The following is a 57,671-nucleotide window of genomic DNA, read 5'->3' as shown; positions in this document are numbered from 1 at the left end:
CTGTAGACAAAAGAAATTATTCCGTGAACGCCAAGAGCCCGCGCGAATTCTTGCGAATCCTCGATGACAAAAATTTATTCTGTCTATTGATGGATCAGGACAGCCGAATTGAAAGTGCTACCACAGCAACATTTCTCGGAAGAAAAGTTCACGTGAATCCGCTGCCAGATTTTTTATTAAAGCACCAGCCGCAAACCCCCGTATTCATTTGCTGGCTCGAAGAATCTGGTACAGAAAAAATCCTGCATGCAATTGAAATCACTCCGACAAACAACAGCGTAAACGACGAATTCAACCGCTGGCTGGAAAAACGAATCGCCGAAGATTCTGCGCTTTGGTATGGTTGGACTCACCGACGTTTTTACAGCTGCAATTCCAAGATATATGGATAATTATTCCAATCTGGAATAATCAGCTTTATCCTATTTCGCAGAAAAAACTATATATATGGATATAACAGAGTATTGGGATTATGCAGATATTAGAAAACGAAAATATCTCAAATATTGATGACGCGAAGGTCGTTCAGCCTATCGCGAAACGCAAGCTTGTTCTTGTACAAATCAATAACCCTTCCCTCAAAAAATTTCGCGCCATGCTTTCGGAAGAATACCCCATTATCGATGTGGATTCCGAAAAAGAAGCATTGCAATTGGTAGACAAGCAGCATGACAATATTTCCGCTGTATTGTTCAACGTGGAACTGTGCAAGCAAAGCGACTTTTGGCTACAGAAAGTTCTGAACGAAGATAAACGTTTCGTAGGCATTCCAAACATCGGCGTTTCTACAGTCGCGGATTCCGATGACTACAAACTCTGCATTGCCCGCGGTGCAAACGAATACTTTGAACCGCCGTTCCGTAAAGAACTTGTCATGCTCCGGATTAACAATGCTATTAGGGGAAAGGACTCAGCCACATTTTCCGAAGTCGAAAAAATCCTGAAGGAATTGCCGTCGAACATTTACCTGAAAGATGCCGAAGGCAAGTACGTTTTCGCAACTCACTACTGGCACCATCTGCATACCGAAGGCGACCCGAACTGGACCATTCGCGGAAAGACCGATGTGGAAATTCGCGAAGACAAGGAAAACGCACTGAAGGCCATGGAATCGGACAAGGAACTTTTGCGCACGGGCAAAGGCACCAACTACGTCATTAAAGAAGAAGGTAAAAACGGAGTCGAATACCTGGAACTTATCAAGCGTCCGGTCTTTGATGACGACGGTAAAGTTAGCGGAATTATCGCACTTATCAATAACGTAACAGAAACTCAGTCACTTAAGCTGGAACTCGAAAAACGTTCCAAGACTGATTCGCTCACAGGCCTTTTGAACAAGCAAGAAACCGAAAGCGAAATTACGCGTATCACCGAAAGCAACAGCAATGAACGTGGTGCCTTGATGATGATCGATGTAGACAAGTTTAAAGAGATAAACGATTCATTCGGTCATGCCGCAGGAGACCGCGTGCTCACGGCAATCGGAAACATTCTGCACAATTCATTCAAAGGAATGGATATCACAGGACGTATCGGTGGCGATGAATTTATGGTATACTTGCGCGATATCAAGCCCGATACGGCAATCAAGCTTGCCGCAATGATTTCGGATAAAGCAAGACACCTTTTTGCAGGCGAACCTTTAGAAAGGCACGTTTCGCTTTCAATAGGAATATCCGTATTCCCCGAACACGGTAAGAAATTCGAAGACCTGTACCGTGCATCTGACATGGCACTTTACTTTGTAAAGGAGCATGGCAGGGACTTTTACAAGATGTATTCTCCAGAACTGAAGAGTCTTCACAATTAGTCTTGTGTTCCGGGCGCATTCCCGGAAAATCTTCGTCTGTCCAGAACCTGGAATACCAGCAAAGATAAATGAGTGTGAGAACCGTAAAGCCTGCGATGCAGAGCAGTTTGAACAACATAACAGTTGTCGCGTAATCGGTTGGTGTATACATTCTAACCCCGTAGTGGAACAACCACAACACACCAAAAACCGCGCCAAATATATATTTTGGCACGGCTCAAGTCAAACTGATTTGATTATGAAAATCTAGTATTAATTACACTAAATAGCTTACCGGAAAAAGGCTAGTTATTCGTGCGCAAACCGGCGGCATCGAACGTCGCCTTATTTTTCGGATCGGGCACAGCAACCGTGGTAATCCAGTTGTATTCGGCAATGCCGGCAAGACCCACGCGAGCGCAGAGCTGGTCGCGAGCCACATTGTAGGCATTCAGAATCTGGATTTTTTCGGTATCGTTAGCCTTGTCGATTCGTTCGGACCAACGCACTCCGAGTTCCACGAGAGCAGCACTTGCCTTCACATAAAGCTTGGCCTTTTCAGAAGTGATTTCCGAAGAAGCGGGAGCAGTGAATGCATCGACCTGCACGATAGGCACGGTCTTAGGAGTGGATGCTTGCACCTGGTTCATTTCAGGTACGTTATCGTCAGCGTTATCGCAAGCGACAAACACCGGAGCTACGAAAAAAGAGGCGATCATCAACAACGCCACTTTTAGGATTCGTCTTGACATATCAGCCTCTTTTTCAAAATACTAGCGGCTTGTGGGCTCGAACCACAGACCTGCGGATTATGATTCCGACGCTCTACCAACTGAGCTAAGCCGCCAAATTTTTCCCAAATTTAGTCAATTAGTTTTAAAATTTCAAGGGGTCTATTCAAAATAAACTGTAGTTTCTAAAAATTTTTCGCCCCATTCGATCAATTGCCAGCCCGGCGCAGCACTTTTCAGGTTAAAGTAAGGCACATTCGGGTCAATCTGGAACTGAGTTGCAGGAGCAACGTGCACAATCTGGCGTCCCATGTTCACTTCGAACTGGTGATGGTAGTGGCCTGCGTAAATATGAGTCAAGTTCTTGATACCAGCAAGTACTTCTTGAACTTCAACCATATTTTCCAAATGGTAACGCAAGTCCATGAACCGGTGGCCACAGAAACAAGGCGGATGGTGCATGAACAGAATGACTTCGCCCTTGATCTTCGAAGCTTCTTCCTGCAACCATGTCAGCTGATCCTGTGAAACATTCCCGCATCCACTATCTAAAAAGAAGATAGTCCTTCCACCCAGGTCATAACGGTAATAACATCTGTCACCATGAATCTTGGATTCAAGGTCGAAGTACTTCCGCATGATGTTGAGGTCGTCGTGATTACCGGGAATGATACAAACCGGAACTTTGTAGTCTTTCAATAAAGATGCTACATGCTTGTATGCAGCCGCTTGCGAATTTTCAGCAAGGTCACCGGACAACACCAAGAGATCCAAATTTTGCATAGAGTCAGAATTCAGAGCTTTAAGGAAATTCGCGCATACGTCGATCCCCTGAACGAGCTCTTCTCCGTTTCCAATATGGATATCGGATATCTGACCTATTTTAAGCATCTTTGAAGACATTTTGTTTGAACAATATAAATATTATATTGCCGCTAAGTTTATGATTTACACCACTTTCTTGCCAAATGTGAGCCATATCATACCGATTTTCAACATAAAACGGTGTACCGCATGTGAATTGGTATTGAAAACTCACCTTCAACACTTATCAACATTGAAAAAAGTGAACAGATTGAAAGTTTTCAACATTTTTCCTCATCAATTTTAGTTTTGCAACTTTTTGACCATCAATGAGTTATGTTTTCATCTTCACAATTCTATCCACTATTCACGGCACTAATTACCATTATCATTTATATAAATAATTAGTGTTTATTGATATAGGTGTGGATTTGACTTAGAGGTCTAAATCCTTAGGTGCTTTGACAGGCTGTTGCTTAGCAGACTGCTGTGCTGCAGGCTGAGCTGCCTGGGCAGGAGCGACCTGAGGAGCACCCATCTGGCAGTTACCCTGGAAGATTGCACCTTCCTGGATAATGAGACGCTTGGTCTTGATATTGCCTTCATACTGAGAGGTACTTTCGAGAATGAGCTTGTCAGTGCATTCGATGTTGCCCTTGACAGAACCGGCAATCACAGCAGTAGTGGTCTTGATTTCAGCTTGGACCACGCCCTGACGTTCGACGATGAGTTCGCCTTCGATAGAGATGCCGCCAACGACATTACCAGCAACGCGCACGTCGCTATTGCCGCTGATGTCGCCCTTGATTGTCACGCTGTGACCGATCTGAGTGATTTCCTGTTCTTTAGTAGCCATTTTTTACCTCTTTGGTTGATTTAATAATTGATGAAAAGCTCGGGATCTGTTTCCTTGCCATCTTTATTTATAGAATAGTGCAAGTGCGGTGCGCTGCTGTTTCCCGTATTCCCGACTGTTCCTATAATTTCGCCTTTCCCGACATTGCGACCCTTGCGGGTACGAATATCTTTTAAATGTGAATAACTGGTCTTGTAACCGTTCTGGTGATCGATGATGACCGTGTTGCCCAGTTCGTCTTGTTGACCTGCAAATTCTACAACGCCGCTACCCGATGCAAATACCGGGTTTCCTGCTTGTGCCGAAAAATCAATTCCCAAGTGGTCGTTTGCTTCACTGAATTTTTTGCTCACGATTCCGACAACAGGAATCACGTTTGGAATATGTTCCAGGCGGACCTTGTCTTCGTGCGGTTTCCAGCCACCTTCATAATCGACATCGATTTTTTGTGAAGGCGTGTGGGCGAACCTGCTCTTGTCGATAAGGCTGTTGACCTTTTCCGAATCGTTTTCGATGAACGTGCCGAGGATATTCTGGATACGTTCTTCTAAAACCCAGAGCGAATCGATTCTCATGAAAAGTTCTTCGTAGTTGGCATTCTGTTTTACAAGCTGGCCGTTTGCGATGCGGATGTTTTCGTAGTTCGCCATCATGCGACCGATACGACCTGCATTATATATCAGAAAGCCTGCAGCGATGACCGCGGCAATAAGGAAAAGTTTCAAGAGTAAAAACCACTTTCTGTTGATGCGGTAACTCTTGATTTCCTTGGAGTCTTCCGGAATAATTTGGACTTTATAGTACTTGCTCATTTAGCGTTCCATGAGTTCCTGGATTCGGTTAAGGTCGTCCATGGAATAATAGTTAATAACAATCGAACCCTTGGTCTCGGTTGAGGCACTTGGGTTGATTTGGACCTTTGTTCCGAAATAGGTTTCGAGACGGGACTCGAATTGTTTCATGTCGGCACTGAGTTCCGGCTTCGGCTTGGCTTCGACTTCGGGCTTGTGAATTTCCGGCTGGTCTTCAGCTTCAGGTGCAGCCTGTTCCGGTTCCTGCGGTTTGGAAATATCTTCGCCGCGGGCAATCGCTTCGATCTGGCGAACGTTCAAGCCTTCTTCGATGATCCGCTTGGCGACTTCTTCGGGATTCTGGATTTTGTCGCTGCAGAGGGCGCGAGCGGCACCGCCCGAAATTTTTCCTTCTTCTATCCACAAAAGTACTACTTCCGGGAGTTTGAGAAGGCGAAGACTGTTAGTAATTGCAGAGCGCGACTTACTCACAATCTTGGACAAATCTTCGTGAGTATAGCCGTGATTATCGATCAATTGTTGATAAGACTTGGCGACTTCGACCGGATTCAGGTCGACACGCTGGATGTTTTCGATGAGCGCCCATTCGGCCATGGCCTTGTCGTCGAGGTTTTCATAAACCTGGGCCTTGATGGTCGGAAGTCCGGCAAGCTTGGTTGCACGGGTACGACGTTCACCACTGATGAGCTGGTAACGGTCACCCACCTTGCGAACAGCAATCGGCTGGATCAACCCGTGCTGTTCAATAGATTCTGCAAGTTCGACCAGTTCATCGTCGCTGAAAACTTTACGCGGCTGGAACGGGTTCGGGTCGATAAGGTCGACGTTGATTTCAACGACTTTCTGTGAGTTATCAACAGTTTCGGATTTTTCGACGGCGTTTTGCGAAGCATTTTCGTCGGATTGTGGATTGGACTGCTGAATATCAGATGCTGCCGGAGCGGAGTGATCCTTGAGGATATCGGCGAGGCTGCGACCCAATGCGAAAGACTTTTTACCCATTTATTACTTTCCCTTATTCAAGATTTCTTCGGCGAGTTTCATGTACGCTTGTGCACCACTGCTCTGTACATCGTAAAGGATGGCGGGCTTGCCGTGGCTCGGTGCTTCGGAGAGTTTCACGTTTCTCGGAATCATTGCCTGGAAAACGGTGTCGCTCAAGTTTTCACGTACTTCTTCGGCGACCTGCTTGCAGAGGCTCAGGCGGGAATCGTACATGGTGAGGAGCGCACCTTCGATCTTGAGGTTTGCGTTCAGGTTCTTCTGAACTTCGCGGATAGTCTTGAAAAGTTCGGTCATACCCTGCAGGGCGTAGTATTCGCACTGCACTGGAATCAAGACACTGGTGGCTGCGGTCAGCACGTTCAGCGTCAAAAGGTTCAGGCTCGGAGGAGCATCGATGATGATGAATTCGAAAGACTGCTTGAGTACATTCATCACGCGTTCGAGACGGCGTTCGCGGCTCATGGCGTTCACCAGTTCGATTTCCATGACGGCGAGGTCCGGGCCAGAAGTGATGACCTTGAGGTAATCTAGACTCGTATCGAGGATAGCTTCCTTGATATTGTCATAGGTAATATTGTCCGGATTGTCGGCCATGTTCAGGACTTCGTGGATATCCACATCCTGAAGTTCATTATAGCCGAGACCCTGCGACGCGTTACCCTGCGGGTCCATGTCGATAAGGAGTGTCTTCTTTTCTAATGCGGCAAAACTGGCGGCCAGGTTGACGGCGGTCGTGGTCTTGCCCACGCCACCTTTCTGGTTGCAGACTGCTATCACTTTACTCATTCATTACCTCGAGTGACTAAGGCGTAAACTTGTTCTTCCTGCGGGAGTGCATATTTATATATGTGTACTGCCGGATCATTTTCCAGGTGAACAATATTGTTGAAACTTTTCAGCGTGAGGAATTTTCCACCGCCCTTCAAACCGGGCTGGGCACGTTCCCAGTCGTTTTCAAAAGTCGAAAGGGCGCGGCAACTCACATAGTCCAGATAGGCAAGTCCCGAAGTTTCGAAACGCTTGCCCACGACGGTCAGGTTATCCAGGTGCAGTTTTTCCTTGGCGAACTTCATGAATTCCACGCGCATGTGGCGGGGTTCGACGGCAAAGAATTCCACCTGGGGCATTACGATGGCGAGCGGGAAAATCGGGCAACCTGCCCCCGCACCCATATCGGCCCATTTGATAGACGAGAGAGAAGAGACGAGAGACGAGAGATCTTCTCTAATATATATATAGGGAACCAACGAATCGGCTATGTGTCTGCTCAAGAACTTCTCGGAGTCCTTTGCCGAAATCAGGTTACCAAACTGCTTGGTCTCTACTACCAAGTCTGCAAAATCATAAAGCTTGCCGAGTACATCTTCGGACAGCTGCACACCATGTTCTGTCAAGAACTGGTTCAAAAGATTCTGCTGGTTTTTGTTGTTTCTATAGGAACGTTCCACGTGGAACAATTTAGTATTATGAAATGTGAATACAACAAAAAAGGGCTTGCGCCCTTTCACTTTTTAAAAATATCCGTGGATAAGTTTTTGATAAATGTGGATTTTGTGTGAATAGGATTCACACTTCTTAAGGAAATCAGAATAATTCTTTTATTTGCGGGAGGGAACCCAGCTCGGAGTTGCGAAGGCCGCACGGTTCCCTCCCTGCACCCTCCCATTCCTTGGCCGACGCAGCCAGGCTCGTCTAGACGATGAGCATATTTGTTGTTGATTATATCCCTCGCTAATAAAAAAAGTTTGGACACTTCGTGTCCGACATGCTCATACTTGGTCATAAAATATGCAAGCATATTTTGCGACACTCGTAATCGCATGTTTCATGTGAAACATAAAAAGTCTCCTTTAAGGAGACCTTTTAGATATTATCGGTTGACTTTTATGATGTACTTGCTGTTGGCGGGGCGGCCGAGGAGGTCGAAGTGTTTTGCGTTTTTGTAATTGACTGTCGGGCGAACTTTGCGATGGATCGATGTGGAGGAGTTGGGACCGACCTTGACAAAGAAAAGTTTTGTATCGGTATTGCTATAGGATGCAATAAATCCTGTTTCTGTAGTTTCTGTGAATATTTGAAAGGTATCCTTAATTGACTTGATTTGTTGGTCGTCTTGTTTCTCTATTGTATATCCAGTCATGTTGCATATGTTTGCATTCTTGGAATCAGGGGTTATTGTAAAATTCATAAATGTATAGGGTGTTCCATCTGTAATCCATTTTTCATCAATATACAGTGTATCGTTGTGCAAAAAAAAGTGGATAATTATTTCCAATGAATCCGGATTACCTGAGTTTTGACCATAAATATATTTGTATGATGAATCCCTTCCTGGAACAAAAACTCTAACTTCAGAATTACCGTAATGGAGGTCGGTAATTGTTAATTCAATTGTAGAATCTGTTGTTCTTCTTGTCTGTTTAAGTTTTTGGGTGTCACATGTTCCGTTAGTTTGGCATTCGACGATGCTATCTAAACTATTATCGGTGTAATAATACTTGTAGGATGAAAAATAGGTTTTGCCATCATCTACGAGGTATACGCTATAGGTGCTATCTAGTCGATAATTGTTATTAAGTCCGTATTCGAGATAAGCACTGCGAGAAAAATCAAGACAGTTCGCAGCATGCACATTCAGTGCGATAAAGGATAGAATGAAGATCAGTTTTTTCGTATAGGAAAATATAGTAAAAAGTTTTAGAAATTCTGATTATATGTTCGGCCTTTGGCTTCGCCAGAGGTTACGTTTGGACACTTCGTGTCCTACCTTAATCGGCTCGGAAATAGAAACAAGCAAGCTTGTTTCTGCTTCACTCGCCTCATAAGGTTTCACGTGGAACATATTTAAAGGCCAAAAATTTCACACTACACATTCCACATCTCACTTCTTATAATATATAGTGGTGTATTCATTGCCGCCGTAGCAGGGGCCGGGGGCTTTGACGTATCTGTTGTAGTCGAACTTGATTGATTTCTGGATGAGGGTGTTCCCCTTCATTTCATATTCATAAGTGTCGATGATAAAGTTATTATCGCTTTTTCGAATACACTTGTTTTTATTGTCGGGGTCGCGGTATGTTTTTAAATTCCTGGGAACCCAGTTATTGACTTCGTAAATGGTATCGTTTTTGAAGTAGAATATCTGGTGTTGTTCATTGTCATTATCGATATAGACGGAATCTTTTCCGCGGTAGACCGTAAAGTGCCATCCGTCTTTCAGAGATTTCCAGTCGTATTTCTTGACCTTGCCTACCTTGGTGGAGTCGATTTTCCAGTCGGGAATGTAGGTGGATTTTTTTTCGACATTACGGGCAAGGCAAGATTGGTACAGGTTCATACTGTCGAGGTGATTGCCTGTCCAGTGATACTTGATGGTATAGACCAGCCCGTTTTGCTCCTGATAGAGACTATCCGGCAACGTTTCGCCGGGCATGATGAGGGCGTGATCCTGAAAGTTCGTTGCGAAATAATTGAATGTGTGTCGGATGCAGTCAACCGCATAGGCATTCAAAAATGCCGCTATTATTATAATGAATGTTCTCCTCATATATCCCCTCCACTTTTTTAAACTGTAATCTCTACCCTATTGCCTTCGGGATCGAGAACCACACTTTCATAATACCCGTCGCCGGTGGTTCGGGGTTCCCCTACCACCTGGATTCCATCAGCATACATTTGTTTGGTTAAACGGTCCACCTCTCCTTTTGAACCCACGGAAAAAGATAAGTGTGCAAAACCTAAGTGTTCCACGTGAAACATGCGATCGCGAGTGTCACGACGGGGTGCTTGCACACCGGCATGACCGAGCGTGAGCATGTCGGACTGTAACGAAGTTACAGGCCAAACATGATCGATATCGGGGCGGTGCATTATTTCCAACCGGGCGCCATCGTCGAAGGTGACGAACCGGCTGGTGAACTGTTTTGCCGGATTATGATAAATCGGGTGAACTACCCCGCCGAAATACTTTCGGTAGAATTCACACACCTTGTCGATGTCTTTTACCCAGATGGCAATATGTTCGATTTTCATAATAACCCCACTATAATATATACAAAAAGAGAGGGTAAAAAAATAAAGTTTTCAACATCTATTCACATAATCAACGTTATTGTTGGAATATCTTTATCTATATTATAGTTGAGGTTTTACATGATTGAGATTGAAATTATTCAAGGTGATATCACCAAACTGAATGTGGATGCGATTGTGAATGCCGCCAATTGTTCACTTTTGGGTGGTGGCGGTGTTGATGGAGCTATTCACAGGGCGGCGGGTCCGGAGCTCTTGAAGGCATGCATCCCCTTGAACGGTTGCGAAACGGGTAAGGCTAAAATCACTCCGGGATTCAGGTTGCCGGCAAAGTTTGTTATCCACACTCCGGGTCCGATTTATCGGGATGGCCTGCATGGTGAACCGGCACTCCTGGAATCTTGCTATAAAAGTTGCCTGGATCTTGCCGAGGCGAATGCTTGTGAGACGGTCGCCTTCCCTGCTATTTCGACTGGCGTTTATGGTTACCCTTGGGAAGCCGCTACCGAGATTGCCGTGAAGACGGTCCAGAATTATCCGGCTAAAAAAGTCAAGAAGGTAATCTTCTGCTGTTTCTCTACTCAAATGGAAGAAATTTATACGCGGTTTATTACGACCTCGCATTAGTTCTTTTTACTATATTATGAATAGGAAAGAACATTAACAGGAGATTTATAATGGAAGAAGTCAAGAACTTCATCAAGGAATGTGGCGCCTACTTTTTGGCAACGGTCGACGGTGACCAGCCGCGCGTTCGCCCTTTCGGCACTATCGAAATTTTCGAGGGCAAGCTCTATATTCAGACATCTAAGGTTAAGGACTGCTCCAAGCAGATTCAGAAAAACGGCAAGGTCGAAATTTGTGCCATGAATGCCGAAGGCAACAAGTGGCTCCGTTTGGCAGGTACGCTTGTGCGTGATGACCGCCGCGAGCCCAAGGTCCACATGCTCGACTGCTATCCTGAACTCAAGTCCATGTATTCTGTCGAAGATCCGAACACTGAAGTGCTCTATTTTAAGGACGCGACTGCTACGTTCTACGCTTTCGGAGCTGCTCCGCGTACCGTGAAATTCTAGTTTCACGTGCAACAATCAAGCCAATTGTTGATAACTTTTATAAACATTTTACAAACACCGAACTTCATGTGGAGCTCGGTGTTTTTCATTTTGGTGGATAAGTTTGGGATTTGTTTAACAGGATTGACAATAGATTGTGGAAATAACTAGCCGAAAAAAACAATGTTCCACGTGAAACATAGTGCTTTTGTGGATATGTTGTGTTATATCCCCGATTTCTGTGGAATAACGATTTTTAATTTTCAACATTATATCAACATACGACTTTGAACGCTGTTAAGTGATTTTGGGACTAGAACAAGAAGTGTTGATAAAAAAAGGCCTTCACCCCGCAAAGGATGAAGGCCCGAACCTTAAGGATGAATTTCTTTATTTGGTCTGGATGAGGTCGCTGCAATCCTGGTTTGCGTTTTCTTCTTCGTAGAAGTAGACGGTAGCTTCGTCGCTGACGACGCACTTCTTGGTGTAGTTGGTCGGGCAGCCATTGCCGAGCGTTGCAGTGTAATAACCTTCAACCGAAACGCACTGGGCGGCAGCGGCTTCGGCAGTTGCAGAACCAGCAGCGTATTCGTCGCAGGAGCTGGTCGTCATACCCATGATGGAAATTTCCATATTGCAGGAAACGACGTCGCCAGTCGGGCCGGCCGGTTCGGTAGTCTGGCTGGTAGTGTCAACCGGAGTGGTAATCACTTCGACGGGATCAACCGGGGTTTCAACCGGAGTATCGATAGGATCGTCAATCGGGGCGACAATCGGATCGTCGTCGATAGGATTGGTTTCGTTCGGATTCAGGCTTTCAGAGTTTTCGACGCAACGGACAGACATACCATTTCTGTTGTCGTAGCCTGTACCAATGAAAATCATGTCGTCACTCATATCGAAATATTTGGAGTGGGTGCGGTAGCCGTTTTCCGGTGTTGCACTCCACTGGTAAATAGCAGTTGTCTTCGAGGTGACTTTGAAGTCGATTACGCGATCATAGTAACCGTTCGGAGTGAGAGCGAGACCGTAGACGTCCCAACCGTTCATGTTGTATTCCCAACCGAAGTTGGAACGGAGCTTGTAGGCGATGCTGTCTTCGTAGAGCATGTAATTCGAAGAGCCGGCAACATAAGTGAAAAGATCTTCCCATTCAGAAAGGGTCGGAACGTGCCAGCCATCGGGGCATGCACCCTGATGTTCATCTTCAATGACATCGAGAGAAATCAGCCAAATGTCTTCGTCAATATCCATGGCACCGTACCAAGAATAGTAACGGCCATCTTCGGCGCAGTTCGTGATTTCGTCGAAGCACCAGCTATCGATGCCATTATAGTTCAAGTTCTGGGCGAACCAGTTTTGTTTACCAATCTTGATGGTTTTGTAAGTCTTGCCGTCGCGGGTATCGACAACGGAACCGAAAGCAAAGTTGCGGTCGACCACGGGAGCGATAATTCGCTTTGTGGAATCCTGGCCGGGATAGGCGCCATTCCACTGGGTACCATCGCATTCGAACGTCATCTGTTCATAGTTGACGAAAACCTTGGAACCGGCACGATCTGCATTACATTCAATTTCGTACAGTTCCGACAGTTTATTCGTGTAAGACGGAACGCCGTTATCGTCGGTGGGAGTTTCCACTTCGATAGTACAGGCGGAAATAAGGCTTGCCACTACGGCAGCGGACAACTTAATATATCGGGGATTCAATTTCATGAAAGTTCTCCTGTTTTATCCCGTTTGTGAAAGTTTCGCGCAAATATATAAATAAAGTAAGATAATGGGGTACATAAAAAAACTTTTTGTGTAATTTTTGTGTAAATGAAATGAAATATTTTTAATTTGTTGTTATATTTGTAATACGTTTTTTCGTGGTGAAAGAGCGAGAACCAAAAGGGTATAAAATGAAAAAGATTATCGCACTGTGCGGCATGGCACTGTTCTTCTGTTCTTGTGCCGGTGTTCATGTGAAGCAGCCTGAAATCGGCAATGTGAAGAAGATTGCTGTTGTTAGCGTTGCAAGTAACGAAGAATATAAGGACATTGAAGAAGTCGAAGGCAAGAAGGAAAACCTCCTCCTTACGGCAGTTGGCAACGTTCTTAAGGACAACGTTGAAATCTTCACCGAAGGTCAGAAGACTGTTGTTTCTCATGGCGCTAACGAACTCAACAAGATGTTCGATTCCGTTGACGGCTGGGAAGCCATTCCGTTTGGCGAAGTCATCAACAACGAAGACGTCAAGGAAACCCTCGTGAACAAGGACCTGACCGAAACGCTTAAGGATATCTTCACTCGCGACCGCTTTATCGCTCCGGAAGGCCTGGGCAAGCTTCCTTATGAAGCTGTGAAGCCGAACGGCATTCACTACGTGAATGGCGAACGTGTTGAAGTTGCTACTCTCCGTTCTCTTGGCAAGCTTTGCCAGTCCCTGAACGTTGACGCCGTTGTCGTTGCTGAATTCCTCTTTGCCTACAAGAGGGGCATGATGACCAAGATTACTGGCAACGTGACTCCGATCGTGACGATGAACGTTGCTGTTGTTGACAAGGACGGCAACCTGGTTCTTTACACTGACCGCGGCTGGGAACAGCTCGAAGGCGATCAGTCTGCCAAGTATGCTAACAGCGTTGTCGACATGCACCGCGATGCATCTGTGGACGCTTACAAGAGAGCTGCCGACTTGATCGTGGAAGCTTTCAAGAAGAAGGCAACCGCAAAGCTTTCTGAAAAGTAATCGATTTAGTATTACGACAAAAAGCCCGGCGAAAGCTGGGCTTTTTTTGATGTTTACACGTGAGTCCATTTATAGGGCATGTTTTGTGTGAGTTTCACGAGAAATAAGTGTATATTGAGGATATGATGAAATTTGCAATTCTTGGGTGTGGACATATTGCGACTAAGATGGCCGCGGCGGTAAAGGCAATTGAAAATCGTGGCGTAGAGGCTTATGCGGTGGCATCGCGTTCGCTGGAAAAGGCCGAAAAATTTGCGAAGGATTATGGCTTTGGCCGTGCCTACGGCAGCTACGAGGAACTTGCGAAAGATCCGGCGGTCGACTTGATTTATATCGCTACCCCACATTCCGAGCATTACAATAACATTCTGCTTTGCCTGGAACACGGCAAGAACTTGCTCGTGGAAAAGGCATTTACCGCAAACGCGCTGATGGCATCTGAAGTGATTGCGCTTGCCGAAGAAAAGGGCGTGTTTTTGAGCGAGGCGATGTGGACGAGATTTTTGCCTGCGGTGCAGATGGTCAAGGACTTGATTTTGGCAGGCAAGATTGGCAAGGTCGAAAGCGTGGAGGCAGATTTCTCGATGCCGCTTTCGCATATCGAGCGTTTGCGTAAGCCGGAACTTGCGGGTGGTGCCCTTTTGGATTTGGGTATTTACAGCCTGACTTTTGCGGATATCTTCTTGACGGATGATGAAATTGCCGGCGCCGAAAATCATATTGTTCAGACGAAAACGCATTGCGTCAAGTTCGATACGGGTGTCGATGCCACGGATTGGATTGATTTGGTTTATGCAAATGGCCAGGTGGCGCATTTAAAAACTTCGATGGTGGCGCCGCTCAAGAACGAAGGCGTGATATACGGCGAAGCCGGATTCATTCGCGTGCAGAACTTGAACGACATGGTTGAAATCCAGCTGTTCGATAAGACGGGCACGCTTTTGGAATCGATCGCTCCCCCACGCATTGAAAACTGCTACGAGTACGAAGTGCTGGCCTGCAAGGCTGCCCTTGAAAAAGGCCAGAAGGAATGTGCCGAAATGCCGCACACTAAGACCATGCAGATGATGACGCAGATGGATGGACTTCGTGCAGCATGGGGTGTGTCTTACCCGTTCGAGCTCTCCCCCGCTCAGGTTTGGGATCGTAGCGGCGACAAGTCGATTCTTGAAGTTTTCGATATTGAAACGGGCAAGTCCGAAGTGCTCGATGAATTTGACCGCGTGATTGAAGCGCCCAACTGGAGTGCCGACGGAAAGTTCCTCACCTTCAATAGCGAAGGTCGCATTTACAAATATGAAATCGCCTCGGGCGACGTGGCTGAGGTGCCGAGTTACTTTGTGGACAACTGCAATAACGACCATGTGCTTGCGCCCGATGGCACGGGACTTTACGTGAGTCACCATACTAAAGAAGACGGGCTTTCGCGCATTTACAAGATTTTCTATGACGGCCGCATGCCGGAACTGGTGACGCCGCTTGCTCCGAGTTACTTGCACGGCATTACGCCGGATGGCAAGATGCTCGCCTACTGTGCCGAACGCAATGGCGAATACGATATTTATACGATTCCGACTGCGGGCGGTAACGAAATGCAACTTACGACAGCATTCGGCTTGAACGATGGCCCGGAATACGACTGCGATGGCGAATACATTTGGTTCAATTCAGTGCGCACTGGCCGTATGCAGGCGTGGCGCATGAAGGCCGATGGTTCCGAGCAGACGCTGATGACTTTCGATGCGCATTGGAATACTTGGTTCCCGCATATTTCGCCCGACCGCACGAAGGTCGTGATGCTCGCTTACCATGAGCGCGACGTGCGCCCCGGCGAACATGTTCCTAACAAGAATGTGGAAATTCGCTTGATGACGGGTAGCGATAAAACCGGCTGGAGTAAGCCGCGTACGATTCTAAAGTTGTTCGGCGGCCAAGGCACGATTAACGTGAATTCCTGGGCCCCCGATAGCAAGCGCTTTGCGTATGTGCGCTACGTGAAACAGTAATGTTCCACTGTCATTCCCGACTCGATCGGGAATCTCTTTGTTGGTGTTTACTGACAGCTGAAGCCTTGCAGTTCAAGGCCTGCACGCATCTCGCCGTAGGTCGAGGTGCGTTTCATGTCCATAGCTTTCATGAATCGGCAGTTGTTGTCGATATGCATGCGGAACCCGGTCATGGTGGGCGTGACTTCGCCCTTGCCGCTTGCGCGCACATGTTCAATCATCTGTTCGCGCTTGTCGCTAAGTTCAGGCGGCACGAATACGTCGGTCACGATGTCGACATTTTCGATTTCGGTGGCGCCGAATACGAACGAGATGGTCACCAGATTCTTGAGGCCGTTGAACTGGCCGTTCGTTTTGCATACAAGATTCTTCGGAGAATTCTTTGCTTTTTTGGCGGGCTTGGCAGCGTTCCTTTTGGGCGTGTACTGCAAGGCCGCGAGCAATTCTTCTTCTTTGACAGCGCCGACTAATTTATTCACAATCTTGCCGTCTTTGATGAGGAAGAATGTGGGGAATGCCTGGATCGGGAGCGACGCCCTGATTTTTTCTATGCCCGGTTCGTCGATACCGACCGAGGCAATTTTAATGTCGCTGTAGTTTTTCGCGATGCTGATGAGCGTCGGAATCATGATAAGGCATGGCGGGCAGCTGGTCGAAGAAATTTCCAGGATGACCGGCTTTTTGGAATGCAGAATTTCATTCTCAAAATTGCTGTCGTTTACTTTGACGATTTTAATGTCTTCGTTGTAAGTTTGTATGACTTTTGCATTTGTATGAGTCACAGTGCCTGCCATAAAGATGACAGCGCAGGCGAAAGTTAAAAAATGATTTGGTTTCATACGAAATAATATAGGAAAAAACTATTACTTTATTGTATTGTATTATGTATATTACATTGATGGAAGTTGGGTAAAAAAGGAGCGTATTTTGAATATTGAATTCGGAGTATTAAAACGCGAAGACCTGAAAGAGGCCGTGGAAATGTCGGTTCGCGCCTATGAGGACTACGCGTATTTTGCAAATTACTTCCCTGATACAACGGAACGCCTGAAGATGCTTTGGGCTGTGATGTACAGGGGTTGGCTGACGTTTTTTAGCCAAGCGCGTTTTCTGACAGCTCGGGTAGACGGTAAAATCGTGGGTCTTGCGGAACTTGAGCCTCCGCATTTCAAGAGGCCATCGGTTTTCCAGTTTTTGATTCACGGCTGGCTGCAGGTTTATCTTGATGTGAATTTCAAGCGCATGCAAACTTGGCTCGCTATGGATGAATCGGCCGGCAAGCCTTGCCATGATTACCAGAAAAGCGGTCCGGATATTTGGTACATTGGCTCGCTCACCGTGGATCCGCCGTTTCAGGGAAAGGGCATTGGCACCAGGCTGCTTGATTTTGCAGGAGACTATGTCCGCGAACGTGGCGGCAAGCAGCTTACATTGTTCACGAATTCAGAGAAGAATATTTCGTTCTACACCAAGTGCGGTTTCGAGACGTTTCATAAATGCGACATTGCCCATGACGGTAAGACCATGGGTAGTTGGAGCGTGAAGAAAAGCGTGTGAGATTTTTATTCTAAGCGGTTCCAGAAATCGGTGTCTTGATTCACGCCGCATTCCTTGGCGTAGTAAACGGGTTCCTTGCCTTGCTTGCGCTGCTCGGTATAGTTCTTGAGGGCCTTGAAGGCAATCGGTGAAAGAATCAAGATACAGGGGATGTTGACGACAACCATCAAAGCTTGGCAAAGATCTGCCGAATCCCATGCAAAGCCGGCGCTTGCAAGGGCGCCTGCAAATACGATAATCGAGGCGATAATCCTGAACACGGTCATGATGATTTTGCCCGGACGGCGGTTTATGATGAACCGCAGGCAACCCTCGGTATAATAGTAGTTGCCGATCAGTGTGGTGAAACCGAACAAGAGAATTGCTACCGTAATGAACATCGGGCCCAGTTCACCAAAGACGGAGTGAAGCGATGCCTGCACGTAGGGGATACCCGAAATTTCGCTGGAGGGAGTCACGCTTGTCGAAAGGCACATCAGGGCGGTTGCAGAGCAAATCACGATCGTATCAATAAATACGGAGAGCGACTGCACCAGACCCTGCTTGACCGGGTGTGAAACGCTTGCGCTGGCAGAGGCATTCGGTGCGGAACCCATGCCCGCTTCGTTAGAATAAAGGCCGCGCTTGATACCGTACATAATGCAGCTTCCTGCGAAGCCACCGGCACCTGCTTCAAACGAGAAGGCGTCTTTCAAGATGGTCATAAACATCGAAGGAATGTTGGTGAAATTGAAAACAATAACGCCTATGGCCACGACGATGTAGGTGATGCTCATGATGGGCACAAGGTAGCTTGTAATCTTCGTGAGTTTTTTGGCGCCGCCGAATACGCAAAGTGCAAACAGAATGGCAAGCATGGCACCCACGATAATGGGCGTCTTGGTTTCGCTATAAAATCCGTAGCCCGAAAAACTGGTCTGCACGTTGTAAGATGCCAGAAGGTTGTAGCCGACCAGATAAGTGAGCAAGATGAACACCGAGAAAATGATGCCGAGCCAACGCTGCCCCAAAGCAGTTTGTATGTAGTAAGAGGGGCCGCCGTAAGAGTGCCCTGTCACCAAGTCTTCGCGCTTGTAGATTTGAGCGAGGGTCGATTCCACAAATGCCGATGCACTGCCGATGACTGCAATCAGCCACATCCAGAAAACGGCACCGGGGCCGCCCATGCAAATTGCCGACGACACGCCCACAATGTTTCCTGTACCCACGCGAGATGCCGTAGAAACCATCAGCGCGCCGAAAGAAGAAATTCCGCTACCTTGCACCGGCTTTTCGTTAAGCACTCGGAGCGTTTCGATAAAAAGGCGGATTTGCGGGAACCCCATGCGAATGGACAGGTACAAGCCCGCGGCCACCAAAAGGAACGGCACGATAAAGGGCTGGTAGAGAAAAACGCTGAGAGTCGTGATGATGTTGTGAAGAGGTTCTAGCATAAGCATCTCCGTAATATTGACAAAATAATAAAATGTTTTGCGGGCCAAAGATTGGGTATTCCAATTTGGAATATGAACGGACTGGTCTATGTAAATTTTAGTTTGTAATTTGCGGAGTGGGCGGATGTTCGCCTGTTTTAAGGAGGCCTATCATGAAGTACGTAAAGTTAATCATGTTTATTACCCTCGCCTTTTTGGTTACCGAATCTTTCGGGGCGAAGCTTGTCAAGTCTAAACTGGGCGACATCGATGTCACATCTGAAAAGGGTGGCGGCAAGGTGGTTTGCACGGCTAGCTTTAATGACGAACTGACCATTGTTCGGGAAGCTGACACCGAAGTTTTGGTGAAAGGGCGTTGTGGGCAAGGTTGGGTCGCTAAGTCCAAGCTCGAATACGTAGCGAAGGGCCCGGGCGATAACAGCTTTACCATGTCTGAATTCAATGTGCAGGCATGGATCGACAATCCTACCGGTATATTCGTCTTAGATGACGATGTGGCGGATTTCGATGGCGTAACCATTGACCGTGATTTCAAAGAGTACCTAACGTACACAATGGATCGCGAGCAAACCGAAATGCACAACGGTGAAAACTGATTAAATGAAGTAATCCCCCGGTTATGCCGGGGGATTTTTGTGTATGGTAAAATAGCTAAATTTTATGGCGCCTGATGAGGCGGTAAAATGAGCGAGATTTCGTACAGCAAAAAGAATGACCGGATTGAATGCGTGCGTTACAAGGATTGGCGCAAGTCGTACCCGCCGCACACGCATACCGGGCACATGACCGTGGGCTATATTGAAGAGGGCCGCGTTTGCATGGTGCTGAACGGCGAGGCGAAAATTTATGGCGCCGGAGAACAGTTCCAGATTCCGCCGAATACGTTGCATGAAATCAAGACCGTAGGCGATGAATGCTATTCGATGGTGGTGCTGTGTACTGCATTGGAGCCCGACGAGATTGTTGCTGAGGACTACGCGCGAGATTATGAAAGCACCGTCGCGCGATTGGATGAATTGCAAAAAAGCATTCTCGAAAATCCCGAGAACATTTACTTGATAGAGCAAATGGCGCATGACGCGTGTATTAGCCCGTTTCACATGATACGCGAATTCAAAAAGGCCTTCGGACTCACGCCGCATCAGTTCCAGATGCAGTGCAAAGTCCGCAAGGCGCAAAAACTGCTCGAAGAAAGGCCCGCGGCCGAGGTGACATTCGACGCCGGATTTTACGACCAAAGCCACATGGACCGCTGCTTTAAAAAAGTGGTCGGCCTTTCTCCGAAAGAATACAAGAAAGCAGTGAAGCCTTAGCTAGCACAGGGCCGGCATGAACTTTGCGAACAGATAAAGACCCTGGTCGCCTGCGTCTACCTGGTGCGGGACCTTCGCCGGCATAATCGAGATGATGCCCGGAGTGTACTCGAGCTTGGAGCCGTCATTGATGCAGATACCGCTTCCTGCGATGACTTCGTGGGTTTCGAGCTGAGTTTCGTGAATGTGTGTTTTGATGCTCTTGTTCGGCGCGATTCTCACCAAATGATAGCTGAACGTGCCGCCGGTTTCTTTCGCGGTGATGATATGCTTGAGTTCTACGCCCTCGAAAGTCGGGTGCTTGGACCAGGCGATACCTTTGAAAGCGACCGTTTTGCCCGGGAGTCTGAGCTCGCCTTCGTTGAATTTTTCGAAAATATCGTTGCCGAGAATTGCTTTTTCCATGATTTTACTCCTATTTGGGTGTTTTGTTCGCGACTTTTGCAAACTCTGTCGCGGTTATGCCCGAAATCTATACGAAGGGGTATGTGGAAAAATTGGACAAAATTGCGGAAAAATAGAATAAAGGAGAAACTATAATTATCTGTCGTTCCAATCAAGCATTATTATGTCTTCGTCTAGATTATGCCCTGTTGCATATTTTTTAGGTAGACGCTTGAATTTTAAGGAGTACCTGCTTCTTAGATAACTTATGCATTCGTCAATTTCGGAATTATTATGAAGTAATTTTCTTGCTCCCCAAATACCAAACGTTGCTAATGTTGAAATGGGGCTTGCGAAAGTTAATGCGGCTGCAATGGCGCCCCCTCCAAGAATTGCACCGAGCGTTTTCCCTAGATTGTCGGAATGAATGCTTTCTGATAGCTTGTCGATAAAATTATCGTTTTTTCCAGAGAGAGAACCAAAGTAATAAGATGTATTACCTAGTCGTTTCATTTCAATTTTTTTGTCGTGATAGTCAAATGTGAGCGTTGACTCTAACTTTTCCTCGTCTTTTTTCGTAGACGAGTCTGTGGAAATATGATATCTAGTAATCCTTGGGGTTGTGGACGGAGACGTAGATATTTGCCTCCATAAGTCAGCCTTTGGTTTATAATTCTTTTTTGAGAAATTGTTTTTGTCGCTAGGATATTTTATATCAAATTTGTTGTCTTTATTTGAGTTTATAAATAAACGAAAATTATCCCAATTTTTATTGTCTAATGGGATTTTTTCGTTAAGAAGTTCGGAAAGATATTCTGAATAAAAGTCGTTTGAGGAACCGTTTTTTGAATAACTCTCAATGGCTTGCGATAATGCGTTAATGGCGTCGTCATTTTTCGCTGCATCTTTGTTGTTGTCTTTTTTTTCTGCTAAAGTTTGAAGAAGTTCTAAAAATTTTTCTGAATAAAGGTCGTTAGAGGTGTCTTTTTTTGAATAATTCTCAATGAATTGAGATAACGCGTTAATAGTGTCATCTTTTTTATCTGCAACCTTGTTGTCATCCTTTTCGGATGTGTTTAAGGAACCGAAAAAACTTTTTTTGATGGTATCAGAAGAAGAGTTGAATTGGTTAGATTGCTTATTCTCGTTATTGCTTGTTGTATAGATTGTTTTTGAAGTGGATTTTTGTGAATCATTGGAATCGTGAGGTATAAAGCGGCCCATCGAACGAGGTTTATTTGAAGTGGATTTCTGTGAATTGTTGGAATCGTAAGGTGCTGAGCGACCGATAGAACGAGATGTAATTGAGGTGGATTTTTGCGAATCATTGGAATCGTGAGGTATAAAACGGCCTATCGAACGAGGTTTATTTGAAGTGAGTTTCTGTGAATTATTGGATCCATAAGATGTTGAGTAATCGAAAGAATCCGATTTATAGTCTTCAGCATGCGGACTTTCTAAAATGAGGAAGGTTGGTTTCTCATTTTGTTTGTCGGCCATTGAAAAACTTATTCTTGTGTTTGTATTTATGCTTTCATTTTTTTGCTCTTTATTTAAACCAAGCCACTTGATAAGATCTCGTACTAGTTTTTTGTATTGGTTAGAATCTTTTATGTTGATTGAGTCTATGCTTGCATAGCGAAATTTGGGCCATCCCTTCATTTTATCGCCGTTAATAATAACAGGAACTAACTTTTTTTCGCTGTCTTCAGAATAGGTTGCTTCTTTTTCAACCCATTTTGAATTAATAATATTATCGGAATACATGAGTAAAACAATTTCTGCTTTGTTTATGGCATTGATGATGATTTTTTCGTATTGTGCGCCGCATTCAACGCCGTCTAAATCTATCCAAAATACATCGCCAACATCTTTTTTTAGTCTTTCAACTAAAGGAAATACTATTTCCTTATCATCACGGCTATAACTAATAAATACTTTTTTCTCATCCATAAATCATCCTTCCTTTTTACCATCAACAATATAATCAGTATTGTTTATAAATATAACATCCTTATTTTTCTCGTCTTGTGGCAAATCGTCATAAGGCATTATATCTTTGTGCTCGTTAATTCCCATAAGCAATATAGATATCATCCAACGGCGGTGTTCTGCGTCGCAATGATCTTCTAGACTTGCAGACTCAAAACTCTTGCGCCGTAATATCATTGCGTTTGCGCAATACATAGAGGAATTTTTGTGAGCTTCGCTCAATTTATACCATTCCGATTCTGCGTCCGCTTGCTGGATTTTTGGATCTAAGTGGGATTCGTAAATGTAGTTTGCTCTTTGTCCGCGTTTTACGCGTTCCGTGTCAACATACTTTATGTTTCCGCATTTTCCGAGAAGGTATATTTTTCCGCATTTGTTGGATTGATTTAATTGCCGAATGATTTCATCACTGCTTTCATTCCAATATAGGGCTATGTTTGCTTTCCCGTAAACGATTTGTGGCAAGTGCATTGTCGTTGCGATGGCTTCACTTGTGTTTTCGTGGCAAACGCAAATGGAAAGTTTCTCGTTTTTATTTTCAATGATGTTTGTCAGCAATTGTTTAGCTAATTCGGAATCGTCATAAGTGTCTACGAACTGCCATTCGATATCGAGAAAATCGCCCTTGCTAGCATTGGGCTGGTGGATATTTTTTGTGCCCTGTGAATCTATGTACGTGTACCTAGACAAATCAAAAAGTCCGGGCCTGGCAGCTTTTAGAGAATCCATCCACTTTTTGCAGTTTTCATTGATGAAGGTTATGCAAGTCTTTAATCCAGTACGTTTGAAATTTGCATAGTGGCTTACTTGGGCTACGGTATATGCGACAGCTTTGGCCGCATTGCCGGAACCGAATATTACGACATGTGAGCGGTAGTCATCATTTATTTTAATTAGCGGCAAAAAGTCTTTTTCAACCAAAAGCTGTTCTACCATAAATTCCTGCTCATTGAATATATCAACAAGCAAATGGTTGTAGTTTGGTTTCGTTTTTAGACTATAGAATATTTCAGATGTTACAAGGTCGCTTAATGTTAAGTAGCAATGAATTTTTCTAGAAGAATTTTTAAGTATGTCGTTCAACGATTCAAGACAGTGAAGGTTTCTTGGGTCGTGATTGGGACCATCTTCACCTATAATATAGATGGCTTTGCATTGGTCTGCTCGAACGGACCTTAGAACATCCTTGTCGTCAAAGTCTCCCTTATAGTAAATAAAGTCGTCGCAAAGGTCTAAGTCTTGACTTGAAACAACTACAATGCGTTTTTTTCCATCTTCTTTTACTGCGCTGAGAATGCCTGAAAGCTGGTGCCCTGCACCGAGAATTAGAATATGATTTTTTACACGGTAGCGGGTTCTTCCGGAACGTGCCGCGTCTGTAATGTTGTCAAATATGTTTGTGAAAACGCTAACCAAAAGCGATGAAAAAACAAAAAAGCCAAATATTGCAAAAACCAGGCGAATACCGGCGTTTGTTTTGGATTCGGCGAAGGAACTGGGATCCAAAAACAGGTTGGTCATTTCTATCCAGGTAAAATTGTCATCTTTGCAAATGGTCAGGCCTAATATAAAGGCAATAGTAGAAGCTGCCAATAAAACTATTAGCTGGCGGCCATTGCTTTTGGCAATTAAATTAAAGAACCAACGTTTCATGATTTTATCTCGTTTTTTCTAAGACCTTTAATGAATACTTTCGCGAATTGTCAACGGAGTAATCGTTGTCTATCATGTAGGATTTTTTGCCGAAAAGTTTTAGCGCGATGAAAATGAGTTTGGCCTTCCATTTTTTAACGTTGGCAAAAATGAGCATTTGCTCAAGAAGTGCATCGGCAAAGGGCTTTGGGATTTGGTGGCTGCGCTCACCATTTTCTGTGTACATGGGTGTATAAGCAATATCGTGGCAAATATAGGCCGCTTGCATTAGGTTGGTTCCGAATTGTTGAATAAAAATATCAACGATGGGACCACCCGATCTAAAGTCCGTTACAAAGCCAGGAAGTATCGTGTATTCGTATATCTGGGTGTCCGTGAATACTTTGATAACCAGCTTCTTTTCCATACGGAAATAACGGTCGCCGGCAATCGTTACGAGAATAGGTGGATTCTCTATTTCAATGTTTTCCAGTTTCATAGTATTACTAAGACTTGATATTGCGTTTTTACTGCTTGTCACTTAGTGAGTCAATGACTTCATCTTGTTCGTTAATATGCTGCTGTTGTCGCCTTATGAAATCGTCTTTTGCTTGGTCACTTTCTCTCCAACGGTTGGCGTCCTCTTGATGCTTGGCGTTCATTTCGTCAAACTTTTTAGAATCAGTTTCAGCCTGTTCTGCTCGGCCTTTTTTTTGACCATCGTGTTCGCCCGCTTTGTAGATGTGGCTTGTGATGGGAGCGTCTTCGCAGACCGTTTCCTTAAGGTCCTTGAAAATAGTCTTGAATACATTCTCATGATTTGTACTTGCTTTACGAATGATTCGTATTGCATACATGCTAGGATTGGAGTCGTTGGCTATCTTTTTTAGAAAACGTGCAAAACCCATAATTAATCCCTATATGTTATAAATGTTGTCTTTGCTCATTACGATTCGTTCCCATTCGCCGAATACAAACTTGTCTCGGATTTCTTGGATGAATGCGATATCGGTGATGAGCCTGTAAATTGTTACAATGAAGCCGCCAAAGTCAAAGTTCTTCAAAGCGGATTCATCGCCATTGTATGCTCTCATTGCCGTTTGGATTACATCAGATGCTGTTGCGATGGTGTTGGAAAGTAAGATGATCTTTCGTGTCCTGATGCTATAAAGTTGTTGGTCCCCGTCTGTATTGGGGTTGTAGAGTAATGTATGCAAGAATCCGATGATTTGATTTATGGCGATTGCTTGTGATGCTGATTTAATGGTTTTTCCTACAATTTGAAGTTTATCTGTTAAATGCAGATAGTCAATGCCTTTAGAATAAATTTTGTAGGCCTCTTCGGGGGCAATTGTGCTTAGAAAGGGGATTGGCAATCCGGCCTTGGTGTATTCGTCAGAAGCTAGATGTAAGCCTTGAGCAAAAAGGGCTGCTGCGAGTCGGTGCCAGTCTTCTTGGGTGCTTTCAAAGGAATCAGCGAACATTCCTGGCGTGCTGATTCGTTCTTTCCAACAGAAGTTGGAACCCATGTCGACACTATATGTTTGAACCCAGGGAATGGGAAGTTTTTTTTCACCTAATTCATATTCGGGTGTAACCGTAATGGAATCTGTCAGTATATTTGCTGTCCCGAAAATCCAACCGAGAATAGGATCGTGCCCTAATGTTTTTACTCGGTGCAAACTCCCGTGCATGTTAATCCCGTTAAATCCATCCCCAGAATGTCGGGTGGCGTCGTAGGGAACCTTTCGGGTGAATGCAATTTCTTGCCAGGAACGATAATTCTTTTTGCTCTTGACTGATTTCCAATCAGAATGCTCTTTTTTGTAAGCCTCGATCTTTTCTCGTTCCATTTGTTTAATTTTGGGATCGTTATGATCGAGTCTGTCGCTGTCTTTGAACGACTCCTGTATTTGGGGCAATAAGTAAATTCGTAGAAGTTGCAAAGATGTTGCCACTACAAGGAACGGAATGTCTTTTAAGCCCAGCGAGGAACCTTCTTCAAAGTCATTTTCTAGTCGATTAAGAATTGCATCTGCGCTGGATAGTACGTTTGTAACGCGCAGTTCTTCTTTTAGATTCTCTTGAAGCTTCTTGTGATTCTCCTCTGTTTTTTGCAAAATAGAATCTGTCTCGGCGGCTAGCGCCGCAGAGTTTTCTTTGATTCTTTTTGCTTTTTCAAGAGCTTCTTCTCTAGTCATACGCTTAAATATATGCATTTTTCTGCTGAAATGGCGGAAATGTTTAAAAAAGTTCATAATGTAAAAGGTTTTCGGATATATATTTCTTGAATAGAATTTGAATCGGTATCATGATTTGCCTGGAAGGAGGGCATTTATTATGGTAAAGAAGCCTGTTTCTAAAAATGGAAAAAGCGCAGCGAAAAAGGCCGGACTTGGTGCGGGGATAAATAAGGCTGCCGAGAACTATGCAGAGAATGTCGTTTTTTCTGCAGAAAGAGGGCATGGATTTGCTGCCGAAAAGGCGAACCATTTGCATGACAAGTTTATGGGCAAAGATGCTAAACTTGTTGGTTCTGACAATGTGAAGAATGGGGCAGACAGACTTGTAGACGGTATCGAGATACAGTCGAAATACTGCAGAACCGGATCAAAGTGCATAGAGGAATGCTTTGACGAGGCTGGCAATTTCCGTTACATGGCCAAAAACGGATCCCCGATGAAAATAGAGGTCCCTTCGGACAAGTACGATTCCGCAGTGCAAGCTATGGAAAATAGGATTAGGCGGGGGCAGGTTCCTGGAGTGAGCGACCCAAAAGAGGCAAAGAATATCGTAAAGAAGGGTGCCTTTACCTACGAACAGGTGAAAAATATTGCGAAGTTCGGTACGGTCGAAAGTTTGACCTACGATGCTGTCAATGGTATTTCTGTTGCGTTCACGTCTTTCGGTGTGTCTTCCATATTGACTTTTGCCACGTCGATATGGAACGGCAGCAGTGTTGACGAGGCTGCAGAAGATGCTTGCTTGGTAGGCCTGAAGATTGGCGGAATAACATGGATTAGCAGTGTGTTGAGTGCTCAGTTAGGCCGTACCGGGATAGAACAGGGGTTGCGCGGTGTAACCGATTCTGCGGTAAAGTTCATTGGGCCCAAAGCGGCATCACTTCTTGCTAGTGGAGGTGGCCGAACGTTGTATGGAGCAGCTGCGGCGAATCACCTGAGCAAATTGCTTCGCGGAAACTTTGTCACGGGTGTGATTACTACGGCTGTTCTTTCGTCCGTGGATTTTGCACGCGTGTTTAGCGGGAAAATGTCGGGCGCGCAACTATTCAAAAATGTTGCCAAGACGGCAAGTAGCGTTGCCGGGGGAACTGGTGGATGGATGGCGGGAGCGGCGGCCGGTGCTGCTGCTGGTTCTGTGATTCCTTTTGTTGGGACGGTTGCAGGTGGAATTGTTGGCGGTATTGCTGGAGCTTTATTTGGAGGGGCGGCCGCTTCAAAAGTATCTGGAGCCGTTCTTGACGAATTCATTACAGATGATGCAGAAGAGATGCTGGACATTGTTCAAGAAGAATTCGCAAGTATATGTACAGATTACCTGCTAGGAGAAAAAGATGCTGAGAAGGCAATCGATCGATTCAAAAATCGAGACATGCCCGACTTCTTGAGGGACATGTATGCATCTGACGATCGCGAAGACTTTGCTAAGCAAACGCTATTGCCCATTGTAAGGGATGTTGCTAAGTCAAGAAAGGTGATTAAGCTGCCTAGCGATAAAACGATTTTGGAAAGCTTCGGTAGGATAGCAGAGAATGGTGCTAAGGAAAAAGCTTCCAATAAGGCTGTTAAGGTAAAGAGGCCTGCGGCAAATTCTTCTGTTAGGAGAAAAGTTGCGCATGCGTAAGTAACCTTTTGCCCACCCTCCCCTCTTGACATTTTTAACTTAATAAGTTAAATTAAGTTAAAGAGGCGGATATGAGCATCGGTGGCATTACATACAAGAAGATTAACGGCAAGCGGTACGCCTATTACCAGTGGTGTGAAGATGGCAAGCAGCGGAGCCGTCGCGTCAAGGATGATGAGCTAGAATCGCTCGTGGCGCAAATCGAGTTGGCCAAGAGCCAGGCGGTGCTTGAGCGTTCCATGGAATTGTCCGATGGGCGGGCGGTTTATTCGGCGCAACCGCTGTCGGTGTTCAAGACCGATGTAAAGACCGGTGTTTTGCTTGAAAATTTTGCTGCCCCTGTGAAGGGCTTCAAGAAGCGTGAGTGCTTTGCGGCTTTGCACGATTATGTCTATGGCGCGAATAACGATCGAGTTCTCGTGCTGTATGGGTTGCGTCGTACCGGCAAAACGACGCTTGTGCGTCAGCTGATTGGTGAAATGGATGCGGCGCATCGCGCCAAGACGGCTTTTGTTCAGGTGAATGCGAGGCATACTCTTGCCGATGTCAATCACGATTTGAAGTTGTTGGAATCGCAGGGCTTCAAGTACGTGTTTGTTGACGAAGTGACGCAACTCGGTGATTTTATCGAGGGTGCGGCGCTATTTTCGGATGTGTTTGCCGTGGGCGGCATGAAGGTTGTTCTTTCGGGAACGGATTCGCTCGGGTTCGTGTTTTCCGAAGACGAGCAACTTTACGACCGGTGCATTTTGCTGCACACTACGTTTATCCCGTATCGTGAATTTGAGCGCGTGTTGGGTGTTACGGGTATAGACGAGTTCATACGTTACGGCGGCACCATGAGCATGGGCGGCACCAATTACAACAAGGATGCGTTTACCTTTGCGACCAAGAAGGGCGCCGACGATTATGTGGATTCTGCCATTGCAAGGAACATTCAGCATTCTCTTAAGTGTTACCAGTATGGTGGTCATTTCCGTTCGCTCCAGCAGCTGTATGAACGTGGTGAATTGACGAATGCGATCAACCGGATTGTAGAAGATATCAATCACCGTTTTACGCTTGATGTTTTGACCCGCGATTTTGCGTCGAATGACTTGAAAATTTCGGCATCAAATTTGCGCCGCGACAGAATACACCCGACAGATGCTTTGGATAAAGTCAATGCGGTGGCGGTCGCGCAGGAAATGAAACGCCTGCTCGAAATCATGGACCGCAATGAATGTTCGGTGGATATTGAAGACGCTCACCGGGTAGAAATTCGCGAATACTTGCAGATGCTTGATATGATTTGCCCGATAGACGTGGTGAATATGGCATCGCTCAACCAGAACGCTTTTAGAACGGTCCTTGCGCAGCCAGGCTTGCGTTATGCGCAATCCGAAGCGCTTGTCCGTGGCCTTATGATGGATGAAGCGTTCCAGAAAATTTCGATTGGAGAGCGTAACCGCATTATCGCGAGAATCCTGGATGAAATCAGGGGCCGCATGATGGAAGAAATCGTGCTACTCGAAACCAAGATGGCGCGACTGGATAGGCAGATTTTTACGCTGCAGTTCCCTGTGGGCGAATTCGACATGGTTGTGTTTGATTCTGAAAATGCTTGTTGCGAGATTTACGAAATCAAGCATAGTGACAAGGCTGTGCCTGCGCAGTGCCGTCATCTGCAAGACAAAAAGAAATGCTATGAGACAGAATTCCGCTATGGCAAAATCAAGGGGCGGTACGTAATTTACCGTGGTGAGTCTTGCCACTTGGGCGATATCGAATACTTGAATGTAGAAGAGTATTTGAAAGGCCTTGGCTAATTTGCCGGATTTATTTATATTTGCCTTGTACTTTTAACGGAGACTGGATGTTATCTAGTATCTCTTGGTTCAATGAAAAATTACACTATCCGCACGGAACAACCGCGCGACTTTAAAATCGTTGAAAACCTTACCCGCGAAGCATTCTGGAACGTATACCGTCCCGGATGCACCGAGCATTATGTGCTGCACTGCTACAGGAACGAGCCCGACTTTGTGCTGGAACTCTCGCTCGTGCTGGAAGTAGACGGCGAAATCATCGGACACGTGATGTACGCATGGTCGCACATCGACGCCGATGACGGACGCAAAATCCGCATGATGACCTTCGGGCCTATCAGCATCCGTCCTGACTACAAGCGCAAAGGCTATGGCAAAATTCTGCTCGATTATTCCATGCGACTCGCCGCTGAAATGGGCGCGGGCTGCCTCCTGATTTGCGGGAACATCGCGTTCTACGGCAAGAGCGGCTTTGTGGTCGCGAGTACCAGGGGAATTCGCTATGCCGACGACCTCGACAGCGACGCGCCCTACTTCCTCTGCAAGGAATTGCAGGAAGGGTTTCTTGACGGAATCACCGGCAGCTACCGCGACCCTTCCCTGTATTCTGTCGACGAGAATGACGAAGCATTCAAAAAGTACGATGCGGAATTCCCGCAGAAGGAAAAGCTAGTGCCGCCCGGGCAGTTGCAGTTAGGGTAAAAAGAGGGGCGCCGGATTACTCCGGCGCCTATTTTGTATATAGTTCACAGTATAGTAAGAAAAAATATTTTTTAAGAAGGCGCTCCGCTTTGTAGGATGTTATTATAAATAACAGTGCATTTCCCGAGATTTTTAAATAATATAGGAATGATCGCGTTGGGATATTTACTATTGATTATAGATATCATTAATGCGGTGCAGTCTTTTATTTTTTGTTCATAGTCAATTTGCATAATTGATTCAAAATCAAGTTCTACTTTATCAAATTGCCTTGTTGGCAAATCGTGAAAGATTTTAGATGCGATCATTCTGTTTCCATGAATCAAAAAAGCGTTTTTATCAGCGCCAAGTGTTTTTTCTGATATTATTTTTGCTATTTTTTGATCGATAATTCTTTGTATTTTCATTGCTCGTAACACGAATAAACTAGATGTGTTTGGATTGAATAGCTTTTTATATGGAGCTTTTGTTGTGTCTTCCCAGAGTTTTCCTATTTCTCTTTTCAATTGAACGAATAAAGTTATATCATTTGATATACACGAAAGTGCTGCGGTTGCATCGATTAAATCAAAAGTCGTATCATTCTTTTGTAATGATTCGTTTCTTTGTATTATATAAGAAATTCCTTCAACTTCTAGATCCTTTTTTATTCGCAATTGAACAGGGTCTAAACAAACAAAATCTCTGTTTTCGATTTTGTTTTGACGATTGTTTGTTTTTGTTATTTTATCACCATATGTTGCGTTTTCAGGACTGATTTCTATAATTCTGCAATGAACGAACGCACTTCCGACTTTTTCATAGTCTTCCCCAGCGAATTTCCCAATTGTACTTACTGTTTGAGCTCCGTTTACAATACTTATATTTTCGCAATGAAATACACCTAAATTACCGGCTGTTTTCGTTATTTTTTTTGATAAAACCGTTATGCCGTTATTGAAATACCAGAAATTTTCAGGTTCTGTTTGTAAAGTTTGCTTTATTTCTTCATTTACATCGGTTTCTCCAAGGACTCCTCGCAAGTTTTTATCAAATAAGCTTGGTCCATAATTGTGCCACCATTCAGCAACTGTGGCGGCATTGATTTGACCATAAAACGCTTTTTTGGGGGTATCGATTTTACCCCATTCTTTTAGAGGAAAATGAACTGTAATGGGTGCACTGGATAGGGATTTTTGAATGCTGGCGTGAAGGAAAGATTGATTCTCTTGAATAAAGGTCATAAGTTCACCAGCATCGTTAATCTCATTTAACAAATCGTTTATAGATCTTGTTGAATGATCGGATAAATTATTGTTCCCCGTATATACGAGAATGACCTTATAATGTGTTTGGGGATCATCTATTGCTTGATTAATTAATGATGTATGTCGGTTTAATTTAGAATTGAATCTATTGTACCGTTGATTTACAAAATCACGAATTCCGTCAACGAATTTTTTTACATCTCCAAGATCAGGCTCTCCTTGACCATCTTTCATCCACTTTGATTGTGATATGTACATAATTTTTTCTGTTTGATCGTAAAAAAAACAATCAATACCATTATCGTCACCACCGTCAATTATATAAGGAGCTATTTGATCTGACGATGCGTTACATAAAGTTTGGATACCAAATGCAGATAAAGATCTTGTTAACTCTTTTGTTTCCAATTCTCTATCGTTTGGAGAGCAATCGCTAAGATCTACTTTCCCTTGATAATGCGTTAGAAGGTGTTTTTTGATGTGTGTTAAATGTAAGCTACTCATAGTTTTATCAAGATATTTTGTTTGTAAAGTGAATCAAAATTGAATTTAATTTATTTTAAATGGGGTTAAACGGTTTATTTATGTAAAAATATATTTTCTTTTGTACTTGATTCTTTGCTGTAGATTTATAATTATGTCTCGCTTTCTCCTGTAATAGATTCACCAATTTTAGGAACCCATTTAGAATTAAAGCCGGCGAAAAAGCAACATACAAGTTGAACGTATTCGTTGCTTGCGATGTCTGGAAGTATAAGATTTGCTTTTAAAATAAGTATCATTATAAAACCAAATACTGTTCCACAAATTAATTTTGATCCGTATCTCCACTGCAGTTCTTCGTCAGGCTCTCTATTGATAACTTTTATTTTGTTATAAGAAAAGCAAAGCATAACAAAGCTTCCGAGCTCACCTTGTATTGCTGCTTGATAATATGTTGTCCTTTCTGGGTCTAATGATATTAACAAAAGAATAACGAGAACGGAAAAAGCAAAAATCAACATATATTTTTTAAACATTTCGACAATGCTTTGCGCTTTGAAACTGTCTATGAAATCATATACGTCAGATAGATACTTCTCGTTTTTCCTTCTATAGTTGTCGCTATATGCATTGCAAAAGCATCTTAACAACCGTGTTTTTTGTTTTATTTTTTCATCATCTGATAGGTTGCCGTTATCTTCTATTTCTGATTGAAGCTGTTGATACTCTAATTTGAAAGAATAGTGCTTTATTTCATTTGAAGCGGGATTGTAATCTGCTACAAATTCATTTAATCTTTTCCCGTCTAAACTAAATCGTTCAAGCATTAGGCCGGCAAAATCTTGATTTAGACATACAATTTGTTTGATTATCGTGCCATCTTCATTTGCGAATAGAGATCCTTCTCTTCCTTCGTACTTTTTTATTTTATTTTCAATCTTTTTGTTCATTTTTATCCTAACCCGCAAAAAAACAAAAAAGCACAGTAAAAGGGGGTCTTCTTTTACTATGCATCAAACACCGTTGCTGTATATAAATTATTTTCGGCCGAAAAGCACGATTTTTTTCTTTTGATGCCGATGAAGTTTGTTTTAACGGCAAAATTGTAAAGTATTTGATTCATTTTTCCTCCATTTATATATATTTACGAAACAAACTAACCCCCTCTCTACCTAGCGTTTTTATATGGCTATCAAGAAGAACGAACTCTACTCTTCTCTCTGGGAATCTTGTGACAAACTGCGCGGCGGCATGGACGCAAGCCAGTACAAGGACTACATTCTGACGCTCCTTTTTGTGAAGTACGTGACCGACAAGTTCAAGGGTCAGAAATACGCCGATATCAACGTCCCGGCAGGCGGTAGTTTTGACGACCTCGTCGCGCTCAAGAACAACAAGGACATTGGCGAAAAGATGGACAAGGCCATCGCGAAACTCGCCGAAGCGAACAACTTGACAGGCGTCATCGACAACGCAAAGTTCTTCGACAATTCCAAGTTCGGTAACGGCAAGGACATGGTCGATACCCTGACCGGCCTCGTGTCTATCTTTGAACGTCCGGAATTCAACTTTAGCAACAACAAGGCGGGCGGCGACGACATTCTGGGCGATGCCTATGAATACCTGATGCGCAACTTCGCTACCGAAAGCGGCAAGAGCAAGGGGCAGTTCTACACCCCGGCAGAAGTGAGCCGCATCTTGGCAAAAGTCATCGGCCTGGGGAAAGTCAAGAACAGAAACACCACCATTTACGACCCCGCGTGCGGTTCGGGCTCGCTCCTCATTCGCGCAGCCGACGAAGCTCCCTTCGATATCGCCATTTACGGCCAGGAAAAAGAAACCACGACGGCGGGCCTTGCGAAAATGAACCTGGTTCTCCACAACAAGGCAAGTGGCGAAATCAAGTCGGGCAACACGTTCTCGAACCCGCAATATTTGGACAACGGCGCTCTGAAACGTTTCGACTTTGTTGTCGCGAATCCTCCGTTCTCGCTCAAGAACTGGACCGACGGCTTGCAGGAATTTGGCCGCTTCGACGGCTATGACGATCGCCCGCCCGAAAAGAACGGCGACTACGCCTGGCTTTTGCACATCCTCAAGTCGCTCAAGCCCACCGGCAAGGCGGCAGTGATTTTGCCCCACGGAGTGCTGTTCCGTGGCAACGCCGAAGAATCCCTCCGCAAGAACATCATCGATCGCGGCTACATCAAGGGCATTATCGGGCTCCCCGCGAACCTTTTCTACGGCACGGGCATTCCCGCCTGCATCATTGTGATGGACAAGGAAGACGCTGCCGAACGCCAAGGGATGGGCGGCGGCATATTCATGATTGACGCAAGCCACGACTTTGTGAAAGACGGCCCCAAGAACCGCCTGCGTGAACGCGACATCCACAAGATTGTGCAGACCTTCGTGAACCGCATCGAAGACGACCCCAAGTACGCGCGCTTTGTCCCGATGGAAGAAATCAAGGTCAAGAACGGTTACAACCTGAACATCCCGCGTTACATCGACAGCGGCGACGCCGAAGACGAGCAGTCCATCGACGCCCATCTGAACGGCGGCATCCCCGCGGGCGACGTGGATTCCTTAAAACGCTACTGGGATATTTTCCCGGGCCTCAAGAACAAACTCTTCAAGAAATTCCGTGCGGGCTATTACCAGCTCAAGGTAGAGAAAGACGAAATCCGTGGCACAATCTTCAATGACGAAGAATTCAAGGCCTACGCCGAACAGATTGACAACGCCTTTGACGCATGGCTCAAGAAGTCTTCCAAGAAGTTGATGAACATCGACGGCTCGGTAGATGTGAAGAAGTTTATCATAGAACTTTCGGAATCACTGATAAACGAATTTCGCCACATTGAACTCGTGGACTTTTACGACGTTTATCAGGTGCTGCTCGCCTACTGGCAAAAGACCATGAGTGATGATGTTTTCGTGCTCAAGTACGACGGCTACATGGCCGGTGCCGAAATCGTGAAAATTTTCAAGAAAGAATCCAAGAAGGACGACGGCAAGAAAAAGGCCGAACCCAAGGAAATCGGCTGGGAAGGCAAACTCTTGCCCAAGACCGTCATCGAGCGTGTTTACTTTGCCAAGGAACAGGCCGAAATCGAACGTGCCGAACAAGTTGTCGCCGAAAGCGAATCCAGGCTCGAAGAATTCGTGGAAGAAAACAGCGGCGAAGGCGCAATCCTTGCCGACTACACGAAGGACGACAGCGAAGATTTGGACGCAAAGAAAATTGCCGCCAAGTTGAAGGACCTGAAAAAGCAAAAGGCAAACGTCAAGAACGAAGAATTTGAAGTGCTCTCCAAGTATGACGAGCTTGCCACCACAGCAAAGAAACAGGCAAGCATTGTCAAGGACTTGAACAAGGCTCTGGAAGAATCCGTAAAGAGCAAGTATAAGGAACTCTCGGAAAAGGAAATCAAGGACCTTCTCGTGAAACAGAAGTGGAGCTTCGCCATTTTCGAAGGAATCAAGAGCCTTTACGACACCACGAGCATGAAGATTGCCGCCCGCGTGACCGAACTCGCTGAACGCTACGAAAACACGCTCCCCGAACTCGAAGCCACCCTGGCAAGCTACGAAAAAGCCGTCGCAAAACACCTCAAGGCAATGGGATTTGAGGTATGAAAGAGACGAAATTCAAACAGACCGAAGTCGGCTTGATTCCCTGCGATTGGGAAGTGAAAAGACTTTCTTCTTTAGGATCCTTTTCAAAAGGAAAAAGTATTTCACGAACCGAATCAAATACTGGAAAGATTCCTGCCGTTCGATATGGCGAGTTATATACGGTTCACAATGATTATATAAAAACTTTTTATTCACATATTTCGGAAGAAATTGCACAAAAAGCGACTTTGCTGAAAACTGGAGATTTATTATTTACATGCTCTGGAGAAACTAAAGAGGATATCGGGAAATGCGTTGCTTATATTGGTAATGGCAAAGCGTATGCCGGTAGTGACTTAATCATATTGACTCCAAACAAAAAAATAAGTTCCCTTTTTTATGGTTTTCTGCTAAATACCGATATGGCTGTAAAGCAGAAAGCATCTATGGCTCAGGGTGACGCTGTTGTTCATATTTCTTCGGAATCGATTGGTAAAGTATTTATTCTTGTTCCTACGCTTGAAGAACAAAAACGCATTGCCCAAGCCCTTTCAGATGTAGACGCCGTCATCAGTACCACTGAAAAACTTATCGCAAAGAAAAAAGCCCTCAAACAAGGAGCAATGCAAACCCTTCTGAGCGGCAAAATGCGAATCCAAAACGGCAAGTGGATCAAAACCACCCACTTCAAACAAACCGAACTCGGCCCCATCCCCCAAGAATGGGAAGTGAAAAAAATAGGAGAATTAGGGACGTTTATTAGCGGTTCTGGTTTTCCAATTAGAGAACAAGGGAAAAAAAATGAAAAATATCCATTTTTTAAGGTCTCTGATTTTAACAATTCAGGAAACGAATATTTTCTGAAAAGAGCAAACAATTACGTATCTGAACAGGTTGCGCAAAAGCTTGGTTGTAAAATCGTTCCCCAAAACTCCATAATATTTGCAAAAATTGGTGCTGCGATTATGCTGGAACGAAAAAGACCAACTGAAAGTGATTGCTGCATTGACAATAATATGATGGCATTTCTCGTTAATATAGAGAATGACTTCAGATATATATGTTATTACTTTCAGCAAATGAGTTTCGGCAGCTTAGTGTCAGCAACGGCATTACCTAGTCTTGGACCTAAAATTATCGGTTCCCAGATTGTTTTAACTCCATCTAAGTCAGAACAAAACGCCATCGCCACCGTCCTCAGCGACATGGACTCCGAAATCGCAGCCCTAGAAACCAAACTCGCAAAATACCGCCAACTCAAAACCGGCATGATGCAACAACTCCTCACCGGCAAAGTGAGATTGGTATAAAAGGAGTGTAAAAAATGACCTTTACTCCAGACACCAGCGGAATATTAAGCCTATTCGGTTTTTCTTATCAAATAAAAGTATTCTGTAGTCTGGCAGCAAAGTTGACAGAAGGGCAACAGATTGAATTTGAATCTTTTGATGATATCGCCACAAATAAATCTATCGACCCTAATTTTTTTGATAAAAACATTAATGGGCAAATAAAATCTCCTTCGTACCAATCCATACAAGTTAAACATACAAAAATAACCAATCAGGTTGCTGAAAATGTATTATTGAATTGGATTCAAATAGAAGAGTCAACGTATAACATAAAAGAATATATTCTAATAACTGACAAGAAAGACCAAAGCACAGATTTGATAACAGCCATTGACAAAGATTGTTTCATAAATAAAGTTATGAATTCGCAAAAGAAGACAAATGCAAACATAACAAAAGTGAAGAAAATCTTTGAAAAAAAGACTAACCTTGAACGTAAAAATATCATATCAAGCATCCTAGGCAAATATACATTTTCAAGTATTGATATAAATGCAGATTTAAAAGCCAACTTCGGAAATCTCTTTCAAGAAGCAGCCAATCATGTACTTTATGAGCAAAGACTCGATGAATTTTTAACCAAAATCACCTGCAAAGTACTAGAATCAATTAATTCATTAAAGCCCTACACGCTGTCACATGAAGAATTTCAAAAATATATTAATGAAGTCTTAGACAGATTTTCGTTAAGTCAATCCTTGCCATCATACAACAATTACAGACTAGTGCACCCAATTGATTTAAACGATACAAAAATTGCAAACTCAAGAGAATATAAACAGCTGCAATATTGTACATCAAACAAAAATGTTCTAAGAAATTATTTATTAAATAAACAGTATTATAATAAGATTCGCAACTATTACATAGATGCATGCATGGAATCAAAATGTGGAGATATTGAAATCACTGCATACGAAAACTTTGAAAGAGTAAAAAGCGATTTGCAAGAGCAAGATATGGACACTCCCAAAAACAGGCTGAAAGAAACGACACAAGCACCTAATATCGATGCACAAAACAATCAAATAAGAGATGGCGTTTGCATTTATTTAACAGGAGATTCTATTCCAGAGGACACTCAGATTTCATGGAAGGACGATTAACATTTATGAATATACAACAGGAAGTTGAAATAATACAAAATAGCATATATTGTAATATTGTTTTCATGTTGATAGAAAAACATAAGAAACTTTCAATCATAAAAACAATCGTATTCTCTTATTTAATAAAAAAAGAATCATTAACGCCAAAGTCATTATTCAGAGTTACAAACGAGCAGGAAATCGTTTGCAAATATCTTTCTATACTATCAGGCGATACAAATCACATGTTTTATAGTGTTAAATACATTTTAAAATCAATTCATATTCTGATTTTAAATAGACTACTAACAGTTAATGGTTCTTTTTTAACGAGAACTAATAATTCTGCAAATTTTAAGTTCGCATATGAGGAAACTGGATTTGCAAATAAGGTGATTGAAAAAGCAAAAACGATGTCGGACAAACAATTTATGCGAGAGGTCCTTTCCAATGTTTAAAATTGAAAGAATCACTTTTTTCTCTACACACAACGAGTCTTACGATTACACCTTTGAAAAAGGATTAAATTATTTCATCGGAGGTAATAATACCGGAAAAACAGAGTTCTACAATCTTATAGACTTCATGTTCGGACATGAAATGAACCTTAGTGACATTGATTGTTACAAGAACTGCATTTCTAGGATTCAAATGGACTTTGTTTATAATAATGTAAAATTTTCTTGTGCGAGAACACTAGATATTGACAAAAATTTCCTATTCAATGCTTCTGACGGTTTTGACAAAGCCGACATATTGTCTAATAAAGAATACCGCACAAGATTAAATAAAATATTTGCAATCAATGATGAAGTACTTCGAAATTTGGAGGATTTTGCAGAAGAAGGTATCGGATTTAGAACATTCACGATGTTCAATTTCTTAGACGAAAAGAATCAAGGACAAACGCAAAATTTTTTATCAAAATGTTCATCTTTGAAATATTCTCTTCGATTAAGTACCATATTAAATTACATTTTCAATAAAAATCTAGAAGAGATTAAAAGAAAAGAACAGAAACTTAACGATTTGTTGATAAAATTGAGCAACCTTAATTCTTCAAAAAATAAATCGTCATTCATCATTAACATTATTAACGAAAATCTGCAGGTCATTTCTCCCAGTAATTATTACACAGGAAAAAATACTACTGAGATAAGCGAAGTCATCTCCAAAATCAAAAATATGAGCAATAAAATATCTCAGGCAAATAATCGAAACATTGCCGATTTGGTGGTGATGTACAATTCCATTTCAGAACAAGTGAAAAAATACAAAAATGAGATACATGATATAACTAATATAAAGAAATATGACAATAACAGAATCGACTTACTTTCACAATTAAAAAATTTGTCAGAAGGCCATCAAGAATTAGAATACCTCATATCTCCTATACGTTCCCTTTTAAATGATTTGGATGACGGAATTTCCTTCGATGATTATATAATAAAAGATGAGACTGTTAAAAAACTAGAGAAACAATTAGAAGACATCAAACGCGAAATAAAAGTTAATGATTCAAGATTTAAGATGTATTCTTTAGAAGAAAAAGAAAAATCAATTGCAATAATTGAAGAATATCTAAAGACAGATTTAGAATTTGTAACCGATGAGCAAATTGCAGATATCAACAAATCGATATCATCTTTAAAAAGAAGTATTCGTGAATTGCAAAATCTTGATGATGTCGTTGCAATAGATAAATTTTCAAACTATATAACCGAGCTATATACATCATTAAAAGACATTTCTAGTTTTGTCCAGGAAGATTTAAAAGAAAACGGTTTCAGAATTAAATATATCAAAAACGGGAATGTCTTACAACCTGTAAAGAAAACCATAGACGAACATTCAGGTAAAGAAACAGAGCAGATCTACCATACAGGAAGTATGGCTCGTCATATTGTAATTCAACTATGTGGATATGCCGCATTTTTAAGAAAACTCTTAACAGAAAAGAAATCTCCAATAATACCTTTTTTTGTAATAGATCATATATCAAAACCTTTTGATGAAAAAAACTGCAAAGCAATTGGGAAAGTTATTTTTCGGTTATTAGATGATGTTGGCGAAGACAATCTTCAAATATTTATGTTTGATTCAGAACAGTCTATTAATCTTGGAATTGATACAAAATATCAGAAAAACTTAGTAACAGATTCAAAAACGGGGTTGTGCCCATTTTTTGGCAAATCTTAAACATTTTCCACAAACTTTTCTCACACAAAAAGGTAAAGACAGGCATCAATTTCTAAAAAAATCAAAATAATACTGCAAAATGAGAGAATAAAAGTGAACAACGATGATGGAAAAAGACATAAAAGGGATTTTCTCAGAACCATTATCCTTCTAAAAGAGATAACGTTTTTCTCTGATCACTTATTCAAGGATTCGATTTTATCAAACAATCCAGCGGTCATGCTACGCAGGTACATAGATAATCAAGTCTATCTAAAATACGATTTCATACCCTTAAACCTTCTAAAAGAATCTCTTCCCTCCTTTAAGATTTATTGCAAAGAAAATCCCGAACTAGGCTCTCTATATAAAAAACTGCGTAAAGACTTAGATTTTGTCAACCATCTCAGGAATAAAGTGAGCGGCCATTTATCAGATGAAGCTCTAGATAAAATGATTCAGTGGAATCCTGATATTTATGATGAATTTACAAAGGTAAGCGCCGCTTTTCAGAAATTCCATATTTACCGAGCAATGTTAGAAGTTGCGGTAAATTCATTTTTAGATGAAAAGGGACAACAAAAGCAGTTTGGCCAAGAAATCGACTTCCAAATCCCTAGTGAATGGAAGAAGTTTTACGATTACCTGTTAGACACTGTCAACACAGCCATTTATTTTTTAAAGAGTGTCCAAAATATCATTAGGCCTAACATCAAATATATTAAGCAAGCTAAATCTTCATTAAGTCAGAAAGAACGGTCAGATTATTTTCGAGAAACTGCCCGAATTGCGTTTGAAATCGAAAATGATCAATCGAAAAAGAAAACCCTGCTTCCAAGAATGACGGAAATCCTCAAAATGTTTGGAATAGATCCGGAACCGTATGCAGAAGCTGGTCACACAGATTTCAGATTTAAACCCAAAGGTCGATAGAAATGCATAACAAGGAATATTCTATGTATATAGATGACGAAAAAAGTGCTATTTTGCCAGATTTTTTTCAAAATTTATTTGAAAAAGACTATAAAACACAAGAAGCGTATCATAGAATAAACCAAGACTTCAATGGTGAACTGGAAACTCGAGATAGTTATAAGGGTCGGGAAATATTAGAAATGCTGCAAAATGCGGAGGATCAGAAATCTTCATATTTCTTTATTTCTGTCGACACATCTACTAAAACAATCTGTTTTTATAATGGAGGGGCGCCTTTTAGTAAAAAAGGCTTTGACGCCATCCTTTATGCAAAAACGTCTCCTAAGCAAGGAAACCTCATTAGTATTGGCAACAAAGGGCTTGGCTTTAGATCTATTTTGAATTGGGCGGAAGCCGTAGACATTTACAGCAGACATACCCATGTTTCTTTTTCGGTTGGAATCGCAAAGAAAAAATGGGAGGAACTACGGAAATTTTTTAGCGATAAAGGATATGTTGAAAATATTAAAGAAATTCAAAGCAATGCAAATAGACTAAGAGAAAATAAACACGAAATAAATGTCCCTTTGTCAGTCTTTGCCGTTCCCGAAGCGACAACCTATGATGGATTGCCTAAAGATTTTTCGGCATTCGATAATGAAATTTCAACGGTAATTAAAGTAAAATATAAAAGCGAATTACAAAAAGGAATATTAGATCAATTAGAAGCAATACACAATGAAACGCTGCTTTTTATAAAAAATATAAAGAAAATCATAATCCAGATTGACAACGCTGCAACAACAATTTACAAAGAACTATCCAAGCAAGAATCGTGGAATGATGGATCTGTATATAAGTACACGATAACTAATGGGAAAAAAACTGATAGGTATTCCGTATATATGGAAGACGGAATATATAAAGAATATGAAAAAGAAGTAGAAGAATATACGGAAGAAGACAATTATCTCAGCCCAAAACTTACAAAAAAGAAGATTATTGAAAATTATCAGATTGGAATTGCAATTGTTGAAGCTAGTAATTCTGAGACTAACGGTTCAGCGAGTAATTCGAAAGGTTTTCCCTTATATTCTTTTTTTGAAACTCAAGTTAAGACGAACTTGCCGTGTATTTTGCATGGGTCTTTTAGTTTAAGTCCCGATAGAAAGCAACTACAAGATCAAAGCGATTATAATGACTTCTTGCAAAAGAGAATAGGCCGGAAATTCATTCAATTTGTTGAGTTTTTTGCAAATAAGCGGCAAGAGGAAGGTCTTGTTGACTGGTTCCCTTATGATCAAATTACATCATTAAACGACGATGGCGTATCCAGCGATTTAGATTTATTTAAACAAGAAATGGATAAAGCCTTATTGGATGCATCTATTTATCCCTCTATTGCCAATGGGTATTGCAAGTTGAATGATACCATTGCGTATACCGAAAACTTTGCCAAATTGATAAAAGAAAAGCCTATGTATGTTGAAGCTGGCTTTGGAAAACATTTACTAAAAGATTTTTCCAAACGAAAAGTAACATGCAATACAGATGATAATTTTGTTTCCATCATAAACAAATTGTCTGAGTTAATAAATGATAGGTATGAAAAAAACTCTCAAAGCGAAGATTGCTATGCGGAAAGAGTTGTTTTGTTAAATTGTTTATATGAAATCAATTATAAGAGTGATTTGTTTAAGGTCCTTACGGATGATAACCATAATCTCCTTCTGGGTGATGAAAAAGAGAAACTATATATAAATACAGGTATACAATTAATTCAACCGCCATCATTTTTACATTTCCAATATATAGATAAATATCTTATTAAGGCATTAAGAGAAAAATGGAATAATATATTGTTGAATTCAGATAATGTAGAACGCGGAATTGCGGATATTTTGCAAAAAAATATTGGTTTGTCGTATGTTTCCGCAGCAGACATTTCGCGAGTAAAAGAAAAAATTGTAAATGTACTTCATAACAAACCTACAAAAGAAGAATTCAAATCATTAGTAAAGTGCCTTTACGACTCATATCAAAATAATCCTGAATTAAAATTTTTGGATAGGACTACAAAAAATGGCCTTGCCTATTATCGTGACGAAAACAACACATACAAAACTCCCTTTGGAGAAAAAATCAAAGATTTGTTAATGATGGGGGCCGATGAGGATTTTCATCCATCAATGAGTCTCATCATTTATGACAAAGATTTTCCCCATGGATTAGAAAAAGAGTATTCCGAGAAAATAAGGGATAAATGGAAACTCTGGGGAACCGCAAATGAATGGAAAAATATCTTAAATGAGGGGGATGCTCAAAAAATAGAATGTTTTTTTGTCGATGTTATGGGTGTTGCATTATATGTTCCATTGAGCTTACATGGCTTTAGCGGAGATGAGTTGGTGGACAAACCTAATTTCTTGCAGAATGCATTTTGCACACAATCAGTTGGAGCGCAACATTATCGATCTTGGTATGTTACGGATTCTTACAAATACAAGGATTTGTGTAATTTGTCATTTTGCCCACAAAAATTTTTTTTACAAGAAGTAGGTGGTGCAAGTAAATGTACTTGGGAAAAAATACTAATTCTTTTTTTAAAGTCTGAATATATATACAAATCTCTTCTGCAGACAACTATAAGTTACAGATACCAAAGAGTTCTGAATGTGGATCACCTCAATATTAGCTTTACAGCATTTTCTATATCGGAATTAAGTTTGTTCGATCCGGTAAAAGACATACTTGTAGAAGCAGATAGAAATTTTGTTATATCAATAAAGAATAGGTCAGGGCGCGAACTCGCTGACATTGAGAACATATTGGTTCAACTGGGGGCTCATCGTACATTAAGTGACTTAGACATTCCTTCACTATACAAATTGTTAAATACGGTAACAGATAGATTTGAAAATGGGGAGAATGTTTCCATTCAAAGTGAGTATAAAAGATTAAGGAAGTATATACTAACTAAATACAAGGGCAATGAGAAAATAATTCAAAACTGTTCCGCAAAAATACCGAAACTTGTCGCAAAAAAGGGAAAAACATTAAGTATTTTTCCTAAAGATCAAGTCTATTATTGGGACAACGACAGGTTCCCTCAAGCAATATTAGGCACATTCCCCAAATTAGAAATAGGAGCAAAAGTTGGGGAAGAATCTGTTGAAAAAGTTTTTGGAATTAAGCGTTTAACGGAAATTGAACTCGAGATTTCAGATAATTCAGAAATAAATGAATCGTGCGAAGAAAGCGTGAGAGCAGCCTTGCAAAAAAGATTTCAATATCTTTTAGCAATTAGAAGTGCAGACGACGGAATAGAAAATATTTCAGTGTACGCAAATGTCTTAAAAAAAATTGGTATCAAAATATATAGCAAGTGCCTTTATCGAAAAAAAAATGAGGCTGACTTCCAAAGTGCTGCGGAAGGAGATTTATTACGACTAGGTTCAACATACATATTGTGTAGTTGCTGCGATTCTTATGAAGACGCTCTCAAAAATCCTCATTTTAGTGAATCCTTAGTCGAAGCCATCTGCCTTAATATGTCGGTTTCTGGAGTAAAATGGTTTGAATCTATTAGAGCTATTTTAAAAAATTCAATTGAAGAAAATCAGTATTTCTATGAAAAAGATTTTGCTGATTCCTATTATAAGGAATCTGTAACGAAGGCGTTTGGCATCACTGAAACAGAAAAAAATTTCTGGAAGGCTGTTTCAGAAAAAATGGAATGCGGTCCTTTTGATGAAGATCGGCTAAATGTCAGTGGAAAAGAAAAGGTTGAATACATTGATTCTGTCATCAATGGTCAAAATAAGTTAGTAAATATTTTTAGTGGAGGGTTGCCAGACATTGACAGTATGTCGTCTTTCGAGCAATATAAACTACTCTTGACATTGGGTATTGACGATGCGTCTATTTTGGGTGAGGCATCCTTAATTCAAGAATACTATGATGATTTGGTAATGAATGTGATTTTACCTAAATATACAGATTGTTATGCTGCGTACTTGCGTAGTAAAATTAACGAAATAGAAGATAAGAACTCCACAAAAAAAGAATACAGCGAAAAAGCAGCAGCATTTCTTGATGAAATTGAAAACTTTAAAAATCATGATGTATTTAACAAACTGATTGAGGAAATAAAGATTAAAATATTAACAGAAAGCGAAATTGAAGATGTTTTACGTAAAACGATAGATACGAATTTTAGTATTAAGTCTTCGATGCTAGATGAATACAAAGAGGAAAAAGTTGAAAGGATTGATACTTACGATAAAATCATGCAAAAATACGGACGTTCTGCGGCTGATGTAAAGAATGCAGTTTTGTCGTACTCTTATTTTGAGGGCTTTGAAAATTTATTTGAAGACTTCCTTATTCAGGAAAATACAAAAACAGCATCGCCTAATTCTGATTCTGATAATTCCGGTTCGATTAAGATCCCTCCCACTGGTAGAATATTGGAACCAGGTGAGTGGATTAACGACACGAAGCCTTCGTCAGGTGAAAAAAGGAAAAAGAAAAGTAAACGACGTCCATTTGCAACATCTGGAAGTAAAGATTCCGCAGGGAAAACTGCAGAGGAAATTACTTTAGAATGGTTGGAATCGCAAGAAAATCTTGAGATTGTGAGAGGTCTATCGTCAAATTTAAATTCCTTGATAGTCAATAGCAATGATGCTGCGCATAGAGATATTGCATATAAGGAAAAAGGATCAAAAGAAATTCGCCACCTAGAAGTAAAATCTGTTGAATCTGGTATAATTTATCTCTCTAAAGAAGAATATGACTTTGGATCCAATGATAAGAACAAAAATCTTTATGACATTGCTCTTGTAAAAGGAAATCATGTGGATATTTTAAAATCTCCATACACAATGCCGACATTCGATCCAAAACCAGATACCTATAAAGTTCGTATTAATTTGAAAAATAAGGATAAATAATCTTGTTGAGGTTAACAAATTGATAGTAGCCTCAATGTAAAATTACCTTACTCCCCTTGCCAATTTTAGGGATGTTAGGTACATAACACTTAAGCACGTCATTTCCTAGAAAGGAATGATGCGCTTTTGCTTTATATGGCTTTGCCGCTCAATCGTACTATTTCTTTTTACTTGCGTCGTAAGTGGCTTGCTTCTCTGCAACACAACAACTGAATTCCGACATAAAGGATTCTGCCCCCTGACGGATGTCTTCCAAGATTTCCTTGTGAGTCATTTTGGAATGTTTCAGGGAGTTGTATTCGCGCAGTTTGCGGATGTTGTCGAAAACCATCTCGCCCGTATGAGCGAGATGGTCGGAAATAGAACATGATAATAGCGTCAATGTAAAATTTTCTTGCCCCTCTTGCCAGTTATCTGGATATTAGGTACATTACATCCCAGCGCGTCATTCCGTAGAAAGGAATGATGCGCTTTTGCTTTATTTGGCTTTGCCGTAATGCGAGGGCGTTCCTAGTTGAAACAATAAACACAGGAGGCCCTATGGCGAGCGAAATTCTTCAACAAACAATTTCGTTAAAACTAAAAAATATTCTTGCTATCGGAGAAACTGTCGCTGTTGAATTCAAGCGCGCTGGCGGGCGTATTGGCGACGATGTTTATGAGTCTGTATGTGCCTTTTTGAACCGTTTCGGCGGCGACATTTATCTCGGGGTTCTTGACAACGGCAAAGTCGAGGGTGTCCCAGAAAACGCGGCTATCGACATGATCAAAAATATCATCAAAGTCGCAAATAATCCGACTCTATTTCAACCAACAACATATCTTGATCCAGAAATCATAAGATATAACAGTAAAACATTAATCCGCATCCATGTGCCACAGAGTTCCGAGGTGCATAGTTTTAAACGGATTGTGTACGACCGTATAAATGATGCTGATGTCAAAGTCTCTGCGACTTCGCAAATTGCGCAAATGTTCATTCGTAAGCAGGGAATTTTTACCGAACTGCGTATTTTTCCCTATCTGAAAAAAGAGGACTTGCACTTGGAACTGCTTGACAGGGTACGCCTTTTGGCGGTCAACAATGCTGGAGGCGACCATCCGTGGAAAAACATGGATGATGAGACTTTGTTGAAAAGTGCCGGACTTTATACCATGGATTACGACTTGGATAAACCTGGATTCAACCTGGCAGCGGCACTTCTGCTTGGCCGTGACGAGGTAATCCATAGCATTTGCCCGGCGTATAGGACAGACGCCTTGCTTCGTCGTGAAAATGTCGATCGTTACGATGACCGCGATGTCGTAGATACGAACCTTATCGATAGCTACGAGCGCCTTTTTGCTTTTGCCCAAAAGCATTTGCCGGACAAGTTCTTTGTCGAGGATTCGTTCCGCAAGAGCATTCGCAACATCATTGTTCGTGAAATGATTTCGAACACGCTGATGCACCGCGAGTTTACGAGTTCGTTTCAGTCGAAGTTCATTATAGAGCGTAACCGCATGTTTGTCGAAAATGCGAACCGTGCTCCTGCTCAAAAGATAATTACGCTTGAGAATTTAGAGCCGAAACCCAAAAATCCGACCATTGCGTCGTTCTTCAGGAATATCGGCTATGCTGACCAGCTCGGCTCGGGTGTCCGCAAAATGTTCCTTTATTCCAAGCCTTACGGCGGTGCCGATCCGACTTTTTCGGAAGGCGACGTGTTTAGAATAACAGTATCGTTGAATGATTATGTGAGTGAGCCTCAAAATGAAGAGGTTAACAATAGGGTTAACAATGAGGTTAACAATAGGGTTAACAATAAATTCAGTGAGATTCAGCAAAAAATGATTAATGTGTTACGCGAAAAGCCTACAATAACGCAAAGGGAACTATCGAGGCTCATATCAGTTTCTCTTGTACATATAAATAAAAATATGCGTGTTTTACAAGCAAAGGGTGTTGTGAGTCGTGAGGGTAATAATAAACGGGGTTATTGGATTGTTAATGAAAAAAAGGTGAGGTCTTAGGCCCGAAAAAGAGGTTGTGGAAGGGATTCTTGATTTTTTTGAACGTCTTTTATTAAAAGATAAGGTTATATTTATGCAGAAACCGTTCAAGGATCTGCAATGGCCGAACCGAATATCAACATTCCCGAACGCAAGACGCAGGCGAAGGTAATCAAGTTCTTCAAGGACGAATTGCATTACGATTACCTGGGCAATTTGTGCGAAGTGGCGAACAAGAACATTCGCGATGATGATCTGTTTGCGTTCTTGGTGGGTAAGCAGCACTATTCGGAAACGGTTGCACACAAGGCCATCGCCGATTTGCAACATGCGGCGGGCGATTTGCAGCAGGGTTTATATTCTGCGAACAAGACGGTTTACAGTTTGCTGAAGTATTCGCACCCGGTTTCTGATGCGGATGGCGAAAATGTCAGTGTCTATTACATTGATTTTAAAAATCCGGCCAACAACCATTTTGCCATTGCCGAAGAGGTGACCGTCAGTTCAACATTTGGCTCCAAGCGCCCGGACCTTGTCATTTATATTAACGGCATTGCCGTTGCCGTCATTGAGCTCAAGAAGAGTTCCGTTTCTGTTGCCGATGGTATTCGCCAGAACCTGACGAACCAGAAGCATGATTTCATTGAGTCGTTCTTTACTACGATTCAGTATTGCTTGGCGGCAAACGAAAGCGAGGGTGTCCGCTACGGGACAATCGCCACGCCGGAGAAGAAGTACTTGACTTGGAAACAGGAGGCGTTCCGCGAACGCTTGCAGGAACTGGACGACAACGATTTGATTATCGATGATAAGAGTTCGTCGTTTGACGGCGTTCTCTTCGAGAGTCTTTATTCGCTGTTCAACAAGGTCCGCTTCCTAGACTTGATTCATAACTTTATCATTTTTGATAATGGTGTAAAGAAGGTCTGCCGCTACAATCAGTATTATGCGATTCACCGCACGTACAACAGGATTACCGCGCAAAAGAAAGGCGGTATTGTATGGCACACGCAAGGTTCGGGCAAATCGCTCACGATGGTCTGGCTTGCCAAGCGCCTGCTGCTGAACAATCCGAGTCGCAGAATTTTGATTGTCACGGATCGTGATGAGCTTGATGACCAGATAGAACAGCTGTTCAAGGGCGTAGAAGAAAAGATTATTCGCACCAAGAGCGGTCGCGATTTGTTGGACCGTTTGAATTCTACCGAAGGTGCCATCATTTGTTCGCTGGTTCACAAGTTCGGTCGCCGTGGCGGTGAAGTTACCGACGGTGATTACGAAAAGTTCTTGAAAGAAATCAAGGATTCACTGCCACCGAACTTTAGCGTGAAAGGTGATTTCGTTGTATTCGTGGATGAGTGCCACCGCACACAATCGGGCAAGTTGCACAAGGCGATGACTGCTTTGATGCCTAAGGCGATTTTCGTGGGCTTTACCGGCACACCGCTTTTGAAGAAAGACAAGAAGACGAGTCTGGAAGTTTTCGGAAGTTACATCCACACGTATAAATTCGACGAAGGTGTGCGCGACCACGTGATTCTCGACTTGCGTTACGAAGGTCGCGATGTTCCGCAAGATCTCCGGTCCCGTGAAAAGATTGATGAATGGTTTGAACTAAAAACGCGTGGCATGACGCCTGTCGCGAAGGCAAAACTGAAAGCCCGTTGGGCGAATATGCGCACGGTTTATTCGTCTTACGACCGCCTGAAAACGATTGCGAACGATATCATCCTTGATTTTGCGAAGGATGCCCGTTTGGCGGAAGGTTGCGGAAACGCTATCCTTGTCGCGGATTCCATTTTTACGGCTTGCCGCTTCTACGAAATTTTTCAGGCATTGGGTTTTAAGAAATGCGCTATCATTTCTTCTTACACGCCGAATCCGGGCGACCTGCGTACCGATACGGTGAGCCTCGATGAGGATACGGAAACTTTCAGGAAATACCAGATTTACTTGAAGATGGTCGGAGTCGAAGAAGGCGACGATACTTCCCGCATTGACAAGAAAGTTGAGGCTTTTGAAAAAGAGGCCAAACGCAAGTTCGTTGAAGAGCCGGCCAACATGAAGTTACTTATTGTAGTCGATAAGTTGCTGACCGGTTTTGATGCTCCTCATTGCACATATCTGTATATCGACAAAAAGATGCAGGACCATGGCCTGTTCCAGGCGATTTGCCGCGTGAACCGTTTGGATGACGAGACGAAGCCCTTCGGTATCATTATTGACTACAAGGAACTTTTCGACGATGTGACCGACAGTATGAACAAATACACATCGGGTGCATTCGAAGGCTACGACGACAGCGATGTCGATGGCTTGATTAAGGACCGTGCGACTGAAGCCGAGAAATATTTCAACAAGATTCTTGAAGAAATCGAGACGCTTTGTGAAGACGTGAAACCGCCTAAGGACGAATCGGATTACATTCATTTCTTCTGTGGAGAAGGTATCAGTTGGCTTAAAAATCCGGAAGAGTTTGAGGCGTTGGCCCGCTTGCGTGAACGCTTCTACTCATTGGCGAGCAGTTTGGCGCGCGCGTTTGCCGAGTTGAAATCGCAGATTTTGTCGTTGCCCTATACCGAAGCCGAATGGAACGAAAAAGAAAAACGCACCAATGATTACGTGAATTTGCGTCAGGTGATTATGCAGGCGAGTGGCGACTTTGTTGATTTGAAAGCTTGTGAACCCGACATGCGCCACCTTATTGACAATTACATTGCCGCTGGCGATTCGACAAAGATTATTGAATTTGATGACACGACCTTGCTGGATATCATTGAACTTTGCAAGTTTGATTTAGTTGCCGGCAGAAAGCACGCTCAGCAAAGCGCTGCCGAAAAAATCGAGAACAACATCCGCCGCAAAATCGTTGACCAGATAAATGTCAATCCTGCGTACTACAACAAAATGTCAGAAATTCTGGATCAGTTGATTGAAGAACGCAAGAACGGCCTGATTGAATACAAGAAGTTGCTGGAACGCTATATTGAGCTTGCCAAAAAGGTGAATTCTTCGGCTGCAAGCGAAGATTATCCGGCCTCCGTCAAGGGAAGTGCCGCGAAGCGTGCAATTTACGATAACTGCGGAAGAGACGAAGGCTTGACGAATAGAATTTACGATGCTGTCATGGGCAGTATACAAGCCGATTTCCGCAACAGCCCGGTGAAAATCAACAAGATTAAGCGAGCCTTATTCGATGTTCTGCAAGATGATGCCGAAGTTGACCGCGTCTATGAACTTATCAGCAAGCAGAGCGAATTCTAATGCGGATGCAAGTGTCGGGCATTACAGTTGCCGTTACAAAAAAGGATATCAAGAACATTCACCTCTCGGTGATGCCGCCCGATGGCGATGTGCGAATTTCTGCACCGCTGAACCTTTCTGACGAATCCATCAAGATTTTTGTGCGCACCAAGGTTGCCTGGATTAAACGCCAACAAGAAAAATTTGCAAATCAGGCGCGCTTGAGCGAACGTGAATATGTTTCCGGCGAATCCATTTTTATTTTCGGACGTCAGTATTATTTGCGTGTAGAACATGACCGCGCAAATGGATTTGTAATAGACGGGCAAAATGTGGTTCTGACTGTTCGCGAAGCAAGTACCGCACAACAGCGCGAAAACTACGTGAACGAAAAACTCCGCGAAATGCTTGTCGCCGAAATTGAAAAACGCTTGCCCGCATGGGAAAAGAAAACGCACCTAAAGTGCAGCGGCTGGCAAACAAAAATTATGCAGAACAAGTGGGGCAGTTGCAACCCCGCAGGAAAACTCTGGTTCAATCTGCATTTGGCACATACGCCCATCCGCTGCCTGGATTACGTGATATTGCACGAACTCTTGCACCTGAAAGTTCGCCATCACAACAAAGATTACATCGCGCTGCTCGACAAGTACATGCCCTTCTGGCAAGAAGTCCGCAAGGAACTTAACGATTTTGTGCTCATGCCGATGAAATAAATTATTTCTTCCTCATCTTCCCGCCGGCAATAACCACCAGCAACGCGCCAGCGGCTACGCCGCCGACTTTCTTGAGGTCGCTCCAGAATTGCCGCCGTTTTGCCTTGCACTGCTCGCAAAGCTTCTCGGTGTCTTCGGTCTTGTCGCAGCCGCACTTCTTGCAGGTGTTCCAGAGTTTTTGAGTCATAGTTAGCTTCCTTGGCGCTTGGTTTTTAATATACACTTTTATTCCGGCCGCTTTGTAAAATTTTTTCCTAACCCTTGCCACATCTGTCGATTTTAGGTACATTAACGCCCGACGCATCTCGCTGTTTTAAGGCGAGGTGCGTTTTTGCGTTTACAACGCAACGCGCTTCGCCTCGGCAATGGAAATAAACATGTTTATTTCCGCTGCTCTCGGCTTGGGCGCGTTTGTTTTAACCGGCTTTTCGGTTTTGCAAGAACGCCTCTAACATCAACCGGTTGCAAATTGCGGCCACTTGGAGGCTATAATGGAAAAAATAAGTCCTTTTTATAACGATGCTGTTCAGCAGATAAAGTCTGCTATTCTCGAAAGTCAGTTGGAGACGGCTCGGGCGGCCAACAAGCAGATGCTATCGCTATACTATGCGATAGGCAAGTTCGTTTCCGAAAATTCCCGCAAGGGAACCTGGGGTACAGGGGCGATAGATACAATAAGTGCTCAACTTCGGCGGGAATTGCCTGGATTGCGAGGATTTTCGGCATCTAACATCAAAAAAATGAGGATATTCTTTGAGCGATGGCTCCCTGTTTTAAATTGCCAGCCAACGGCTGACGAATTAGAAAATGTCGAAAATAGCGAAAAATCGGCAAAAATACCGATTTTTGCGCTTCTTAATCTAAATCGTTCGCCATTGGCGAACGAATTGGACTTCACCGAATTTCTAGAGTTGAGTTTTACTCACCATATGGAAATCCTTCTGAAGACCTCCACTTTGGAAGAGCGTGCTTTCTACATTCATCAGGCACTCATAAACCATTGGGACAAGTACGCTCTGCGCGATTACCTCAAGGCGGATTTGTATCACCACCAAGGGCAACTCCCCAATAATTTCGCATTAACCTTGCCCAAAACGCTCCATGCGCAAAAGGCAATCTCGATGTTCAAGGACGAATACTTGCTTGACTTTGTCAATGTGGAAGAACTTGACGAGCGTAATCCCCAGGATATTGACGAGCGCGTTGTCGAAAATTCCATTGTCCAGAATGTCAAGAACTTTATTTTGACGTTTGGAAAGGATTTCACGTACGTCGGTCATCAAGTCCATATCGAAAAACTTGAACATGATATGTGGGTGGATCTGCTCTTCTATAATCGCGAATTACAGAGTCTTGTCGTTGTGGAATTAAAGAAGGGGGAGTTCAAGCCTGCGTATCTCGGACAGCTCTCGGCATATATGCGCGTGCTGAACGACGACGAACGGAAGGCAAACGAAAATCCGGTCATCGGCATTATTCTGTGTAAGGGTGCGGACAAGTCATTTGTTGAGTATCTGTTGCAAGATTACAACCAGCCCATGGGTGTTGCGACCTATAAGGTTATGCCGGAAAAACTGAAAGCCGTCATGCCCGACGAAAAATTGCTCTTGGAAGTTATGTAAAACCCGAAATTAAGTTTAATCATAAAAACGAGGGAAAAATGAACTATACATTTACAGAACAAGAAGTTGAAATGATGTATTACTGGGGACAATATGCTGATGGTGAAAGCGGCTTCACTGAAGAAGAACAAAAATTGTACGATAAAATAGAGCGAATTTTTACGCCGTTGCAAAAAGAAAAAGATGAATCTCGCAAGATTGTAGAATTCTTTGAAGAGATATGCAGTACATATAAGGGGGTGTCATATTCTTTGCGATTCCCCGGAGGAAATTGCATAAGATTCATTGACGTAGATAAAGACCTTTGCTTCGATACGAAAAAGTCAAAGTACACGGATGTGGTGTTGGAGGTATCTAAGATTATAAACAAATTGAAGTTGAAAAAAAGGGAGGGGTAGATTACCCAATTGTGAACTGAAGGAGATTATTATGTCAATGCCTATAGATATTGAAACTTTGCTGAACAAGCAGCGGATTGAAAGTGAACGGATAGAATTTAAGAGAGGGTGGAATCCTGCGGGGATGTTGTAGTTATGAAATCACCTGAAGTTTCGGATGAAACAGAAAAGTGGCCCCAAAAGTGGCCCAAAATGTGGCCCAAAATTCCGTGCGGATGACACAATAAATGATACAATAAAAGGCCGAAATTTTGCGGTCGAAAATTTTGACCGCAAATGAAATGTGATTGCGGTTGGGCGATAAGTTAGGTAATAAGTTGGGTGAATGGTTGGGTGATAGGATAAACGGCAGGATAAATGATAGGATAAAATCCCCTACCTCACAACCTTAACTCTTTTCCCATTCTTGAGCTGGTGCGTGGTGGCGTCGGGGAGGGTGTTTTTGCGGCCGACGAGTGTGCCGTCGATTCGGTAGGTTTCAACGGGTGCGATTGTGGCGCGGTTCTGAGCCCGCGGCATAATCCGTTCGGGGCCCTGCCCGCAATTTTCACCTTCGCAGGTGCCGCTAGTGTCTGGAGCATTGGCCGTCACGGCGATGGAATCCGTCGATACGGTGAAGTTGTCGTAGCGGATAAAGCAGTCGTGGGTGGGGGCCCATTCGGCGCTGCTTCCGCCGTGGAATGTGGAGAGGTAGAACTTGTCAACTTTCACGGTGTCGTAGTCGCGGAGCCTGAGGGTATCCACATCTAGCGCGAGTTCGCCGTCAAGCCAAGTCTGCACGCGACCGTTCTTGTCGCCGTTGCCGGGAGAGGCGATGGTATTCATACTTACTTTGTTTACAATGCGGTGCCAGGTGCCGGTGGTGAACTGTTTTTGCGGGATGGTGCCGTTCAAGTCCCACTTGAAATCGTCGCCGTATACGGACTCTTGCCCCATGAAGTAGATGAGCTGCACGGCGTTGCCGTCTTTGCGCCACATGATGCGTGCGCTCCAGCCGTCGCCGGTTTCGGGCATGGCGTTGCCGGTGTAGCACTTGCCGCCGCATAGGCCGGGGAGCTTGCCACCGAGCTGGAACTCGAATCCGTCTTCGAAGAATATGTCGTAGGCGCTCCACATGGTGTCGGCGGTTTTAACGAGGGGCTGGATGATTTGCGCGGCGCAGGCGGGGGTGTCATTGTCGTTCGGGCCCACGCAACCCTTGGGGTATTTGAGCTGCAGTACGTTGCCGTGTTCTTCGCCGTCGTACACAACCTTGGAGTTTTCGCCATTGTTCTTGTCCATGGCGTACCACCAGCTTTTGTCGTAATCGTTGCGCTTGAAGTCTTCCTTGGCCTCTGCATTGCCGTACACGCCGACTTCGCGGTTCTCGAAGTTCACGAACGAGACGGTGTCGGAGGCCGTTTGCGCGAAGGCGGGCGCTTGAGTAAGCGCGGTGACGGCGAATGCTGCGACGAAGGTGCGGTGGATTTTCATACTCATGCTTTTAAAATAATCTTTTTTGAGCGATTTTAAGCTATCTTTTTAATGTATGGCCGATTCACTTGACGAAAAGCACATTGAAACTGGCACGAACCTTGCCGCGGCCCCCGCTTCAAAGGTTGCCGCAGACTCTCCTGCAGAGGCTCGCAAGGCACGCATCAAGAAGATGCGCGGATGGCTTTCTCCGCGCGATACCGTGGCCGACGACTTTGGCCCCGAAGATGCTGCGCTGTATTACGGCGAAGGGCATAACGGCTGGAACCGCTAGCGTTGGCGGCTTGTTTAGCCCGCGGGGCTTTATTCTAGAATTACCTTGTAGGCTTCTACCAATTTCTCTAGCGATACGGCGCAGTTGGCGGGCGAGGTTGAGGGGAGCTTGACCGCGTCTATTCCGACATCTTGGGCGCAGAGTTTCTGGTACAGCTTGTGGGCGGTGGCTCCGGTGCAAAAGATGCGCGTGACTTTGGACTTTTTTACGAGTTCTTTTATGTTGTTTACAACGGGGTCTTCGATGCTGGTGTCGCTTGCGCCCACAATAGTGCAGCTGTCGAGAACGTCCCACAGGGCCACGTGATGTTTTTTGAGCATGGCCTTCTTTTGGGCGATGGTTTCGGGCACGCTTTCGCCGAGTACGGCAGCCATGACTTTCCAGAAGCGGTTTTGCGGGTGCCCGTAGTAGAATGCCATTTCGCGTGACTTGGGCGAGGGTATGGAGCCGAGCAACAGCACGCGGGATTCGCGGTCATATAGGGCCGGGAACTCGTGCGTCACATGCGTGCGTTCATTCTTGATTTGCACGGCATTACTAGTGGCTTTGTTTGCGGGCTTTTTCATGGACACAAAAATACTATTTTTGCCTTATGAAAATCAAGATTCTGTTTGTGTGCCACGGGAACATTTGCCGAAGCCCGATGGCTGAATTCGTCATGAAAAAGTTGGTACGGGATTTGCCCGCCGAATCGTTAGCGGATGTTGAATTCGAGATCGCAAGTGCCGCGACGAGTACCGAAGAAATCGGGAACCCGGTTTACCCGCCGGCACGCCGCATGCTTGCCTCGCATGGGATCGATTGCAGCGGAAAGACGGCGCGCCAGATGACGGTTCGCGACTATGAGTATTACGACTACATTGTGCTCATGGACCGTAACAATTTGCGCAACCTCCGTTGGATTTTGCCGCCCGAGCTCCAAAAAGACCCAAATCACAAAATTTCGCTTCTAATGGATTGGGTTGGCAAGAGCCGCGATGTGGCGGACCCCTGGTATACAGGCGATTTTCAGGCCACTTGGGACGATGTAAACGAGGGTTGCAAGGCGATGCTGGCCCAGATTCTGCGATAGACTCGGCAATAGGCCCTTGTTTCAAGACTAAACGATTCTGAATTGGCATGCAATTTGCTAAATTCTCCCCGTAAATTTTTAATCAGAGACCGCGGGCAGTGCCCTCGGCCGTAAAAAGGAAAAAGATGAGCATAGTCGATACCGTTCTTCACAAGATCTTTGGTACCCCGCACGAACGTAAAGTCAAGCAGCTGCGCCCGGTGATTGCCGAAATCCACAAGGCCCGCGAAGCCCTGGAAGCTTTGGATGACGCCGCCCTTGCCGCAAAGAGTGCGGAATTCCGCGAAAAGCTCAAGAATGGCGCCACCCTCGAAGACATCAAGGTCGAAGCCTTTGCCGTGTGCCAAGAAGCTTGCGACCGCCGCCTGGGTATCTTCAACATCTTCAAGCCCGAAAACAACTTCGACTTTAGCCGCCTGGGCCCCGAGCTTCAGGATGCCGTGAATGCCGCGAAGGCCGAACTTGCCGCCGGCAAGAACGAATGGGAAGTCTACCTGCCTGCCTCTGTGTACGCCAAGGTTCGCGAACT

The 57,671-nt window shown here is 43.4% G+C and carries 51 protein-coding genes, 1 tRNA gene and 1 pseudogene (2 of these 53 cut by a window edge); 27 read left to right on the top strand and 26 right to left on the bottom strand.

The window, feature by feature from the left end:
• Together QOL41_RS14035 and QOL41_RS14030 are read left to right on the top strand one after the other, a co-directional pair.
• Nucleotides 1-392, top strand: the 3' end of a protein-coding gene (locus tag QOL41_RS14035; protein WP_349362410.1) for a lysophospholipid acyltransferase family protein. It extends 445 nt beyond the left edge of the window; the window shows 392 of its 837 coding nt (coding positions 446-837); its start codon lies off the left edge, out of view; it ends in the stop codon at nucleotides 390-392.
• 203 nt (nucleotides 393-595) lie between these two features.
• A complete protein-coding gene (locus tag QOL41_RS14030) occupies nucleotides 596-1,810 on the top strand; it encodes a diguanylate cyclase domain-containing protein (protein ID WP_283430263.1) in 1,215 nt (404 codons plus the stop codon).
• 284 nt (nucleotides 1,811-2,094) lie between these two features.
• On the opposite strand, the gene QOL41_RS14025 is transcribed toward QOL41_RS14030, so the two are convergent.
• The 11 genes from QOL41_RS14025 to QOL41_RS13975 all read right to left on the bottom strand — a co-directional run bounded on the left by QOL41_RS14025 (nucleotide 2,095) and on the right by QOL41_RS13975 (nucleotide 10,029).
• Nucleotides 2,095-2,541: a hypothetical protein gene (locus QOL41_RS14025; RefSeq protein WP_173654475.1), complete on the bottom strand. Its 447-nt coding sequence runs from the start codon at nucleotides 2,539-2,541 to the stop codon at nucleotides 2,095-2,097.
• A 22-nt stretch (nucleotides 2,542-2,563) separates the two neighbouring features.
• Nucleotides 2,564-2,636: transfer RNA gene (locus QOL41_RS14020), tRNA-Met, on the bottom strand.
• A 46-nt stretch (nucleotides 2,637-2,682) separates the two neighbouring features.
• Nucleotides 2,683-3,411, bottom strand: a complete 729-nt coding sequence (locus QOL41_RS14015) for a metallophosphoesterase family protein (protein WP_283430265.1) — start codon at nucleotides 3,409-3,411, stop codon at nucleotides 2,683-2,685.
• Between the two features lie 349 nt (nucleotides 3,412-3,760).
• Nucleotides 3,761-4,180, bottom strand: coding sequence for a bactofilin family protein (locus QOL41_RS14010; RefSeq protein WP_173654477.1), 420 nt, complete (start codon nucleotides 4,178-4,180; stop codon nucleotides 3,761-3,763).
• Nucleotides 4,181-4,200: 20 nt separating this feature from the next.
• Nucleotides 4,201-4,992, bottom strand: coding sequence for a M23 family metallopeptidase (locus QOL41_RS14005; protein ID WP_283430262.1), 792 nt, complete (start codon nucleotides 4,990-4,992; stop codon nucleotides 4,201-4,203).
• Entirely contained in the window at nucleotides 4,993-5,994 is a 1,002-nt protein-coding gene (locus tag QOL41_RS14000; protein WP_173654479.1) for a ParB/RepB/Spo0J family partition protein, read from the bottom strand.
• A gap of 3 nt (nucleotides 5,995-5,997) precedes the next feature.
• Complete coding sequence (locus QOL41_RS13995) at nucleotides 5,998-6,783, bottom strand: ParA family protein (protein ID WP_073058256.1); 786 nt, start codon at nucleotides 6,781-6,783, stop codon at nucleotides 5,998-6,000.
• Entirely contained in the window at nucleotides 6,780-7,445 is a 666-nt protein-coding gene (locus QOL41_RS13990) for a 16S rRNA (guanine(527)-N(7))-methyltransferase RsmG (RefSeq protein ID WP_283430261.1), read from the bottom strand. Before QOL41_RS13990 ends, QOL41_RS13995 begins: the two co-directional genes overlap by 4 nt.
• Nucleotides 7,446-7,867: 422 nt before the next feature.
• Entirely contained in the window at nucleotides 7,868-8,629 is a 762-nt protein-coding gene (locus QOL41_RS13985) for a hypothetical protein (protein WP_283430260.1), read from the bottom strand.
• A 249-nt stretch (nucleotides 8,630-8,878) separates the two neighbouring features.
• The gene (locus QOL41_RS13980; protein ID WP_283430259.1) at nucleotides 8,879-9,544 is read right to left on the bottom strand and encodes a hypothetical protein; all 666 of its coding nucleotides are present in this window, start codon (nucleotides 9,542-9,544) and stop codon (nucleotides 8,879-8,881) included.
• 17 nt (nucleotides 9,545-9,561) lie between these two features.
• Nucleotides 9,562-10,029, bottom strand: coding sequence for a VOC family protein (locus tag QOL41_RS13975; protein ID WP_283430258.1), 468 nt, complete (start codon nucleotides 10,027-10,029; stop codon nucleotides 9,562-9,564).
• 120 nt (nucleotides 10,030-10,149) lie between these two features.
• Here QOL41_RS13975 and QOL41_RS13970 point away from each other — a divergent pair, with 120 nt between their 5' ends.
• Together QOL41_RS13970 and QOL41_RS13965 are read left to right on the top strand one after the other, a co-directional pair.
• Complete coding sequence (locus QOL41_RS13970) at nucleotides 10,150-10,656, top strand: O-acetyl-ADP-ribose deacetylase (protein WP_173654484.1); 507 nt, start codon at nucleotides 10,150-10,152, stop codon at nucleotides 10,654-10,656.
• A gap of 50 nt (nucleotides 10,657-10,706) precedes the next feature.
• Nucleotides 10,707-11,105: a pyridoxamine 5'-phosphate oxidase family protein gene (locus QOL41_RS13965; RefSeq protein ID WP_173654485.1), complete on the top strand. Its 399-nt coding sequence runs from the start codon at nucleotides 10,707-10,709 to the stop codon at nucleotides 11,103-11,105.
• Between the two features lie 369 nt (nucleotides 11,106-11,474).
• Here the strand turns inward: QOL41_RS13965 and QOL41_RS13960 are convergent, their stop codons facing one another.
• Nucleotides 11,475-12,800, bottom strand: coding sequence for an FISUMP domain-containing protein (locus QOL41_RS13960; RefSeq protein WP_283430257.1), 1,326 nt, complete (start codon nucleotides 12,798-12,800; stop codon nucleotides 11,475-11,477).
• A gap of 188 nt (nucleotides 12,801-12,988) precedes the next feature.
• Between QOL41_RS13960 and QOL41_RS13955 the strand changes: the two genes are divergently transcribed.
• The 3 genes and pseudogenes from QOL41_RS13955 (at nucleotide 12,989) to QOL41_RS14220 (ending at nucleotide 15,825) form a co-directional block, all read left to right on the top strand.
• Entirely contained in the window at nucleotides 12,989-13,819 is an 831-nt protein-coding gene (locus QOL41_RS13955) for a hypothetical protein (RefSeq protein ID WP_173654487.1), read from the top strand.
• 122 nt (nucleotides 13,820-13,941) lie between these two features.
• A pseudogene (locus tag QOL41_RS14295) lies at nucleotides 13,942-14,688 on the top strand (Gfo/Idh/MocA family protein); the annotation flags it as partial.
• Between the two features lie 207 nt (nucleotides 14,689-14,895).
• Nucleotides 14,896-15,825 (top strand): TolB family protein, encoded by a 930-nt coding sequence (locus QOL41_RS14220; RefSeq protein WP_349362413.1) that lies wholly within the window; start codon nucleotides 14,896-14,898, stop codon nucleotides 15,823-15,825.
• Nucleotides 15,826-15,872: 47 nt separating this feature from the next.
• Here the strand turns inward: QOL41_RS14220 and QOL41_RS13945 are convergent, their stop codons facing one another.
• On the bottom strand, nucleotides 15,873-16,664 hold the full coding sequence (locus QOL41_RS13945; RefSeq protein ID WP_283430255.1) for a thioredoxin family protein: 792 nt from the start codon (nucleotides 16,662-16,664) through the stop codon (nucleotides 15,873-15,875).
• 88 nt (nucleotides 16,665-16,752) lie between these two features.
• Here QOL41_RS13945 and QOL41_RS13940 point away from each other — a divergent pair, with 88 nt between their 5' ends.
• Nucleotides 16,753-17,382 (top strand): GNAT family N-acetyltransferase, encoded by a 630-nt coding sequence (locus QOL41_RS13940; RefSeq protein ID WP_283430254.1) that lies wholly within the window; start codon nucleotides 16,753-16,755, stop codon nucleotides 17,380-17,382.
• A gap of 5 nt (nucleotides 17,383-17,387) precedes the next feature.
• On the opposite strand, the gene QOL41_RS13935 is transcribed toward QOL41_RS13940, so the two are convergent.
• Complete coding sequence (locus QOL41_RS13935) at nucleotides 17,388-18,815, bottom strand: alanine/glycine:cation symporter family protein (RefSeq protein ID WP_283430253.1); 1,428 nt, start codon at nucleotides 18,813-18,815, stop codon at nucleotides 17,388-17,390.
• 152 nt (nucleotides 18,816-18,967) lie between these two features.
• Here QOL41_RS13935 and QOL41_RS13930 point away from each other — a divergent pair, with 152 nt between their 5' ends.
• Both QOL41_RS13930 and QOL41_RS13925 read left to right on the top strand, forming a co-directional pair.
• On the top strand, nucleotides 18,968-19,411 hold the full coding sequence (locus QOL41_RS13930) for a hypothetical protein (protein WP_173654491.1): 444 nt from the start codon (nucleotides 18,968-18,970) through the stop codon (nucleotides 19,409-19,411).
• Between the two features lie 87 nt (nucleotides 19,412-19,498).
• On the top strand, nucleotides 19,499-20,128 hold the full coding sequence (locus tag QOL41_RS13925; protein ID WP_283430252.1) for a helix-turn-helix domain-containing protein: 630 nt from the start codon (nucleotides 19,499-19,501) through the stop codon (nucleotides 20,126-20,128).
• Here QOL41_RS13925 and QOL41_RS13920 read toward each other — a convergent pair whose 3' ends face one another.
• The 6 genes from QOL41_RS13920 to QOL41_RS13895 all read right to left on the bottom strand — a co-directional run bounded on the left by QOL41_RS13920 (nucleotide 20,129) and on the right by QOL41_RS13895 (nucleotide 26,337).
• A complete protein-coding gene (locus QOL41_RS13920; RefSeq protein WP_283430251.1) occupies nucleotides 20,129-20,533 on the bottom strand; it encodes a cupin domain-containing protein in 405 nt (134 codons plus the stop codon).
• Nucleotides 20,534-20,668: 135 nt separating this feature from the next.
• Nucleotides 20,669-22,465, bottom strand: coding sequence for a TIR domain-containing protein (locus tag QOL41_RS13915; protein ID WP_283430250.1), 1,797 nt, complete (start codon nucleotides 22,463-22,465; stop codon nucleotides 20,669-20,671).
• A gap of 3 nt (nucleotides 22,466-22,468) precedes the next feature.
• On the bottom strand, nucleotides 22,469-24,157 hold the full coding sequence (locus QOL41_RS13910) for a potassium channel family protein (protein ID WP_283430249.1): 1,689 nt from the start codon (nucleotides 24,155-24,157) through the stop codon (nucleotides 22,469-22,471).
• A gap of 4 nt (nucleotides 24,158-24,161) precedes the next feature.
• Complete coding sequence (locus QOL41_RS13905; protein ID WP_073057972.1) at nucleotides 24,162-24,635, bottom strand: DUF1353 domain-containing protein; 474 nt, start codon at nucleotides 24,633-24,635, stop codon at nucleotides 24,162-24,164.
• A 28-nt stretch (nucleotides 24,636-24,663) separates the two neighbouring features.
• Nucleotides 24,664-25,044, bottom strand: a complete 381-nt coding sequence (locus tag QOL41_RS13900) for a hypothetical protein (RefSeq protein WP_283430248.1) — start codon at nucleotides 25,042-25,044, stop codon at nucleotides 24,664-24,666.
• A 9-nt stretch (nucleotides 25,045-25,053) separates the two neighbouring features.
• Nucleotides 25,054-26,337, bottom strand: a complete 1,284-nt coding sequence (locus tag QOL41_RS13895) for a hypothetical protein (RefSeq protein ID WP_283430247.1) — start codon at nucleotides 26,335-26,337, stop codon at nucleotides 25,054-25,056.
• A 139-nt stretch (nucleotides 26,338-26,476) separates the two neighbouring features.
• Between QOL41_RS13895 and QOL41_RS13890 the strand changes: the two genes are divergently transcribed.
• The 3 genes from QOL41_RS13890 to QOL41_RS13880 all read left to right on the top strand — a co-directional run bounded on the left by QOL41_RS13890 (nucleotide 26,477) and on the right by QOL41_RS13880 (nucleotide 30,510).
• Nucleotides 26,477-28,000: a YeeR family protein gene (locus QOL41_RS13890; RefSeq protein WP_283430246.1), complete on the top strand. Its 1,524-nt coding sequence runs from the start codon at nucleotides 26,477-26,479 to the stop codon at nucleotides 27,998-28,000.
• Nucleotides 28,001-28,071: 71 nt separating this feature from the next.
• A complete protein-coding gene (locus QOL41_RS13885) occupies nucleotides 28,072-29,808 on the top strand; it encodes an AAA family ATPase (protein WP_283430245.1) in 1,737 nt (578 codons plus the stop codon).
• Between the two features lie 72 nt (nucleotides 29,809-29,880).
• On the top strand, nucleotides 29,881-30,510 hold the full coding sequence (locus QOL41_RS13880) for a GNAT family N-acetyltransferase (RefSeq protein WP_283430244.1): 630 nt from the start codon (nucleotides 29,881-29,883) through the stop codon (nucleotides 30,508-30,510).
• A gap of 71 nt (nucleotides 30,511-30,581) precedes the next feature.
• On the opposite strand, the gene QOL41_RS13875 is transcribed toward QOL41_RS13880, so the two are convergent.
• Together QOL41_RS13875 and QOL41_RS13870 are read right to left on the bottom strand one after the other, a co-directional pair.
• Entirely contained in the window at nucleotides 30,582-32,261 is a 1,680-nt protein-coding gene (locus tag QOL41_RS13875) for an AIPR family protein (protein WP_283430243.1), read from the bottom strand.
• A gap of 131 nt (nucleotides 32,262-32,392) precedes the next feature.
• Nucleotides 32,393-33,190: a hypothetical protein gene (locus QOL41_RS13870; RefSeq protein ID WP_283430242.1), complete on the bottom strand. Its 798-nt coding sequence runs from the start codon at nucleotides 33,188-33,190 to the stop codon at nucleotides 32,393-32,395.
• Between the two features lie 235 nt (nucleotides 33,191-33,425).
• On the opposite strand from QOL41_RS13870, the gene QOL41_RS13865 reads away from it, so the two are divergent.
• The 6 genes from QOL41_RS13865 to QOL41_RS13840 all read left to right on the top strand — a co-directional run bounded on the left by QOL41_RS13865 (nucleotide 33,426) and on the right by QOL41_RS13840 (nucleotide 46,352).
• Entirely contained in the window at nucleotides 33,426-35,882 is a 2,457-nt protein-coding gene (locus QOL41_RS13865) for a type I restriction-modification system subunit M (protein WP_283430241.1), read from the top strand.
• A complete protein-coding gene (locus QOL41_RS13860; protein ID WP_283430240.1) occupies nucleotides 35,879-37,171 on the top strand; it encodes a restriction endonuclease subunit S in 1,293 nt (430 codons plus the stop codon). Before QOL41_RS13865 ends, QOL41_RS13860 begins: the two co-directional genes overlap by 4 nt.
• Before the next feature lie 14 nt (nucleotides 37,172-37,185).
• Nucleotides 37,186-38,319 carry a hypothetical protein gene (locus QOL41_RS13855; RefSeq protein ID WP_283430239.1) on the top strand — a complete coding sequence of 378 codons (1,134 nt, stop codon included), beginning with the start codon at nucleotides 37,186-37,188 and terminating at the stop codon, nucleotides 38,317-38,319.
• A 432-nt stretch (nucleotides 38,320-38,751) separates the two neighbouring features.
• Nucleotides 38,752-40,503, top strand: coding sequence for a coiled-coil domain-containing protein (locus tag QOL41_RS13850; protein ID WP_283430238.1), 1,752 nt, complete (start codon nucleotides 38,752-38,754; stop codon nucleotides 40,501-40,503).
• Between the two features lie 93 nt (nucleotides 40,504-40,596).
• Nucleotides 40,597-41,415 carry a hypothetical protein gene (locus QOL41_RS13845; RefSeq protein WP_283430237.1) on the top strand — a complete coding sequence of 273 codons (819 nt, stop codon included), beginning with the start codon at nucleotides 40,597-40,599 and terminating at the stop codon, nucleotides 41,413-41,415.
• A 23-nt stretch (nucleotides 41,416-41,438) separates the two neighbouring features.
• Nucleotides 41,439-46,352, top strand: coding sequence for a sacsin N-terminal ATP-binding-like domain-containing protein (locus tag QOL41_RS13840; RefSeq protein WP_283430236.1), 4,914 nt, complete (start codon nucleotides 41,439-41,441; stop codon nucleotides 46,350-46,352).
• A 157-nt stretch (nucleotides 46,353-46,509) separates the two neighbouring features.
• On the opposite strand, the gene QOL41_RS13835 is transcribed toward QOL41_RS13840, so the two are convergent.
• The gene (locus QOL41_RS13835) at nucleotides 46,510-46,683 is read right to left on the bottom strand and encodes a hypothetical protein (protein ID WP_283430235.1); all 174 of its coding nucleotides are present in this window, start codon (nucleotides 46,681-46,683) and stop codon (nucleotides 46,510-46,512) included.
• 209 nt (nucleotides 46,684-46,892) lie between these two features.
• Here QOL41_RS13835 and QOL41_RS13830 point away from each other — a divergent pair, with 209 nt between their 5' ends.
• The 3 genes from QOL41_RS13830 (at nucleotide 46,893) to QOL41_RS13820 (ending at nucleotide 52,303) form a co-directional block, all read left to right on the top strand.
• Nucleotides 46,893-48,365 (top strand): RNA-binding domain-containing protein, encoded by a 1,473-nt coding sequence (locus tag QOL41_RS13830; protein WP_283430234.1) that lies wholly within the window; start codon nucleotides 46,893-46,895, stop codon nucleotides 48,363-48,365.
• A gap of 99 nt (nucleotides 48,366-48,464) precedes the next feature.
• On the top strand, nucleotides 48,465-51,608 hold the full coding sequence (locus QOL41_RS13825) for a type I restriction endonuclease subunit R (RefSeq protein WP_283430233.1): 3,144 nt from the start codon (nucleotides 48,465-48,467) through the stop codon (nucleotides 51,606-51,608).
• Complete coding sequence (locus tag QOL41_RS13820; protein WP_283430232.1) at nucleotides 51,608-52,303, top strand: M48 family metallopeptidase; 696 nt, start codon at nucleotides 51,608-51,610, stop codon at nucleotides 52,301-52,303. The genes QOL41_RS13825 and QOL41_RS13820 overlap by 1 nt, the downstream gene beginning before the upstream one ends.
• A gap of 1 nt (nucleotide 52,304) precedes the next feature.
• Here the strand turns inward: QOL41_RS13820 and QOL41_RS13815 are convergent, their stop codons facing one another.
• Nucleotides 52,305-52,490: a hypothetical protein gene (locus tag QOL41_RS13815; protein WP_283430231.1), complete on the bottom strand. Its 186-nt coding sequence runs from the start codon at nucleotides 52,488-52,490 to the stop codon at nucleotides 52,305-52,307.
• Between the two features lie 304 nt (nucleotides 52,491-52,794).
• Here QOL41_RS13815 and QOL41_RS13810 point away from each other — a divergent pair, with 304 nt between their 5' ends.
• Together QOL41_RS13810 and QOL41_RS13805 are read left to right on the top strand one after the other, a co-directional pair.
• The gene (locus tag QOL41_RS13810) at nucleotides 52,795-53,925 is read left to right on the top strand and encodes a PDDEXK nuclease domain-containing protein (protein ID WP_283430230.1); all 1,131 of its coding nucleotides are present in this window, start codon (nucleotides 52,795-52,797) and stop codon (nucleotides 53,923-53,925) included.
• Nucleotides 53,926-53,963: 38 nt separating this feature from the next.
• Entirely contained in the window at nucleotides 53,964-54,323 is a 360-nt protein-coding gene (locus tag QOL41_RS13805; RefSeq protein WP_088629003.1) for a hypothetical protein, read from the top strand.
• 375 nt (nucleotides 54,324-54,698) lie between these two features.
• On the opposite strand, the gene QOL41_RS13800 is transcribed toward QOL41_RS13805, so the two are convergent.
• Complete coding sequence (locus QOL41_RS13800) at nucleotides 54,699-55,802, bottom strand: polysaccharide lyase (RefSeq protein WP_283430229.1); 1,104 nt, start codon at nucleotides 55,800-55,802, stop codon at nucleotides 54,699-54,701.
• A 49-nt stretch (nucleotides 55,803-55,851) separates the two neighbouring features.
• On the opposite strand from QOL41_RS13800, the gene QOL41_RS13795 reads away from it, so the two are divergent.
• A complete protein-coding gene (locus tag QOL41_RS13795; RefSeq protein WP_283430228.1) occupies nucleotides 55,852-56,070 on the top strand; it encodes a hypothetical protein in 219 nt (72 codons plus the stop codon).
• Between the two features lie 29 nt (nucleotides 56,071-56,099).
• On the opposite strand, the gene QOL41_RS13790 is transcribed toward QOL41_RS13795, so the two are convergent.
• Nucleotides 56,100-56,636 (bottom strand): DNA-deoxyinosine glycosylase, encoded by a 537-nt coding sequence (locus QOL41_RS13790; protein WP_283430227.1) that lies wholly within the window; start codon nucleotides 56,634-56,636, stop codon nucleotides 56,100-56,102.
• A 26-nt stretch (nucleotides 56,637-56,662) separates the two neighbouring features.
• Here QOL41_RS13790 and QOL41_RS13785 point away from each other — a divergent pair, with 26 nt between their 5' ends.
• Together QOL41_RS13785 and secA are read left to right on the top strand one after the other, a co-directional pair.
• Nucleotides 56,663-57,142: a low molecular weight protein-tyrosine-phosphatase gene (locus tag QOL41_RS13785; RefSeq protein WP_283430226.1), complete on the top strand. Its 480-nt coding sequence runs from the start codon at nucleotides 56,663-56,665 to the stop codon at nucleotides 57,140-57,142.
• A gap of 125 nt (nucleotides 57,143-57,267) precedes the next feature.
• Nucleotides 57,268-57,671, top strand: partial view of a preprotein translocase subunit SecA gene (secA, locus tag QOL41_RS13780; protein WP_283430225.1) — the 5' portion only. 2,563 nt of this gene lie beyond the right edge of the window; the window shows 404 of its 2,967 coding nt (coding positions 1-404); its start codon is at nucleotides 57,268-57,270; its stop codon lies beyond the right edge, outside the window.

The organism is Fibrobacter sp. UWB10 (assembly GCF_900182935.1).
GTDB classification, from domain to species: Bacteria; Fibrobacterota; Fibrobacteria; order Fibrobacterales; family Fibrobacteraceae; genus Fibrobacter; species Fibrobacter succinogenes_O.
The sequence above is the reverse complement of the archived record's forward strand: the minus strand, read 5'-3'. Positions and strand labels throughout refer to the sequence as shown.

Excerpts from the sequence above, each read along its gene's own strand:
- QOL41_RS13800 (WP_283430229.1), bottom strand. The coding sequence starts at position 55,802 with ATGAGTATGAAAATCCACCGCACCTTCGTCGCAGCATTCGCCGTCACC.
- QOL41_RS13925 (WP_283430252.1), top strand. The coding sequence starts at position 19,499 with ATGAGCGAGATTTCGTACAGCAAAAAGAATGACCGGATTGAATGCGTG.
- QOL41_RS13820 (WP_283430232.1), top strand. The coding sequence starts at position 51,608 with ATGCGGATGCAAGTGTCGGGCATTACAGTTGCCGTTACAAAAAAGGAT.
- QOL41_RS13960 (WP_283430257.1), bottom strand. The coding sequence starts at position 12,800 with ATGAAATTGAATCCCCGATATATTAAGTTGTCCGCTGCCGTAGTGGCA.
- QOL41_RS13825 (WP_283430233.1), top strand. The coding sequence starts at position 48,465 with ATGGCCGAACCGAATATCAACATTCCCGAACGCAAGACGCAGGCGAAG.
- QOL41_RS13875 (WP_283430243.1), bottom strand. The coding sequence starts at position 32,261 with ATGAGTAGCTTACATTTAACACACATCAAAAAACACCTTCTAACGCAT.
- QOL41_RS13815 (WP_283430231.1), bottom strand. The coding sequence starts at position 52,490 with ATGACTCAAAAACTCTGGAACACCTGCAAGAAGTGCGGCTGCGACAAG.
- QOL41_RS13890 (WP_283430246.1), top strand. The coding sequence starts at position 26,477 with ATGGTAAAGAAGCCTGTTTCTAAAAATGGAAAAAGCGCAGCGAAAAAG.
- QOL41_RS14000 (WP_173654479.1), bottom strand. The coding sequence starts at position 5,994 with ATGGGTAAAAAGTCTTTCGCATTGGGTCGCAGCCTCGCCGATATCCTC.
- QOL41_RS13920 (WP_283430251.1), bottom strand. The coding sequence starts at position 20,533 with ATGGAAAAAGCAATTCTCGGCAACGATATTTTCGAAAAATTCAACGAA.
- QOL41_RS13935 (WP_283430253.1), bottom strand. The coding sequence starts at position 18,815 with ATGCTAGAACCTCTTCACAACATCATCACGACTCTCAGCGTTTTTCTC.
- QOL41_RS13955 (WP_173654487.1), top strand. The coding sequence starts at position 12,989 with ATGAAAAAGATTATCGCACTGTGCGGCATGGCACTGTTCTTCTGTTCT.
- QOL41_RS13790 (WP_283430227.1), bottom strand. The coding sequence starts at position 56,636 with ATGAAAAAGCCCGCAAACAAAGCCACTAGTAATGCCGTGCAAATCAAG.
- QOL41_RS14005 (WP_283430262.1), bottom strand. The coding sequence starts at position 4,992 with ATGAGCAAGTACTATAAAGTCCAAATTATTCCGGAAGACTCCAAGGAA.
- QOL41_RS14220 (WP_349362413.1), top strand. The coding sequence starts at position 14,896 with ATGGATGGACTTCGTGCAGCATGGGGTGTGTCTTACCCGTTCGAGCTC.
- QOL41_RS13965 (WP_173654485.1), top strand. The coding sequence starts at position 10,707 with ATGGAAGAAGTCAAGAACTTCATCAAGGAATGTGGCGCCTACTTTTTG.
- QOL41_RS13850 (WP_283430238.1), top strand. The coding sequence starts at position 38,752 with ATGTTTAAAATTGAAAGAATCACTTTTTTCTCTACACACAACGAGTCT.
- QOL41_RS13975 (WP_283430258.1), bottom strand. The coding sequence starts at position 10,029 with ATGAAAATCGAACATATTGCCATCTGGGTAAAAGACATCGACAAGGTG.
- QOL41_RS13860 (WP_283430240.1), top strand. The coding sequence starts at position 35,879 with ATGAAAGAGACGAAATTCAAACAGACCGAAGTCGGCTTGATTCCCTGC.
- QOL41_RS13785 (WP_283430226.1), top strand. The coding sequence starts at position 56,663 with ATGAAAATCAAGATTCTGTTTGTGTGCCACGGGAACATTTGCCGAAGC.
- QOL41_RS13970 (WP_173654484.1), top strand. The coding sequence starts at position 10,150 with ATGATTGAGATTGAAATTATTCAAGGTGATATCACCAAACTGAATGTG.
- QOL41_RS13900 (WP_283430248.1), bottom strand. The coding sequence starts at position 25,044 with ATGGGTTTTGCACGTTTTCTAAAAAAGATAGCCAACGACTCCAATCCT.
- QOL41_RS13885 (WP_283430245.1), top strand. The coding sequence starts at position 28,072 with ATGAGCATCGGTGGCATTACATACAAGAAGATTAACGGCAAGCGGTAC.
- QOL41_RS13910 (WP_283430249.1), bottom strand. The coding sequence starts at position 24,157 with ATGAAACGTTGGTTCTTTAATTTAATTGCCAAAAGCAATGGCCGCCAG.
- QOL41_RS13905 (WP_073057972.1), bottom strand. The coding sequence starts at position 24,635 with ATGAAACTGGAAAACATTGAAATAGAGAATCCACCTATTCTCGTAACG.
- QOL41_RS14015 (WP_283430265.1), bottom strand. The coding sequence starts at position 3,411 with ATGCTTAAAATAGGTCAGATATCCGATATCCATATTGGAAACGGAGAA.
- QOL41_RS13915 (WP_283430250.1), bottom strand. The coding sequence starts at position 22,465 with ATGGATGAGAAAAAAGTATTTATTAGTTATAGCCGTGATGATAAGGAA.
- QOL41_RS13835 (WP_283430235.1), bottom strand. The coding sequence starts at position 46,683 with ATGGTTTTCGACAACATCCGCAAACTGCGCGAATACAACTCCCTGAAA.
- QOL41_RS13930 (WP_173654491.1), top strand. The coding sequence starts at position 18,968 with ATGAAGTACGTAAAGTTAATCATGTTTATTACCCTCGCCTTTTTGGTT.
- QOL41_RS13840 (WP_283430236.1), top strand. The coding sequence starts at position 41,439 with ATGTATATAGATGACGAAAAAAGTGCTATTTTGCCAGATTTTTTTCAA.
- QOL41_RS14010 (WP_173654477.1), bottom strand. The coding sequence starts at position 4,180 with ATGGCTACTAAAGAACAGGAAATCACTCAGATCGGTCACAGCGTGACA.
- QOL41_RS13870 (WP_283430242.1), bottom strand. The coding sequence starts at position 33,190 with ATGAACAAAAAGATTGAAAATAAAATAAAAAAGTACGAAGGAAGAGAA.
- QOL41_RS13995 (WP_073058256.1), bottom strand. The coding sequence starts at position 6,783 with ATGAGTAAAGTGATAGCAGTCTGCAACCAGAAAGGTGGCGTGGGCAAG.
- QOL41_RS13980 (WP_283430259.1), bottom strand. The coding sequence starts at position 9,544 with ATGAGGAGAACATTCATTATAATAATAGCGGCATTTTTGAATGCCTAT.
- QOL41_RS13945 (WP_283430255.1), bottom strand. The coding sequence starts at position 16,664 with ATGAAACCAAATCATTTTTTAACTTTCGCCTGCGCTGTCATCTTTATG.
- QOL41_RS13895 (WP_283430247.1), bottom strand. The coding sequence starts at position 26,337 with ATGACTAGAGAAGAAGCTCTTGAAAAAGCAAAAAGAATCAAAGAAAAC.
- QOL41_RS13830 (WP_283430234.1), top strand. The coding sequence starts at position 46,893 with ATGGCGAGCGAAATTCTTCAACAAACAATTTCGTTAAAACTAAAAAAT.
- QOL41_RS13865 (WP_283430241.1), top strand. The coding sequence starts at position 33,426 with ATGGCTATCAAGAAGAACGAACTCTACTCTTCTCTCTGGGAATCTTGT.
- QOL41_RS13855 (WP_283430239.1), top strand. The coding sequence starts at position 37,186 with ATGACCTTTACTCCAGACACCAGCGGAATATTAAGCCTATTCGGTTTT.
- QOL41_RS13805 (WP_088629003.1), top strand. The coding sequence starts at position 53,964 with ATGAACTATACATTTACAGAACAAGAAGTTGAAATGATGTATTACTGG.
- QOL41_RS13795 (WP_283430228.1), top strand. The coding sequence starts at position 55,852 with ATGGCCGATTCACTTGACGAAAAGCACATTGAAACTGGCACGAACCTT.
- QOL41_RS13810 (WP_283430230.1), top strand. The coding sequence starts at position 52,795 with ATGGAAAAAATAAGTCCTTTTTATAACGATGCTGTTCAGCAGATAAAG.
- QOL41_RS14025 (WP_173654475.1), bottom strand. The coding sequence starts at position 2,541 with ATGTCAAGACGAATCCTAAAAGTGGCGTTGTTGATGATCGCCTCTTTT.
- QOL41_RS13880 (WP_283430244.1), top strand. The coding sequence starts at position 29,881 with ATGAAAAATTACACTATCCGCACGGAACAACCGCGCGACTTTAAAATC.
- QOL41_RS14030 (WP_283430263.1), top strand. The coding sequence starts at position 596 with ATGCTTTCGGAAGAATACCCCATTATCGATGTGGATTCCGAAAAAGAA.